Raw genomic sequence first — 57,671 nt, forward strand, 5'->3', positions numbered from 1 at the left:
CGAGTGTGTGGTCGCCTTTAATTGCTGCGAGAGCAACTTTAACTTTAAACTCTGCTGAATGATTACGACGTTTTCTTCGTGTCATGGTTGACTCCAAAAACAAGCATTTCCCATGCTTATTGGGGAGTAGATTATCACTTATAGACGTGGTCTAAAATCCTAGACCCACATCAGTCATCAAAAATGCTTTTCCCAATCGCATTCATCACATAGCCAGGTTTGCTACAGAATTCTGCCCATTGCCTTGCCACATTTTTTGGCAAGTTTTCCCCCATACCGATAAACTGGGTTGCACCATAGCCTTTGAAAAAGCTGGAAATAGGAAAAATAACATTAAACATGATAGGGGCGAGCAGCTTGGTTTTACCTTTTAAGCCTTTTACGTGGCCTGTTGAGCCAGCAATTGCCAGAACTTTGACAACTTTACTGTAATTGGGATTAACGCCAAGAAGCTGACCACCAGCACTATGCCCAATAATAATGACTTTTTCTGCCTGGGTTCGATTCAGCAAAGCATCAACTGCCGCTGGAACATCAAGTAGTCCCCAATCATTGATACTGGCTGTTGAATCTTTAAGTGCTCCATGTAGAGATTGACCAATACCACGAAAATCAAAACTTAGGACATCATAGCCTTGCTGACTCAACCACTCTGCAAAAGGGTGGTAAAAGGTTTTAGTAATCCCTGTCGCAGGACAAATGAGAATGGGATATTGCTGTTTATCATTTTGTGCAGGATAAAATTGAGCTGCAAGTTGATAACCATCTTTACAACTGATCCAAAATGATTCAGGGCTATTCATGAGCGAGCTACTCTTGTATTTGCATATTTCTACTTTACACAAGTTCTAAAAAGAAACTCGTTTGAAAAATGACTTAAAAGTCAATTATTATGTAATATAAAACCCTAATAGGAAGCTTATTTACAGGATAGCGGATGTTTGTTTTAACTCAAGCGACTGAACTGTCGATTATATTTAGTGGAATTTTTCTTTGGGTGGGGATGCTAACAGGAGTATGGAAATATTATCAAATTAGAAAAACGGAGCTTGCACGGGCACATTACTATGTAGATATTGCTCATCGAAGCAGTCTGCTTTATGCCGCAGCAAGCTTAATTCTGGCTGTATTGAGTTATTTTACAGTTTTGTCTGATATGTGGACTTTAGCTTGTGTGATTGCAAACCTATTCTTCTTTGCGATGTCCATTCTGACCTATATCATTCATGGATTGTTGAAAGACACCACCAATCAGTTTAAGCAGCCCCATCAATTAGGGCAGCGGGCCATTCCAGCCTGGTGCATGACGTTAATGATGTTAAGTTTAATTATTGTTGAGCTGGGTGCTACAGCGATTTTATTATGTGGAACAATTGCAAAATTTTTAAACTGATATAAAAAATGGATGATTAATCATCCATTTTCTCTAAAGAATTCTTTTGTCGATCAATATTTACCTGTCGACACTTTCGATCAATAATCCCCCACGTACAGAAAGCCATAGAGACGACCATTGCATAGGCGAAATATTCAGGTTTTAAGTTACCCATAATAGTGCCTTGGAATAACAACGTTGCCATTAAGGCCAGCGTTGTGATTGCATAGATGCTCGAATCAGTGGTCTTCAGAGTGTTAATGAAGACTTGCTTGTTGAAATGTAATGATAACATCTCCATCCCTCCTTGTGGCGATGACAAAACTTAAGTGTTTTGGTCAGAATTATTCTTTCAGTTGTACTGCTAATTTTTGAGTATTTCAATAGGTAACTGCAATATTTTTTAGATTAATTCATTAAATACATTGATTTTTATAACTTTTAAGTATTTTAAATGTGAATCTATAGTATTTTTCAGTAAAATGATAGGGTGTTTTTTTACATTTTGAAATATTTAGGGTTCTAACATAATGAATGATATTGCTATTTTTCTGTAGAATTAATCCATTTTAAAAAATAAAGATTTGTCGTAAACAGAAAATGCACATTGGGTAAAGGAGCATTCTTTGTATAGCTAAAATTATGTTTGGGTAAAACATCGTTTTAACGACAAATCATTTTAATTCTTGCCACCTGATAATCGGTCAATTGCAATTGCAATCATAAGAACGGCACATGATGGAAGTAACCAGGCAAGGTTTTGTTCACTTAATGGCAAGTGATCAATAAATTGTGGTAACTGTTCTGTAAAACCAGCCGCTTTAATTGCCTCTACAATACCGAAAAGGAAAGCGATGGCGGTCACTGAACCTACAATCAGCGATGGCTTGTTCCAGTGTTTCCAGAAAAAGCTGAGCATGATCACCACGATTGCTGGCGGATAAATTGCACTTAATAAAGGAACGGAAAACGCAATTAGTTTGGTTAAACCCAAGTTGGAAATTAACAGTGAAAACCCAATCAGGATAAAAACCAGTAATTTATAGGGTAAACCAGTTAATTCATTAAAATATTCAGCACATGCGCAGGTTAAGCCAATCGCAGTGACCATACATGCCAGAAAAATCAAGCCAGCCAGGAACAATGAACCTAGGTCACCAAAGGCATGCTGCACATAGGCATGCAGAATGACTGCACCATTATCTGCATTTGCCGCGACTTCATGGCTGCCTAAACCCAATTTAAACAAACTAATGTAAACAAGGGTTAAGCCTAAACCTGCAATTAGGCTTGCGATAATTGCATATTTGGTTATCAGCTTGGAATCAGTTACTCCACGGGACTGAATGGCCTGAATAATCACAATACTAAATACCAGCGCCCCTAAGGTGTCCATGGTCAAGTAACCACTGACAAAGCCTTCGGAAACTGGACTGTTGACATAATGGTTAATCGGTGGAGAAATATAACCTGTCGGAATGGCAAAAGCTGCGATGCCCAGTATTGCAAGTGCAACAATTTTTAATGGTGCCAGTACGTGTCCGACTGTATCAAGCAGTTTATTTGGATAAAGAGAAACTGCTGCGGCAAAAGCAAAATAAATTACACTGTAGATCAGTAGGCTACTGCTGGATGTACCAAAATATGGTGCAAAACCAATTTCATAAGAAACGGTGGCAGTACGTGGTGTCGCAAATAACGGGCCTACCGATAGGTAACAGACTATGGTCAGTAATAAGCTGGCAAAACGACCAAGAGGGGAACTGATGACCTCAATTGAGCCCTGCATACGTGACAAGGCCATGATGGTCATTACAGGTAGACCAACTGCGGTGATTAAGAAACCAAATGCAGCGAGCCATACGTGTTCACCAGCCTGCTGGGCAACAATAGGGGGGAAAATAATATTGCCTGCACCAATAAACAGTGCAAAGGTCATAAACCCCAAGGCAATAATATCTCCTGTACGAAGTTGGTTCATAAAGGGAGGTATAAAATAAAAGTGCGGATTTTAGAATAAAAATGCTGTCATTTGAAACCAATTTTATGTGAAAAACGGTTTATTTTTGTCTAAAAAGAAATGATTAAAATCATAGGATTAGCTTTGGTAAACTTAATTGTTTGAAAAGATTTTAAAAGTAAAAAATATCGTTTGTTATACTTTTTTCCTATGATGTTGATCGAAATTAAATGTAAAATAAAAAGTGTCTTTCAGTCGTAAAAAGATTGAAGATTTGAGAGCTAAGGCGTAAAACTACTGAAATATTGAATGCAGTATAAAAATGGCTCTGCATTACGAAATTAATTTGATTTTTACATAAGGAATATCTCGAATGAGAGCTTCTACTGTGACCATTAAAACGGAACAGGATATTGAAAAATTGCGTATCTCAGGGCGTTTGGCAGCACAAGTTCTAGAAATGATTGGTGCCTATATAAAGCCAGGTGTTTCAACTGAATATTTAGATGATATATGTAATGATTACATCGTAAACACTTTGCAGGTTATTCCTGCCAATGTGGGTTATCACGGTTTTACCAAAACAACCTGTATTTCTGTCAATGAAGAAGTATGCCATGCCATCCCCTCTGCCAAAAAGATTTTGCAGGAGGGTGACATTCTCAACATTGATGTGGCTGTGATTAAAGATGGTTATTTTGGCGATACCAGTCGGATGTACTTTGTAGGTGAACCAAGCCCTGAAGCTAAGAAATTAGTTGAAACGACTTATGATGCAATGTTGGCAGGTATTCGTACGGTCAGACCTGGAGCAACATTAGGCGATATTGGCTATGCAATTCAATCTGTTGCTCAAGCTCAGGGTTATAGTATTGTCCGTGAATATTGTGGGCATGGTATTGGACGTGTTTACCACGAACAACCCAATATCCTGCATTATGGCCAGAAAGGTCAGGGCATGGTATTGAAAAAAGGCATGGTCTTTACCATTGAGCCGATGGTAAATGCAGGTAAGGCGCAGGTGAAAGAGTTGAGTGATGGCTGGACAGTGATGACACAGGACAAATCTCTTTCAGCACAATGGGAACATATGGTTGCCGTGACAGAGGATGGTTTTGAACTGCTCACCCCTTGGCCAGAGGGAACAGGGCATTATCCTGCTATTTCATAAATGCAGCAAAGGCCTGATCTTAATCGGGTCTTTTTATCGTGGAACATAGGGTAAGTTGTTCAACCAGATAGTCGATGAATACACGAACCGCTGGCAGCAAGCCCCGACGTGATGGATAAACTGCATGGAAGATTCCATGTGGCGCAGTCCATTCTGGTAATACTTTCACCAATTGACCAGATTTAATGAAATCCTGAGCGATGCTATCAGGCAATAGGGCAATTCCACAATTCTGACTGGCTAATTCTGCCAGCATCAACAAGTTCGAACCCATAATCACAGGATTGACCTTGATTTTCTTCTGTTGCTGATGATCTGGACCTGACAGTAGAAAATGCTGGTCAAGATGCTCTTCAGCCATGCTGATAATACGATGTTCAGACAGTTGTTCAGGTGTGGTTAAATGCCCGAATTCATTTAAATAGGCCTGGCTGGCAAAAAGACGTTGTTCAATGGCTGCAAATTGTCTTAAAACCAGATTCGGGTCATCGTCCAGTTTGGAACGCACACGCAACGCCAAATCAATGCCCTCATTAATGACATCCACACGGCGGTTACTCACCATCATCTGCACACGGACTTCTGGATATGTTTTTAGAAAAGCGGGCAATATTTTTGCCATTTGATTCTGGGCAATATCCACAGGTACACTGACCTTGATAACACCACGTGGCTGACTGCTTAAATGATTTACCACATCATGGGCAGCTTGCGCTGCATTCATCATTACCTGTGCATGGCGATAGACATCCATGCCAATGTCTGTCACAGCAAAATGGCGTGAACTGCGCTGGATAAGACGGACACCTAGTTGCTCTTCAAGGTTATAAACTCTGCGACTTAATTTGGATTTAGGAATATCAGTTGCTCTTTCAGCCGCACTAAAACCACCATGTTCAACCACAAGCGCAAAGCAATAAAAATCATCTAAATCCGTCAGCATTACGCTATAAACTCCAGCTTTTTGTCATTCAGGTTAATTGGTAAAAACGTGATTATTAAACATTTTGGCTTAATAAAATATTCCGCACCTGTTGATATTCGTTTAATCGCTCAAAGTCTTTGCTTGTTGGCGATGAAATCCGAGACAAGTCCATATTGTCATTGATATCTGCCAATTTCACAACACGCGCCAAAGGGTTTTGTACGGTCCGTTGAGCGGCTTGTATTCGTGACTCACCTTTTGTTTGGTCAGTGCAACGATTGCCTCGATAATGTGTGGTTGGAATCCCAACGCCTGTAAATCTTCGATGCTTGTCTCAGTATCTTCTAAGACATCATGTAGCACAGCAATAATCTTATGTTCAATATTGGGTACATTTAGCATGACTCTCAATGGATGTAAAATATAGGGTGCATTGGCTTTATCAACTTGGCCTGCGTGTTGTTTTGCTGCGAATGCAATGGCTTGTTCAAGGGTTGCCATTAGCTAAATCCTACTATTCAAGATAGATTAGCGTGTCATATTCTTTTAAACTGACTGAAATTCTTTATGCTTTATTATTATGTCATATCAACTCATCAATATTGTCGATGCTACCCAGAATATTTTATGTCCATATTGCCAGCATGCTGTTTTGGACTGGAAGCAGGAACAATATATTCAGCCTTGTGAACATACTTTGTTTATGGCGATGGATTTGGGTTTTGAATTTATTGCAGACCGTTTTGAGGCAGTTTTGCCACAATCGGTTGATGAAATTCATGAAGATCCAAACATGAATGTTTTTATGACTGTGACGCAGGCAAACTATCCTGAAATGAAAATCTATAAGGCAGATTTGGGTGTGGAGGGAATGTTCCGCTATGTTGGTTTTAGTGAACAGTAAGTTTAGGCAAATAAAAAAGCCAATCATTTGATTGGCTTTCGTTTTTTAGCTTATGCTTCAGGAGCAGGGCTATACTGTTCAACCAATGGCTTTAACTCACCATTCTGGAACATTTCAAGCATGATGTCGCTACCGCCAATGAGCTCGCCATTGATCCATAACTGTGGGAAAGTAGGCCAGTTGGCAATTTGAGGTAAAGTTGCACGAATATCTTGATTTTCCAAGATATTTACATAGGCAAATGGACGACCAATTTGGCTAAGTGCTTCTACTGCACGCGCAGAAAAACCACATTGCGGGAATTGGGGAGTGCCTTTCATGTAAAGTAAAACAGGGTGTTTCGCAATTTGATCACGAATTAACGCTACTGTATCACGCGCTTGTTCCGTCATAGATAGATCCTCAACTAATCTTGCCAAATTATATACTGAAAAACAGTTTACGAGCTATTGTTAAAGATTTTTCTTATATAAATGTGAGTTTATGCTTTCAATCTACGCAAGTTTTTGCTTATATAACTTTTTTACACTACAACTAATGATAGATTGAGTTTGTTATGACTAATATCACTCTTGCTCCTGTACAGCCTGATCAACCAACACACCTTATGGCAACTTATGGTCGCCAGGCGATCAGCTTTGTACGAGGACGAGGGGCGTATCTATATACGGCGGATGGGACAGAATATTTAGATGCCTTGACTGGGATTGCCGTATGTGGATTGGGTCATGCTCATCCTGTGATAGCGGAAGCGATTGCTGAACAGGCCGCAACCTTGATTCATACCAGTAACTTATTTGAAATTCCTTGGCAAACCGCCGCTGCCCAGAAATTGGCTGAAGTTTCTGGAATGGAAGAGATCTTTTTCTCCAATAGCGGTGCCGAGTCAAATGAAGGCGCAATTAAAATTGCCCGTAAATTTGGTGCGCAACAAGGGATTGTCAATCCAAAAATTTTGGTTGCTGAACAGTCTTTCCATGGTCGTACCTTGGCAACCTTGTCTGCGACAGGCAATAAAAAGGTTCAGGAGGGCTTTGCGCCGTTAGTTCAGGGCTTTATCCGTGTGCCATTTGGGGATGTGGAAGCGATTCAGGAAGCGGCAATCCATCATCCTGATATTGTTGCAATCCTGATTGAACCCATTCAGGGTGAGGGTGGAGTCAATACTGCACCACAAGGCTTTAGCTATCTGGAAGAAGTCCGTGCTTTATGTAACCAGCATAACTGGTTGATGATGCTGGATGAAATCCAGACTGGAAATGGGCGTACAGGTAAATACTTTGCCTATCAACATACTAGTATTGTTCCTGATGTGATGACTACAGCCAAAGGTTTGGGCAATGGTTTCCCAATTGGGGCGGTGATGACCCAGGGTAAAGCGGTCGGTTTACTGGGTGCAGGCAGCCACGGTTCAACCTATGGTGGCACAGTGTTGGGCTCGCGAGTGGTATATACAGTACTGGATACACTTGAAAAAGAAAATGCGGTTGCAAATGCTGCTACTGTCGGTGCCTATATCGTGGATCAACTCAAAGCGCAATTGGCTGGTTACAATGTACAGGTGCGTGGTTTTGGTATGATGATTGGTATTCAACTACCAAAAGACTGTGCTGAACTGGTTGCGATTGCCCGTGATCAATATAAATTGATTATCAATGTCACGGCTGGTTCCGTGGTTCGTTTGTTACCGCCACTCAACATGACTCAAGCTCAGGCAGATGAGTTGTTGCAACGTCTTGTTCCTGCAATCCAGAACTTTCTAAAAGCATATTTCTAGGTTGTTAAAAATAAAAAAACAGGGCAGTGAATTGCCCTGTTTTTTATGGCTAAATAATTAACCAGAGATATATTGTTGAAGTTGTTCAATCAGAATGCGTTGATCTTCCATTGCTGCTTTAACCAAGTCACCAATTGAGATAAAACCCACCAGCTTTTCTTGATCCAGTACAGGTAAATGACGTAAATGGCGATCAGTCATGAGCTGTAGACATTCCTCTACCGTATGGTTTAGGCTGACTGAAATGACCTTGGATGTCATAATGTCCGAGACTAGAGTGCTTTCTGATGTACGTTCCATCAAGGCAATCTTACGGGTATAGTCACGTTCAGAGAAAATTCCAACCACTTTTTCATCTTCTGCAACCACCAGTGCCCCCACACCTTTGTCTGCCATAATTTTAATTGCTTCAAGTACAGTCGCATTTGGTGAGATTGTAAAAATTGATTGTACTGCTTTATTCTTGATGACTTGAGCAACGATTGTCATTGTTTATCCACCTGTGTTGTATTGTCATTTTCATTTAACTTAACGGTATTTGTTTTAATTGCAAAGTGCTAATTGAGCCACAATGATAACTTTTTCTCATGAATGTTTAAAAAGTCATCACTGTAACAATGGAAACTTTAGGCAGTCGCTACAGATTGATGCTGCATAAAAAAGAAATGCTGCATTTGCTGTGTTGAAAGCTTGAATTTGCGATGTGACGAGTTAAATAAAGCAGGCTCAACTTGTAGACGGGTTAGGGTTGGCAATAAAGATTCATGAAAATCTTTTGGTGTAATTTTTCGTGGTGTGTAATTTTTCCAATGCGCCTTGGCATAACGATGTGCCTGAACACCGTTCAGCCAGAAAGGAAAGACATGACCATCCTGATCAGATTTGATTGCCCAGCCTTGATGATATAAACCCCAAAGAACACCGCAATACATTATTGTTTTTAGAATTGAAATCTTAATCATCAACTCACGTGATACTGGTTGAAAGTGGTTAAACCGATACATATTATTAAACTGATCTTATTTAAACTTATGTTTTATTATAAGAAATTTAGATGTCATTTATGTTTAAACAATTCATCTAAATCGTAAGCAAATATTGTATGTATTAAGAAAATGCAAAATAAAGTGATTGATACTTTGATGCGATTAACACTTTGACCTGTGTAAGATAAATGGAATGTGCAGTGAAGAACGGTGATATAGGATAAAAAGATAGGAACGGATTTTGCGCAGGCATTAAAAAACGCCACCTGAGCAGATCAAAGCGATTAAAGCTTTGATGTAGCGCAAGGACGTTTCTTTATGCTTGTAGGGTTGCCATCTTCTGCCAATACTGTGCTTTCAATGAGTCACGTTCGACTCGGAAGCCTTGATAATACAACTCTGCCAAAAATAATGCCGCTTTGCCGTGACCTGCTTTCGCTACTTCTTCAAGCTCTTTCACTGCATCTAGAAAGTTTTTTTGTGATTGAATTGTATTTACCGCATTAGCATATACATGCTCTAGTTCATGGTGTGTAAAGTGTTGAATCATATAATAACTCCTTATTTTAATTATGATTACCGCAAATTCTATTCAAAGAAAATCTACTTTGAATTTAAGCTACTTTAACTTTGGATTGTTAAATTATTATGACAAAATTGATTGAATTGTCAAATATATTGCGTGTCATTTCGTAAATAAAAGCTTACACGATTAAACATTTGTCGCAAATAATTTTAAGTAAAATCAAAGTGAGAATAAGAGAAAAGGAGAACAATATGTCAAATGTAATTGATGGTGTAAGCATTGATGTTCCACCATTAGACAGCCAGATTATCACTTTGGCTCATCATCATCGTAAATTACTAGATGAAGCCATTTTCCATCAGGAAATTCATCTCGGTGATTATTGCTTGGCCCAGCGCAAGCGTGTCTACGATTTTGCCAGCCATTTAAGCCCTGAACAAAAGGACCGCTTTTATAAGATTTATGACGGCGAGCTAAAAAATATTGCCGATGATGATGAATTGCACCCAGCCGATGCAGAGAGTGGTGTAGGGATGTTTGCAATTTTTATTACCTTGGTGATCATCGCTTTTATTTTATATTTCGCTTTTGTCCGTACCTTGGTTAATTATTGATAAAGTTTCTGGACGTTCAATAAGTTGTTTCATTGTGACTTATTGAACGTTAGGCTTGTCCTTAATGAACCAGACACATACACTACTTCATAGCTTTGAGGTAAGTTATGTTGTCTTTATTTTCTAAACATCAGGTTTTAAAGTCTCGGTTTGGGACAAAAGTCGATCAATTTTGTAATATTCTGGTCGCGATAATACTTTTTTCAATTTTTATCGTTGCTTATAATGCCTTACAACGCCCTGTCAATATAATGCAATATCAACAGGTGATTTATTTTTCACAACAAGCCAGCCATCCCAGAACACAGCATATGGCGATAGCTGTTTTAAGACATTCCAGTATTCGCCGCGTAGACTACCTAAAGCTTTTGAATGCCTATCAATTTGAATCAAACCGTATTAAACAATATCCAGCAATGAAACAAGAGGATGAGTAAGTTTTAATCGACTCATTTTTCATTTATAAATGAATGATTTGGCCCAGTCGGGAAAAAGAAAACAATTTGTGCTAGACTGTCAATCTTTTTAAAAAGCTGCTTTATTCTCAAGGAATCGACATGCAACAGCAATCGAATATGCAAAATAAATTCTTGATAGATGCTGACATCGGTGATGATGATGTCACATTGCCGAGTTTACCTGCTGTCGATGTTCCCATTATTGAACCAGTTGTAAAAACCACAGTTGAAACCTCTGTACCTACTCCTGTAGAACAATCATCAAAGCCAGTCGTTGAGCAGGATGATACAAAATCTGCTGGTTTCTTTGGCCGCATGAAAGATGGCCTGACCAAAACCCGTCGTAGCTTTACCGATGGTATGGTCAATATCCTGATCGGCGGTAAAGAAATTGATGATGAACTGCTGGAAGAGGTCGAAGAGCAGTTACTGGTTGCAGACATTGGTGTTGATGCGACCAAAACCATTATTGCCAATTTGACGGAAAGAACCGCACGTGGTGACCTGATTTATTCACATGCATTGTATAAAGCACTACAGGAAGAACTGGTTGCCTTACTTGCGCCACGCGTAAAGCCCCTACATATTGACCCGAATAAATCGCCTTATGTGATTTTGATGGTGGGTGTCAACGGTGTGGGTAAAACCACGACTATTGGTAAGCTTGCCAAACGTTTGCAGGGTGAGGGCAAGAAAGTCATGCTCGCCGCAGGTGATACGTTCCGTGCAGCAGCGACTGAGCAATTACAGATCTGGGGTGATCGTAATGACATTCCTGTAGTGGCTCAAGGACATGGTGCTGACAGTGCTTCAGTAATTTTTGATGCATTTGAAAGTGCGCGTGCCAAAGGCATTGATGTACTGATTGCCGACACCGCAGGGCGTTTACAAAATAAGGCCAACCTCATGGAAGAGCTGAAAAAAGTTAAACGTGTTATGCAGAAGATTGACGCAACTGCACCCCATGAGATCATGCTGATTGTAGATGCGGGTACAGGTCAAAATGCCATTAATCAGGTTCAACTCTTTGACGAAGCAGTGGGTTTAACTGGTATTACCATTACCAAGCTGGATGGTACAGCCAAAGGTGGTGTGCTATTCAATATTGCAAGCCGTACTCATGTGCCAATTCGTTATATTGGTGTGGGTGAGAAGATTGATGACTTACGTCCTTTCTCGGCTAAGTCTTTCGTTGCAGCGTTGTTTGAGACGGATAAATAGAGAATGCTTGGTCTTTATCATGCATAAAAAACATCCAGCTCTAAGCTGGATGTTTTTTGATTGGGTATTGATTAGATTTTGCAGCTTTTGCTCTTTTGATAGATTTTTATATTTTCTAAATCAGCTTCGTGTTTTTTGTAAGCTTTGAGCAATGCATCAGAATTCATGGTTTGTAGTTGAGCTTCTGATTGAGTTGTTGAAAGGTTATTGCCCAGCGTACTTAATGTGCTTGCAGAACTGCTGCCTTTTTGCGCCATAATATTTCCAGCAATGGATAATAAACCACCGAGTGCTTTTGCATTACCTCTACTTGCTGCTTCTTGTTGTGCCTGAGTTTGTAAATTGTCAAACTGTTCAGCTTGAGTTTGCAAGCTCTTGATTTCACGTTGTGCTGTGGCTGAAGATACTGCAAGTGCAGCGCAGTCCATCGCACCCAATTGCGCAACTGAATAAGGTGTTGTATCAACATAGGCTGTTGCTGGTGCAGCTTGTTGTTTTTGTGCTGTTGCCATATTGGCAGCCTGATTTAATGCCGCACCTGTATCACCACTTTGCACTGCTTGAGCAATTTTTAAGGCATTATCTAAAAAACCTGCTTGTGTTGTTAAAGATACAGATAAAAGTGCGACTGTGGCTAAGCTTAAAGATAAGCGTTTCATTTTCCATTACCCCGTACAGATTAAAACAATTTTTATACATGAGTGTAGTTTAGTCATATAGTCAAATCATTATAAAACCAATACAATGGTGCAATGAGTTATTCAGAACATTTTAGACGTAAAATTTTAGCTAAGCTTGAGGAAGGTTATTCTATTCGAGCGGTAGCTGCACAATTTGAAATTAATAAAAATACCATTGTTGAATGGAAGAAACGTATATAGTCAAATCATTATAAAACCAATACAACTCAGTCGATGAGTTATTTCGAGTTTTTTTCGAATCCTGTATGAATAATAAAGTAGTTTGACTATAATTTCCTAAAATTGTCTAGCCCTGAAATTGGGGGGGAGTAAAATTAGTGCAAATATTTTAATAATATAAATTTGATCTCTGTACACGACAAATTGTACAGAACCCTTATCCTATCAGGCTTGTGCTTTCTTAAAATTGCCAAAATTTCCTTAAACTCTGCTTTTTTCCCAAAACCAATTAAACGCTGAATCGCCATTTGAACATAGTCTAAACCATAGCGAAATAAACTCATTAACAGTCGTTCATGCTTCTTTATTTTTATCGCTTTTTTTTGATCATGTTGCCATTCACCCGTTAAGTAACACCAACAGAAGCTTATAGCTAACACCGCAATCAATTTTTTCACTCGTCTAGGGTCTGTCAAGCGCGTATTTTCAAGATTAAACCCGCGTCCTTTGAAACAATTGAATAAGGTTTCAATTTCCTAGCGTAATGCATAATCCTGAATAGCATTACCATTAAACTGAGGAGAAACGACGAGTAAAAGCTCTCCATTTTCTAACTGTAGTGCACTTATATATAGTTTCACCCGACCAACCAAAATCCGTCGTTTACGACATTCAATTTGACCAACCTGAAGATGGCGAAATAAATCACTAATTTTATGATTCTTTCCTAAATGATTGGTGACAATGAAGTTTTTTTAACACGAATGCAGAAGTTGATGTCTTATTCAATTAACCATATAAACCACTGCTCACCGATAAACTCTCTGTCTGCGAACACATTCACAATACGGTCTTTACCAAAAATGGATATAAAGCGTTGAATCAAGGTAATACGCTCTTTCGTATCTGAATTTCCACGTTTATTAAGCAATGTCCAAACGATAGGTATTGCTATTCCACGATAAACGATCGCGAGCATCAGGATATTAATATTTCGTTTTCCCCATTTCCAATTGGTTCTATCTAAATTCAGTTGCACTTTGTCGAATAAAATACAGATTCGTCGAAAATTTAGTTTTAAGTAGCTCTCTGTAATCAGCCATCTTTTTACTTCTATGAATCGAGGCATTATCAACAATAAGAACCAATGGAAGGTTATACGTCTGTTTTACTTGTTGAGCTATTCCAGTTAAATAGGCATAAAACCAAGTGCTTGTCACTGACTCTTGTAAACAACTTGTCACCAGTTTCCCCGTTGAAAGCAAACACCCCATGACATTAACTCGTTTTAATCTTATTACATCAACCGCAGGAACATCACCTATCTTTGTCCACGCATAGCGGTTATCAGGTTTAGATGAAAACCCTGTTTCATCAACATAACCTAATATAATTTCACCACGTGCCGCTTGCTCTCGTAATTCTTTAATCTGCTGTGTTGCTTGTTCAAATGCAATCGGATCTCTTTTTTTTCAAGCTATGACGGGTACGCTTGAAGACCCTACCTGAATCACGTAAAAACTTACGAATGGTTTCAACAGACACGGACACTTCGTATTCTTCATGTAGTTTGACTCGGATTTGTTCTGCATTGAGTGGACTTGTATTGACCCAATCTAGGATTTTCGCCTGATAGTCTGAGATCAATGTATTGGGCCGACCTGAGCGATGACCTTCTTTAATCGATTCAAACTCATACAATTCCCAACGTCGGCGTTGTAGCCTTATGGTTTCTGGGATACGTTCTTGTAGAGTGGCAACTTCCGCAACACTTTTACCTTCAGAAAGCCAGAGAATAGTTTGGGCGCGCTGTCTTTCACGCCAATCTTTTGCATGCTTGGCCAGAAAAATGAGTCGTTCTCGCTGTTCTAAACTAAGTGGTACAGAAACAATTCGAGGCATGTGTGAACATCTGTTAACTAAAAAAACTTTTTTCGCATGATTAGTTGTTTTTGTCAACTTATAACATCATTTGGGGAGCAATATATCACTTATAGGTGTTATTCAAATTTTCTGGTCCACCTCTTTTATTTCAATCACTTAAAAAGTTGAAATTGGGGTAATTAATAGCATTTTTCTAGCATTCTAACGTCGTCTACTGCTCGAACGACTTCTTCCTCGCGCCATTCCACCTAAAGCATTCAATACTGCCATTTTGCTCATATTTCCTGAAGCATGAGCATGACAAATGGCGGCAGCAAGCGCATCGGCGGCGTCTGCTTGTGGTTGAATGCTAAGATTGAGTAATTTCATTACCATCATTTGCACTTGTTCTTTTTCAGCAGCCCCATAGCCCACTACTGACTGCTTGATTTGACGTGCTGTATATTCCGCTACATTTAAATCCAAATTCACCAATGCTGCAATCGCAGCGCCACGTGCTTGACCAAGTTTTAAGGCGGAGTCAGGGTTTTGTGCCATAAATACTTGTTCGACCGCAGCTTCAGTTGGACCGTGAAACTTAACAATCCGCTCAACACCCGCAAAAATGCGTTTTAAACGCTCAGGCATTGCTTGTGTTTCGGTACGAATGGTTCCTGCATCAACAAAACGCAATTTGTTACCATCTTTTTCGATAATTCCATAACCTGTTAAACGTGAACCAGGATCAATACCAATAATGAACGACATGAGGCACTAAAGAAATTAACAAACTTCCAATATTGTTACATAATAGTTTTTTTACTGCATAATATTTTTGTAGTATTTTGAATTATATAGGATGGCGAATTCAAACATGAGGTGCGACAGTTTTAAAAGCCTTATGATAATCAACAAGCTGAGAAAATTTCTCTAATGGTGTAAGCCAATCTAACGCTTTTCTAGGACGAGTATTCAGTGACATGGCAACTTGATTTAAATAATGCTGATCTGCCTGATTTAAATCAATCCCTTTAGGTAAATATTGCCTAATTAAACCATTCATATTTTCGCATGTGCCTTTTTGCCATGGTGAATGTGGGTCACAGAAATATACATCTATGCCTAAATCTTCTTCGAGTATTTTATGTTCTGCCATCTCACCTCCACGGTCAATTGAAAATCAACTGAGATATTTGACTATAATCAAAATACTGACCTGCAAAGAAGCGCTGCATACGTCGATAAAATGATTGTGGTAAGCGCTGGATGGGGAAGGCTTTAGATGCAGAAGAAAGATTGCATGTTTGCTTTAAAATGATCACAAGCATGATGAGCGCAAAGCACTTTAAATGTGACTTGTTCCATTTTAGAGATTTATTTAAGATAAGATATAACTCGTTGAGATGTGTCATAGTATTTGTCGTTAGAAGACAATTATTATGACATTATTTGAATGAGTTATCTATTTTTGTCGTGTACAAAGGAAAAAGGGACTAAATCCAAAGACCTAGCCCCTTATTGATTAGGGTGGCAATTATTTTTCAATAATTGCTGTTACACCTTGACCGCCAGCAGCACAGATCGAAACTAAGATACGACCTGAACCTTTTTGGTTTAAGATTTTCGCAGCAGTGGCGATGATGCGACCACCAGTTGCAGCGAATGGGTGACCCGCAGCTAAAGAAGAACCTTTAACGTTTAATTTGCTACGATCAATTGAACCTAAAGGTGCATCTAAGCCTAAACGCTCTTTACAGAATTTCTCATCTTCCCAAGCTTTCAAAGTAGAAAGTACTTGTGATGCAAACGCTTCGTGGATTTCGTAATAGTCGAAATCTTGAAGTTTAAGACCAGCACGCTCAAGCATACGTGGAACTGCATAAGCAGGAGCCATCAATAAGCCTTCTTTCTTGCCAACAAAATCAACTGCAGCAGTTTCAGTGAACGTCAAGTAAGCAAGAACTTCATGGCCATTTGCTTTAGCCCACTCTTCAGAAGCTAAAAGTACGCATGAAGCACCGTCAGTAAGTGGAGTAGAGTTACCCGCTGTCATTGTTGCAGCTTCGCCTTTGCCAAATACTGGTTTTAATTTTGCTAATTTCTCAGCAGTTGAGTCAGCACGTAAGTTGTTGTCGCGGCTTAAACCTAAGAATGGCGTGATTAAGTCATCGAAGAAACCTTCTTCGTATGCTTTTGCCATTTTTTGGTGAGAAGAAGCGGCTAAGGCATCTTGATCTTCACGAGCGATACCCCATTCAAGGGCAGTAATTGCTTGGTGATCACCCATAGATAAACCAGTGCGTGGTTCACCGTTTTTAGGTGCGTCCATCAAGTCTTTCAGGTTGATTTTTTTCAATGCTTTTAAGCGGTCTTTACCTGTTTTAGCAATGTTCAACTCAAGCAATGCTTTACGTAAACCATCACCTAAAGCGATCGGAGCGTCAGATGTAGTATCAACACCACCAGCGATACCTACTTCGATTTGACCTAGAGCGATTTTGTTCGCCACAAGGAAAGCTGCCTGTAAACCAGTACCACACGCTTGCTGAATGTCATAAGCTGGCGTTTCTGGTGCAAGTTGAGTGTTTAAAACACACTCACGTGTCATGTTGAAGTCACGGCTGTGTTTTAATACCGCACCTGCAACCACTTCACCTAAACGTTGACCTTGTAGGTTAAAACGCTCAACTAAGCCGTTTAATGCCGCGGTGAACATATCCATGTTTGAAGCAGTGAAATATGCGCCGTTTGAACGTGCGAAAGGAATACGGTTACCGCCAATAATGGCAACACGGCGAACAGTGTTTTGGCTCATGCTTTTATCCTGTTGAACAGAAGGTTTGGTTGTTTTAGCTGGTGCTACTTTTGTAGATGTAGAAGAAGCAGTGCTTTTTGTACTACGACTGGTAGAACGAGGACGAGTCGTTTTAGTTGCCGTACTTGCTGCTTTAGGAGTTGCGTCAGCACTTTTACTTGGAGCAGAAGTTGCTTTTGATGTATTTGACACAGTCTCTTGAGCAGAATTCTCGACTGCTGGATTTTCTTGAGTTGTTTTGCTCATAAGGCTTTTCCAAGCATAATTGCGATATTCTTGCTATAACCATAGCATATTTCCAATACTGCTGTATTGACTAGAATGACGATTTAGACCACATTCAGGTCAAGACATCCAGACATGAAGTCAAGTATGATTTATTGCGAGTCAATCAAACATTGGTTTCATGTTATTTTGCTGACATGGTTTAGATGTTTGTAAAAAATTCATTTGTATGAGAGATAATAATCATGACCGATCAATACCAAGCATTTACACAATCACCTTTGGGTAAATTTGTTGTAAAAAATTTAGGTTTACCATCACCAGTTAGCTTAGATCGTTTTGAAAGTGGCCAACCTGTTGTAAATGGTGCCGTATTGCTTGGCGCAGCACCTTCAAGCACTATTTCCGCTTCTATTGCACAGGTTCTTAGTAATATCCATGCAGATAGCTACGTAGGCAATAACGTTGAATTACAGCAAACTGCTGCAAAAGTAGGTTTAAACCTTCGTCCTTTGAATGCAGATGATAAAGAGTCTAAATTTAAAGCAGTTGTATTTGACGCTTCTGGTATCCAAAATTCAGAACAATTAAAAGAGTTGTACAACTTCTTTAATCCAATCGCGCGTCAAATCTCAACTTCTGGCCGTGTGATTGTGATTGGTACAACGCCTGAAACAGCGAAAACTGTAAAACAAGCCATTGCTCAACGTGCGCTTGAAGGTTTTGTGAAGTCTGTTGGTAAAGAATTCAAAAAGGGTATCACTGCTCAAGTGGTTTATGTAGATCAAGGTGCTGAAGCAAACTTGGAATCTACTTTACGTTTCTTAATTTCACCACGCTCTGCTTATGTATCTGGTCAAGTGATCCGTATTTCTAAAGCAGAAATAGTGAAATTAGATTGGGCTAAGCCACTTGCGGGTAAAACTGCACTCGTAACGGGTGCAAGCCGTGGTATTGGTGAAGCAATTGCACAAGTATTGGCACGTGATGGCGCACATGTGATTTGCTTAGATGTTCCTCAACAACAAGCTGATCTTGAGCGTGTTGCGGGTTCAATTGGTGGTTCAGTATTGGCAATCGATATTACTGCTGCTGACGCTGGCGAGAAAATTAAAACTGCTGCGGCTAAACAAGGCGGTTTGGATGTCATCGTTCACAATGCAGGTATTACTCGTGACAAAACTTTGGCAAACATGAAGCCAGAGCTTTGGGATCTAGTCATCAACATTAACTTGTCTGCAATTGAACGTGTTAACGATTACTTACTTTCTAATGATGGTTTAAATGCAAATGGTCGTATCGTTTGTGTATCATCAATCAGCGGTATCGCGGGTAACTTGGGTCAAACCAACTATGCAGTGTCTAAAGCAGGCGTAATTGGTTTGGTTAAATTTACTGCACCAATATTGAAGAATGGTATTACGATCAACGCGGTTGCACCAGGCTTCATTGAAACTCAAATGACTGCTGCGATTCCATTTGCGATTCGTGAAGCAGGTCGCCGTATGAACTCAATGAACCAAGGTGGTTTACCTGTAGATGTTGCTGAAGCAATTGCTTGGTATGCTTCTACCGGTTCAACAGGTGTGACAGGCAACGTTGTTCGCGTATGCGGTCAAAGCTTGTTGGGCGCTTAAGCGTTAAAAGTTTTGAAGAGGGGTGCTTGTGCATCCCTTTTTTATAAAAATGTAGAAAGGTTCATTATGAATACACGCCATTTTAGTCAATTGCCAAAGCCTTACTTAGCTTATCCAAAAGTTATTCAAGGTTTAATTTTTAAAAAGCCAAAAGGCGAAAAAGCATTACCACAAGTGGAATATGTGGTAGATACGCTTAACATTGATTCAAAACATTTAGAAAGCTATAACGAAATTTGTGGTTTTAAAAATGATGGTTTTGTACCAGCAATTTATCTAGCAGTACTGTCGCAAAGTCTGCAAATGCACATGATGACAAGTGAAGCATTTCCATTTGCGATTTTAGGATTGGTGCATATTCGTAACCAAATCAAGCAAACTCGTAAAATCGGTGTGAATGAGCAAATTACGTTGTCATGTAAATTTGGCGAACTTCAGCCACATGATAAAGGCTTACAATTCGATTTCATTACAACTGCCAAAGTGGGTGGTGAAGTGGTGATGGAAAGTTTAACGACTTATTTATCACGTCAAAAAACTGAGAAAAAAGCTTCTGAAAAATCGAAAGAATCTAAAGAGCCTGCATATCAACCAAAAGCTGAATGGAATATTTCTGAGAATACTGGTCGCCGCTATGCATTGATTTCAGGTGATTTTAACTTGATTCATATTCATGCAGTCACAGCTAAAGCATTTGGTTTTAAACAAGCGATTGCTCATGGCATGTGGAGTAAGGCAAAAGCTTTGGCGAGTATTGAGTTACCCGCTGCTTATGAAGCAGATGTTTGGTTTAAATTGCCGATGTATTTACCATCAACTGTTGAGTTTTTAACAGCTGCCGAATCAAAACAAACTGACTTCTTGATTCGTAACGTTAAATCTAAAAAGCCACATGTTGCGGGAACAGTGAAAGCACTTTAATACTGAATAGTATTGTTGAGTCAGCCCTTTTGTTCGCAAGAGGGTTGTTCTAAAAAATATAAATATCATAAGGATATGTGCATTGATTAAAGAGATTTTATTTGCCGATACGCATAATTATCATGGCAAGGTTGATCATCGTTTTATTGACTTAGCAACCCAATTCAGTCGTTTGCAAGATGCGAGAAGCCATCAAGGTGGCGCTGCATTGGTGGTATATTTCCAAGGTCAGAAAGTTGTTGATATTTTTACTGGTAAAAAATCTCAAGAACAAGATTGGCAATCTGATACTTTGGCAATGTGTTATTCGACAGGCAAAGGAATTTTAGCAACGCTTGCACATATTTTAGTAAGTGAAGGCTTACTGGATTATGATCAGCCTATTGCATATTATTGGCCTGAGTTTTCCCAAAATGGTAAAGCCAATATTACATTACGTCATGTTTTATCGCATCAAAGTGGTTTATTTGATATCCGCAATGTGATTGATACAGCAACAGAAATGTTGGATTGGTCGCATATGTTAGAGCTAATGGCGGCTGCTACACCACGTTTTGCAGCAGGACAAAGTTTGGCTTATCAACCGCTGACTTATGGTTGGCTCGTAGGTGGGGTCATTGAAAAAGCGGCGAAACAGCCTTTAAGTTGGTTAATGCAACGTTATTTGGTGCAACCACTTGGGTTGGATGGCGCATATTTTGGCGTGCCTGCTTCTGAGCTGGATCGGGTTGCTCGTTTGCTGGAAAAACCTAAAAAATCATCTGCACCAAAGCCACAAGTTAAAAAAACTGATCAACCACGTAAAGTATCATTATCAGAAAAATTACTAGAACTTTCTGGGCAAAGTCCTCAAGATTTTCAGGATGCCATGATTCCAAAAGGCATGCGTAATTTTAGCTTTTATAGCGATGCTGGTTTACAAGCCGTCATTCCAGCGGCAAATGGTGTCTTTACCGCAGATAGTCTGGCTAAAGTTTATGCCATGCTTGCTAATCAAGGGCAGTGGAATGGTCAACAATTGATTCGTCCAGAAGTATTTAAGCAACTGAGTACAGTACAAAGCAAAGCACGTGATCGGGTGATGCCAATTCCAATGCATTGGCGTTTGGGTTATCACCGTATTTTAACGATGGGTAAGCGTTCACCACATGGCTTTGGCCATATGGGTTTTAATGGTTCAGGTGCATGGTGTGATCCTGACCGTGAACTCAGTTTCGCTTATACGCATAATTTTAGTACCACTTCTGCAACAGGCGATTATCGTTTATGGGGCTTGAGTCAGGAAACCTTGCGTTGTGCTGATGAAATATTGACGGGTAGAAAAGGCTGGTTTTAACAAAATTCCCCCATTCAATAAAACGGTGAATGGGGGAAATTTTTTAACTAAGATTGAATTCATCTAATAAATTTTTCTGATTCAGTGCTTGGTAAATAAGTTCTGCATATTGCGTGATACGTTGACATAATTCGCCTGATTCAATCATTGACCAAACATGGGTATGTGTCTGCCAATCCCATATATCTTTTTGATCAATATATGCCGCCCACCATTCACTTTGTTTAACTTTTTCATGGGGGAAGAGTTCTGATATGGCTGAATGAATTTGATGGAATAGTTCAGGGGCAGCTAGATTTCCCTCTCGTTTAGCGATTCCTATAAAAAATCCTCGATAGTTATAATAATTAAATTCTATTCTAAAACATAGCTTATGTTTTTGTGTGTAAAAAATATTTAATCCAGCCCAGTGATCACGAGAAATACGGTCAGTAATATACCAGCCTTTCTGATGGGCAGCACTCTGTAGTTGTTGTTCAAGTTTATGAATCAAAGAGTCTTGTAATTGATCTTTGACTCCTAATAACTCAAATGTAGCTTGAATATGCTGAGGATCTTGTAAGATTATGTTTAAAAGATGATTTTGTTCTGAAATATCATTCATTGATAAAAATTCCTTTTCAATATAATGTTTAAACTCTTTTATATAATAAATCACTTTGTCATTTTGACATTCCGTTAAAGACTGCTTTAACCAATGTATTAAGTCAGGGAAAGTAATATGGCTGAAATTTTTCTGGTCTAACCATGATTTTAAGATTTCAGGTTTGACACTATGTTCTGCTGGTTCATTACCATACCCAGATAAATAGACAAGATGCCAATTTTGAGGAAAAAGAAAGCTCATTTCATTAGCATAATCTTGTAATTGTTGATCACCATCCGCAGCAAATGGTTTATTTTCAATACAGATACCATAGCTTTGCTGAGCGATTTTAATATGGATATAAATATCCATTCTTCGACCATTTCTGATCGTCTTCTCTGTTTGTACAGTGATGTCTGCATGATCTAAATTAATATTTCTCCAATCATCAGGTAAATCCAATGGCTTTGTTGCACAAATAGCTAACACTATGATTTTATTATATTTATTTTTATTAAAATTTTAGGAAAACCCTTAAAAATCAGCATCTTGCAAAATATTTATGCAACAAAGCCAAATCCAATTGATGAAGAAATAGGGATAGAAATAGATGCCCCTGTGCATGATCACCACTTGGGTTTAATAAATCAGCAATGATTCTACTTAGCATCATTTCATCTGTATAAATATAATTAAATATTGAAAAATTTGGGGCAAGCTGTTTTTCATATTTTTGTCGTGCTAGTTCAAGCGCTTTTAATTCATAGGAAACTTGATTAAGTAGTTTAGATATATTGAGATTCATTTAATTTCCTTTACTTATTAATCATCATTTAAGTTCTGGGCATGATTTTCTAAAGCCTCACTCAATGGGCAGTAATACCAAGTAACGCCTTCTATTTTCATACTGCCATCAGAATTTTCTAGGTGGTTATATAACAGTTGATATTTTGGGTTAGCTTCATCAAAGGGTACATCAAGGTAAATCTCACCCAGATAAGGCATTGACATAATTCCACTTCGAGATGACCAGCCAAAACATTCGGAAAAATCAATTTCATGTTTTTCTAACCATTCAATCAATTGTTGACGAGCAATACAGGTTTCATAGTGAAATTTAACTGAAAGATCTTCATTGTGGAAAATGTCGTTATAGTTCTTATGAAAAAGCAAATATAAAACATCACGTTGTTTCTCAAGCGCAATTTGATCTATATTTTTAAGTATTCTTGGCATCAGAAACTCCTTGCTTGTAAACTAAATGACCATAATGAGGTGTAAAATCTACTGCACAAATTTTATCTTCAATCAAACACTCGAGTAACTTATTCGCCTGTTGATAACCGATTAAAAATTTTCTTTGTAAGCTTGAAACAGAAATGTGTTCGACTTCTTGAACAAATAAAATTGCCTGTTGTAATAAATCCTCATTATTTTGCATATTGATTTTCCTGTGTGAGACGAATCAAAATCATACTGACATTATCAAAAGCATGGTTTTGATGGAGGGTAGTTTTCATCTCTAATAACCATGTTTTTAATGGAGTTTCAGGCATTAAAGGCTTCCAGTGATTGCATTCCAACACATCATGTACACCATCGCTACAAATCAAGAGAGCATCTCCCTCAACCAAATATTCTTCTTTGGGAGAAAATTCGGGAACTTCATGTAAGGAATCTGCACAAAAACAATGATTCAGCATGTAATAGAAACTGGCATATTGTTCACTTTCTTTAATTTCTGCTTCACCATTTTGCTGCATTTCTGTAATGAAATTATGGTCTTGGGTCAGGGCATACCAGTATTGATTATGGCTGCTAAATAAGTAGACTCGACTATCACCTAAATGCTGAATATTGACAAATCCAAATGGGCTAGAGGGTGTAACGACTGCCAAAGTGGCACTAGAAGCATAAGTCTTTGAGTTGCCTGCTAAATACTGGCTTAAATCATCTTGAACTTGTTTTAAATGAATCCGTTGCTGAGTTTGGGTTTGTTGTAAAACACTGTTTAAAACGCATTTTGATGCCTGTTCCGCTTTCGGACTACTGCTGACACCATCTGAAACAGCAGCACACCAATCATCATCTTTTTGATAAAGATAGCATTTGCTGATCAAGCCATCATGCTGAATTACTTTATTTCCAATCAAGATTGCATCTTGTTGAATGGGTGGTTTTGCTCGCCATGTTAAAGCCTGCATTTCATAATAGAGATCAGTCACGGTGAGTCCTGATGAGGAGAAAGTGAGTAAGTTATAGCAATCGAAATATGAAGTGGTCAATCATATTTTTAGTTTTAAGTGTTTAATTTATAAAATAAATATTTTGTTACGATAGTATAATCAAATAAGAGAAAATTGCACCGTGAACGGACTCTTAAAAGCGTAAAGTTGGTTTTTTCTTTAGAAGTATAAAAATATTAAATTTGGCAACCAAAGAGCTAATAATAGAGATCAAGGAACATTTATCCCAAATTGACGTAAGATCTTACACAATTGAATCATCGGTAAGCCCATCAACGTAGTTTGATCATTACCCACCATTTTCTCAAATAAGCTAATCCCTAAGCTTTCACACTTAAAACTACCTGCGCAATGTAAAGGTTGATCAATCTCGATATAACGCTCAATTTCAGCGAGCGTCAGTTGGCGAAATTTCACTTGATAATGCTCAACCAGAGTTCTTTCAAACCCTGATCGCAAATGCTGAACACTGAGAGCGGTGCTAAAAAACACGATTTTCCCTGAGTTTTCTTGTAACTGCTGAATCGCATTTTCAACACTCAAAGGTTTACCAATAAAGTCATACGGCGCGTGTTCACGCCAAGCGACTTGATCAGAACCAATGATAATCGCATTTGGATTCAGTTCAGCAATAACTCGTGCTTTCTGAAAAGCAAGACGCTTGGCTAAATCATCGGCATGTAATTCGCCCATTGCAGATTCATCAATATCAGGTGAAATACAGCGATAGTTCAATCGTAAACGATCCATCAAGTCTTTACGGGTTTGGCTGCTCGATGCCAAAATCAATTCAAACTGATTCATTAGACTGCATATTCAACGAGAATATTCAGTGGCACATAATGCAAAACAGCATTATGGCAAGCATTCAATTTAATTGGTGGGGCATGACCTGCTTCGTAGGCTTCAACCCAACGTGTGACGCAAATACACCAAAAATCACCTGGTTTTAATCCAGGGAAACCTACTTCAGGTAAAGGCGTAATTAAATCATTGCCAACTTTTTGTGAGAAATTTAAGAAATCTGAAGTCATTTGCGCGCACATGGTGTGCTGACCTAAGTCCGTAACCGCCGTATGGCAAAAACCATTACGAAAATAGCCCGTGATCGGGTCAAAGCAACAACTAGATAAAGGTTCACCAAGAACATTTAGACGATTAATTTTTGGATCAGGATGAATAGACATAAGAATACAAAGATTTAATAACGATGATTATGATAATCAAAAGTGAAATTTTAGACAGCTTTTCTGCAAAAAAACTCACCTTTATTTTTAAGAATCATTTAAAATTACGCCGTTTTTAAAATCACTTAGAGAGCCATCCATGAATTTTCAGCGCATGACTGACCTTGATTTAGCAGGTAAACGTGTTCTTATTCGTGAAGACTTAAACGTTCCTGTAAAAAATGGGGAAATTACCAGCGATGCACGTTTACGTGCTGCATTACCAACAATCAAAGCTGCATTAGATAAAGGCGCTGCGGTAATGGTATTTTCTCATCTTGGTCGTCCTGTAGAGGGTGAGCCAAAACCAGAACAATCTCTTGCACCTGTAGCAGCGTATTTAACAAAAGCTTTAGGACAAGAAGTAAAATTATTTACTGATTACTTAGATGGTGTGGAAGTTGAAGCGGGTCAAGTGGTATTACTTGAAAATGTACGTTTCAATCATGGCGAAAAGAAAAATAAAGAAGAGCTTGCACAAAAATATGCAGCACTTTGTGATGTATTTGTTATGGATGCATTTGGTACTGCTCATCGTGCAGAAGCGTCAACAGAAGGTGTAGCACGTTTTGCAAAAGTTGCTGCTGCTGGTCCGTTATTAGCCGCTGAATTAGATGCGCTAGGTCGAGCAATGCAAACACCTGAAAAACCAATGGTAGCAATTGTTGCAGGTTCTAAAGTATCAACAAAACTTGATGTATTAAATTCACTTTCTACCATTTGTGATCAATTGATTGTGGGTGGTGGTATTGCCAATACATTCCTGGCTGCTGCTGGATTCAATGTCGGTAAATCACTTTACGAAGCTGATTTGGTCGATACTGCAAAACAAATCGCTGCAAAAGTGAGCGTACCATTGCCAACTGATGTTGTGGTTGCTGATGCCAGCCAAATCAATTTTGAAGATTTTCTGGGTTCATTGGCAAGCGCACAAGCTGTTGTGAAAGACGTTGCAGATGTGACTGACACTGACATGATTCTGGATGTTGGCCCTGAAACAGCGAAAGCATTTGCTGAGATCCTAAAAACTTCAAAAACGATTCTTTGGAATGGTCCAGTGGGTGTATTTGAAGTTGATCAATTTGGTGAAGGCACCAAGGCACTTTCATTGGCAATTGCTGAATCAGCTGGTTTCTCGATTGCGGGTGGTGGTGATACGCTTGCTGCAATTGATAAATATGCAGTGGCTGATCAAATTGGTTATATCTCAACAGGTGGTGGTGCATTCCTTGAGTTTGTAGAGGGCAAAACCTTACCAGCAGTTGCAGTTTTGCTTGAGCGTGCGTAATCAGTATTTAATATTTGATTTATAAGCATGTTTGAAAAAGAAGAGTCGATGAAAATCGGCTCTTTTGTTTTTGGTGGATATTGTGGTCATAAAAATGTCACATATCTGAAATATGCTTGTCACAACTTCAACCATTAACTGTGGAAAGCCGTGATGAAATTTAAATTAACCCTTGCCGCTTTAATCATTGCCCCAATCATGTTGACTGCATGTGCAAAGAAAGAAGAAGCGAAAAATGCTGAACCGCAAGAGCAGACAACTTCAGTCACACAAACCAGTCCAGAACAACAGGCTGCGATTGATGCCATTGATAAACCGAATTTAGATGAAAACAATACTGATGTTACGGAACAGGGCGCAGCTTCAGAAGTGGCTGCGAGTGAAGCTCAATAAGTGACAAAAATAAAAAAAAGCCGATGTTTAAACATCGGCTTTTTTTTATTTATCCATTGGCTTTGCAGTAGAACGTCAAGGTTGTTTGATAGTCATCATCTTTTGCCAGCGAAGCATTCTTACCAGTCAGTGTACCAATGACCCCTGCGGCAGCCTCAACCATTTTTCCTGTTTGCTCATCCACCACACCTTTTAAAACCCCCTGATATGCGGTTTTTTCATCTACCACGATAGGCGAGGTATTGCGAGTACAGGTTTTCTGTGCTGCACTGACTGCATTGTTTTTGGCAATCAGGCTGGTTTTGCCAATTCCTGTAACTTCATATTGGTTGTTTTCTTTTTGAATCGCGAGGGTATTGGTTGGGGTGGATGCACATGCGGTTAATCCAAGTGCCAAACCGCCAAGTAAAGTCATAATAAAGTTTTTTTTCATTGCTTGTTCTCAAGTTACGACAGAATTGTATTATTTGAACATAGAATTTTTGAATGCTTTTGCAGGTTATGTACAGTTTGTGCTGATGCTCTGTTAAATTTCTCAAATTAATGATTAAGCAGGGATTGGACGTGGTGGAAATCATTCAGATTATGCTAATCTAGCGCAATCCTTGTGTTAGTTAGATTTATTTCAATGACGGACTCAAAAATAGAAATCATTCATCATAATATTCATCAACGTCAATCGATTGGACAACTCATTGAACCAGCGCCGAATACACAACAACTTGAAAAGGCGGTGCAGGCCGCACTCACGGCGCCCGATCATCATCGTTTAAAACCAACACGTTTTGTGGTTGTGACGCCTGAACAGCGTGCCGCTTTTGGTGAGCATCTGGCACAGGCTTTGGCCGATTTGGGTGAGACTGAGCCAGCACAATTGGAAAGAGTGAAGCATCATCCATTTCGCGCGCCTTTACTTGTTTTAGCCTTAACCACGATCCAAGATCACCCAAAGGTTCCGCACTTCGAGCAAATTTTAAGTACGGGTGCTGCTGTTCAAAACTTCTTACTCTCATTACAAGCACAAGGTTTTGCGAGTATGTGGCGTTCTGGTGCAGTTGTAGAATCTAATTGGCTTAAGCAACAATTCGGCTTAAAAGAGCAAGATTTGATTTCTGGTATTATTTATATTGGAACAGCCGCCAAAACGATTGCACCTCGTGCAGAAATAGAGAGTCAGGACTTTTTAAAAGTATGGCAGGCTACTTAAATCTTATTTGTGAATGATTAGAAATTTGTTTCAGGATAAAAAATGACAGAGTTGAAGTTTAGCGATTTGGTTGAACCCGTAGCTGTAGACCAGAAAACAGCATTAAGAATTACCGTGCTGGGTGGGGGGAGTTTTGGTACAGCAATGGCGAATCTGGCTGTGCGTAATGGCTGCGACACCATGATCTGGATTCGTGATGCGATTGTTGCTGAGGAAATCAATCAAACGCATATCAACAAGCGCTATTTGCCTGATTACACACTGGAAACAGGTCTGCGTGCGGTTTCTGATCTGGAGTTGGCGATACGTGACCGTGACATTATTTTGGTGGCAATTCCAAGTCATTCTTTCCGCGATGTGTTGAAGAAAATCGCGCCGTTTATTAGTGCGCAGGCAGTGGTTTCACTGACCAAAGGCATTGAAGCCAAAACCTTTAGCTTTATGAGTGATATTATCCGTACAGAATTACCTGAAGTGCCTTATGGGGTTCTATCGGGGCCAAATCTTGCAAAAGAAATTATGGCAGGTATGCCATCGGGTACAGTGATTGCCAGTGAATCTGAACTGGTTCGCTATGCAGTGCAACACGCCTTGCATAGTGCATTGTTCCGTGTATTTGGCAGTGATGATGTACATGGTGTGGAACTGGGTGGTGCGTTAAAAAATATCTATGCGGTGGCAATGGGGATGGGCGCTGCCTATAACATTGGTGAAAATACCAAAAGTATGATCTTAACCCGTGCTTTGGCGGAAATGAGTCGTTTTGCAGTCAAGCAGGGTGCAAATCCTTTAACTTTCCTAGGTTTGTCAGGTGTGGGTGATTTATTTGCGACCTGTAATAGTCCATTAAGCCGTAACTATCAGATCGGTTTTGCCTTGGGTTCAGGTAAAACACTGGATCAGGCGACTAAAGAACTGGGACAAACCGCCGAGGGTATCAACACCATTGTGCAGGTGCGTACCAAGGCACAGGAACTGGATGTGTATATGCCAATCACCAATGCCTTATATGAAGTGATTTTTGAAAATGCGCCACCAATGACCATTGCCTTGTCGTTAATGAAAAATGGCCATCGTAGTGATGTGGAGTTTGTTTTACCTCATCATGAAGTTTAATCAGAAAACTGTCATCCAATGTTGTTATGCTTGAATGAAAAAAATTAGAGAATGATTATGCAACTCACTTTAGTCCGTCACGGTGAATCGTCTCCAGCAGTGAATGGAAATGATATGCAGCGCCCACTCACAGTGCGTGGGCATCAACAGGCTGAGCAAACAGGGGATTTTCTCAAAGATGTGATTCAGCCTGAGGTTTTTATTGTCAGTCCATTACTGCGCGCGCAGGAAACGCTGGAACACATCAAGGCACATTTTCAGGGAATTCCTGTTTTAATCTGCGATAAAATTAAACCCGATGATAACGCCAAAGATGCCATAGAATGGCTATGCAAACTTCCATATGAGTCGATTGCGGTGGTGTGTCACATGAATGTGGTGGCACATATTGCGGAACAATTGACTCATGAAAGTTTTAATCCATTTGCATTGGCCGAAGCACGTATTTATGATCAGGCAGTGATTGCGAATGGTTTATCAACACAAAAGAACCGTTTTACACCAACAATATAAATTTTATCTATCCTCAACAGGATAAGGATACTGAACACCGATGCTGTATTTATGGATGCCCGAAACCAATGGAACATGGTATTGGTCGGCTGGGGAAAACTGGTTGCAGGCAAACAGTCTTGAACAACTCATTCAGGATTTGCAAGCGCATAGTGGAAAAGAGGCGGTGGTCTATTTTCCAAGCCGTAATGCCCAAATGTTGCAGCAGCCTATGACAAAGGCGCATTACAAGCAATTGGGGCAAGAGGGCATTAAATATCTGTTAGAAGAGTTTGTGACCTTGCCCATTGACCAGATGAAAGTGGTGCATCATTTTCAGCATGATCAACTCAATATTTTAGGTGTTGCGCAATTTGCCATTGAAACTTGGCAGCATGCACTCAGCCTTTTACCGATCCAGATTGTCGCTTTCTTGCCTGATTTTCTGATTCTGCCTGAGCCAGCACAAAATGAAGTGGTGCTGGTGAATCTGTATGACCATTTACTGGTGAGGGAAAATGTCTGGTCAGGTAACTCGATTGATGATTTAGGGTTATTTCTGGAATTTCAGTCATCAGAAACGCAATATAAATTTGCCAATCTCAGTGCAAGCCAACTGGATGTTTTGGCAACAGCATCTGATAAAGATCAACGTACTGAGTTTAGCTACCAGTTTGAGCAGTTTCCAAGACCGAAGCAACATCCATTTAATGTGTTGCCAAAGGCAAAAAATGCCGATGTACAATGGTCAGGCTACTGGAAAGCCTCGGCAGCCGTTTTACTGGCGGTGATTCTGGTGCAGTTGGGTTATGATGCCTTGCGCTGGTCAAAGTTGAGAAAGGTGGCGGATCAAACTGCTTTACAGGCGATCGATCAGTATAAGCATTGGTTTGGCGAAAATACCCGTGTGACTGAGCAGAACATTAAAAGCCAGTTTGAAAGCCAGTTGCGCATGAGCCAGCTTGGAGATACGCAGGCATTGTCATTGTTGAGTCGGGTAGGGCCAATATTGATGCAAAAACAGATTGTTGCCCAACAAGTCAGTTATGATGCTTCAACATTGGCAATGTCGTTAAAGGCAAAATCAGCAAATGACTTGCAGGCGTTGGCACAGCAGTTGAATCAGCAGGGTTTTCAGGCGGAACTTGGAAATGTACAGGCGGATAGTGTCGGTGCGATTGGGATGGTCAAAGTAAAATAATGAAAGCGTTCACACAATTACAAAATAGTCTTGATCAGAAAGCTGAGGCGCTGAATCAATATTTACAGAGCCTGTCAGTGCGTGAGCGCGTGATGGTGGTTTTTACAACCGTTTTTTTAATCGTTGTGATTGTTGGTTCCGCTTTGTGGAAAATGCATGCTTTGGCAAACCAGCAACAAAAGCGTTTAAATGAGCTTAAGGATTTAATGGTCTGGATGCAGAGTAATGCTGCAACCATGAAACCTGCCAATGACCTTGCCCTTTCCTCGGCGGATAAAATCCAGCGTACAGCACAGCAGCAAGGGTTGGCAGTTTCTTCGCAGCAAAATGGAGAACAGATCCAAATTGTTGCGGAACATCAGAATTATTCTGTACTTGCCAACTTTTTAATGCAGCTATCCCAGATGGGGGTGAGCATTGAAAAAATGGACATGGTTTCCAATGCAGGCCAGATTAAATTAACGGCAACAGTTAAATAAAAGGTGGTGTTTTAAAAACTATGCTGACTATATTTTAACCATAAATTAAATCTCATAAAGCATTAAAAATATAGCGGCAGAATAAAAATTGAAGTTTTACTCTGCCGTCCCTATTAAATATAAAAATCCCCCTTACGTACTAAAGGGGGATTGAATATGGTCTTAACGTATTTTAGCGAGGAAACGGCCTAAACGGTTAATTGCCTCACGTAACTCATTTTCCGCAGGTAAAAATACCACACGGAAATGGTCAGGCGTTGGCCAGTTAAAGCCCGTGCCCTGAACCAGTAAAACTTTTTCAGCCTTTAATAAATCCAGCATGAATTTTTCGTCATCTTCAACTGGATAAATTTCTGGGTCAAGTTTAGGGAAACAGTACATGGCACCATCAGGTTTAACACAACTGACACCAGGAATTTCATTCAACATTTCCCATGCAATATTGCGTTGTTCATATAAACGCCCACCAGGGCGAATCAAATCATTAATGGATTGATAACCACCTAACGCAGTTTGAATGGCATATTGCGCCTGATGGTTGGCACACAGGCGCATGGAAGCCAGCATGTCCAGACCCTCGATATAGTCTGCCGCACGCGCCTTGTCCCCTGTAATCGCCATCCATCCAGCACGATAACCTGCAATACGATATGCCTTTGATAAACCGTTAAAAGATATACAGAGCTGATCACCAGAAAGAGCAGCAACAGCCACATGTTCAATACCGTCATAAACGATTTTATCGTAGATTTCATCAGCAAATAAAATCAAGTCATGTTTTTTCGCCAATGCGACAATTTGTTCTAACACATGGCGAGGGTAGACCGAACCTGTCGGGTTGTTTGGATTAATCACCACAATTCCACGCGTATTTGGCGTGATCTTGCTTTCCATATCGGCAATGTCAGGATACCAGTAGTTCTCTTCATCACATTTATAGTGAACTGCCGTACCCCCTGAAAGGTTGACTGCGGCTGTCCACAATGGGTAGTCAGGCATTGGCACCAGCATTTCATCGCCGTCATCCAGCAACCCCTGCATTGCCATCACGATCAGTTCAGACACACCATTGCCAACGTACACATCATTGACATGCATATCAAAAATGCCTTTCTGCTGGTAATACTGACAAATTGCCTTACGCGCAGGGAAAATGCCTTTAGAATCAGTGTAGCCAATCGCATTTGGCAGGTTTAAGGCAACGTCGTTAATAATCTCTTGTGGGGCTTCAAAACCAAAAGGTGCGGGGTTGCCGATATTCAGCTTGATGATTTTATGTCCTTGCTCTTCCATTTCATTGGCGGCGCGTAATACTGGTCCACGAATGTCGTAACAAACATGCTCAAGCTTAGAGGATTTCCTGATTTCTCTAGTGGTTTGAGTTGAGTTGGGAATAGCAGTATTTTTAGACATAGCTGGATTCACTTTTGCATATCGGTATAAATAACTTTTAAAGGTTTCAACGGTAACCAGATCAAGATCATGCTGATCTCTCAGTAATTCAACAATTTTTTCATGGGTAAAACCCGATTGTTGATATTGTCTGATGGTTGGCAATAGGTTTTGGAAAACCACACTTTTCTTTTGCGACATTTTTTGTCCTGTACAACAGACAGCGGTGTGGCATCAGCATAGCATCATATTTGCTTACTTGGAAGATGAAGTTATAAATAAAATGCTCACTATAAAATATAATTTGCTTTCTATTTGCTATTTGTGCGGTAAATGTTTAATTTTTTATAAATTTTGCAGCAATAGACTAGAGTTTTTGTTGTGAATGGCGTAAATATAAAAACTAATCACCAAATACTTTTAAAATATAGAACAAAAGGAGCAGGTCATGGGAAAAGTCAATAAAACTGACCGAGAATGGCAAAGAGAACTGTCACCAGAAGAATATCGGATTACCCGCCAAAAAGGCACAGAGCCTGCTTTCACTGGACAATACTGGAACACTAAGCAACATGGAATCTACGTGTGCCGTTGCTGTGGTGCGGAACTATTTTCTTCGGACACCAAATATGACAGTGGGTGTGGCTGGCCGAGCTTTTTTAGACCACTTGACAGCACTGCAATAGAAGAACACGAAGATTTGTCACATGGTATGGTCAGAACGGAAATTGTCTGCCATGACTGTGACGCACATTTGGGGCATGTATTTGAGGATGGCCCGCAGCCGACAGGATTACGCTATTGCGTTAATTCGGCATCACTACAACTTAAAACACAAGAAAAGAACGACGAGGAAACATATCCATGAGTAACATTTATCAGTTTGAAGCTGAATTGTTAGAGGGAGATATAAAGGCGCTCGCCGACTATAAAGGTAAGGTCATGCTGATTGTAAACACTGCAAGCAAGTGTGGTTTTACCCCACAGTTTGCAGGACTTGAAAAACTATATGAAAAATATAAACCACAGGGTCTGGAAATTTTGGGGTTTCCATGTAACCAGTTTGGTGGGCAGGATCCAGGAACAAATAAAGAAATAGGGGCGTTCTGCCAACGTAACTATGGGGTTAATTTTCCAATGTTTGCCAAAGTTGATGTAAAAGGACCTGAAGCACATGCCATTTTTCGTTTTTTAACCCGAGAGGCGAAAGGCATTTTGGGAAGCCAGAACATTAAATGGAATTTCACCAAATTTCTCGTGGGACGTAATGGTGAGGTTTTAGGACGTTACGCACCGACTACCAAGCCCGAGGCTTTGGAAGCAGATATTGAGAAAGCATTAGCAAGCAAATAAGAGACAATAAAAAAATGGGCGGTCTATTAACCGCCCATTTTTTATTGATGTTTTTATTCAACGGTTTTAGATTTTCTCAACCCATGAAGCTTACGATTAATATCATCAATAAAGGTGTAAACCACAGGAATCACCAATAATGACAAGAAAGTGCTGGTGATCAATCCACCAATCACTGAAAGTGCCATTGGTGCGCGGAAGCTTGGATCAGTTCCAATACCTAATGCAATCGGTAACATCCCAGCACCCATTGCCAATGTGGTCATGATAATAGGGCGGGCACGTTTATGGCAGGCATCAAGCAAGGCATTGAAACGCGAATAGTCTCGCTCTTTACGCGCAATAATGGCGTAATCCACCAAGAGAATTGAGTTTTTACTTGCGATTCCCATGAGCATGATTAAACCGATTAAGCTTGGCATTGAAAAGCTACTCTTTGCAAGGAGCAATAGCACGAAAGCGCCACCCAAAGACAGCGGTAATGCAACCAAGATGGTGATCGGTTGTAAAAAGTCCTTAAATAAAAGCACCAGCACTACATAAATACACAGTACACCCGTCAGCATGGCCAAGCCAAAGCTTGAGAATAATTCCTGCATCACTTCAGCATCACCGATATTGGTACGTTTTACTGTCGGTGGTAGATTCTTCATGGTTGGTAATTGATCAACTTTCGCTGCAATATCACCCAAAGGCTGGTTGTTGAGTTCAATATTAAAGTTGATATTACGCAGACGGTTGAAGCGGTCAATCTGTGATGGTCCACTTTCAATATTCACATCGGCAATCGTCCCCAGCATGACAGGACCATGACTACCCTTGATCATGAGGCGTTTAATCAGTTCCTGATCCTGACGGGCGGTAAGAGGCAATTTAATCACCACAGGCACCTGACGCTGTGAAAGGTTGAGTTTTGCCAGGTTTTGGTCAAAGTCACCTGCAGTTGCGATACGTAAGGTCTCCGCAATATCGTAAGTGGTCACACCCAAATCTGCGGCTTTGGCAAAATCAGGGCGAATCACTAGTTCAGGACGAATCAGTGCCGCACTTGAAGTAATACTGCCAATATTCGGAATGGTGCGTAATTCACGTTCCAGTGCGCGGGCTGTTGACATCAAGGCTTCAGGGTCATCGCCTGAAAGTGCCAGTTGATATTGGCTGTTATTGCCCGCCAGACCGACCTGAATTCTGGCACCTGGCAAGGGTGCTAAACGTTGACGAATCTGGTCTTCAATGTCTTGCAGGCTGGCACTGCGTTCAGTACGTTCAGTGGTTTGAATAGTCAGAGTCGCTTTACGAGGTTCACTGGATGCACCACCAGCAAAGGGGTCACTTCCTGCAGCGCCTCCACCAATGGTGGTATAGATGCTTTTAATTTCAGGATGATCCTTAATTAGGCTTCGTGCATATTCTGCTGTTTTTAAGGTATCAGCAAATTGTGAACCTGGGGTCAATTCCAGACGTACCTGCGTTTGTCCAGTGTCGGGTGGTGGCACAAATCCTGTTGGTAATAGTGGAATCAGCATAACTGAACCAATAAAAAAGGCGATTGCCCCAAACAGCGTGATCCAGCGATGGTTTAAACACCACGTCACCAGACGCATATAGCTACGCATGACTTTGCCATCTTTGGCACGGTCTTTCGCTAAAGCCGCTGTACCTTGATCATTGGCAGGTTGGTCAGTATCTTCATGAGGTTCAACTTTGCCGACCCAGGGTTTAAGGATATAGGCAGACATCATTGGGGTAAGCAAACGTGCTACGAGCAAGGAGGCAAAAATGGCCAATGCTGCTGTCCAGCCAAACTGCACAAAGAATTTACCTGCAATACCACTCATAAAGGCGGTCGGTAAAAATACCGCAATCAGGGTAAATGTGGTGGCAATCACGGCAAGCCCAATTTCATCGGCCGCTTCCATTGCCGCTTCATACGGTGTTTTACCCATCCTGAGATGCCGAATGATATTCTCAATTTCAACAATCGCATCATCGACCAGAATCCCGACCACCAGCGACATTGCTAAAAGAGTAACAGTATTGAGGGTGAAACCAAAAAAGTACATCCCAATCAGGGCTGGTAAAATTGACAGGGGCAGGGCGGTTGCCGCAATGATGGTGGCGCGCCAATCACGTAGGAACAGCCACACCACTAAAATAGCTAAAATAGCACCCTCATAAAGCAGTGACATCGAACCTTTATAGTTGTCAGCAACGGGCTTAACAAAGTTAAATGCTTCGGTGATTTTAATGTCTGGATGTGCAGCCTTGAGTTTATCCAATGCTTCGACCACACCCTTTTCAACATCAACCTCACTAGCACCCTTACTACGGGTAATTTCAAAGCCAATCACAGGCTGTCCATTCAGCAATGCGGCAGAACGGCGTTCGGCAATACCATCATGAATGGTTGCGACCTGATCAAGACGGATATGACGGCCATCACTGAGCGCAATATCCATTGTCCCAATTTCTTCGGCTGTTTTTACCGTTGCAATGGTGCGAATGGACTGTTCACTGCCGCCAATCTTGGTTTGACCACCTGATGCATCTTGCTGGATTAATCGCAGTTGTCGGGTAATATCGGTTGCGGTGGCATTCAGCGCCAGTAATTTTTCAGGGTCAAGCTCAACCTCAACCTGACGGGTAACACCGCCCACACGGGCGACTGCACCTACACCTTTAACCTGTAGCATGGCGCGGGCAATATCATAGTCCACAAACCATGACAGAGCCTCCTCATCCATTTTCGGCGACTGGATGGTATAAGTTAGAATGGGTGAGCCTGAAAGGTTGATTTTACTGACAATTGGGTCACGTAAATCGGCAGGCAAGTCTGAACGCACCTGGGAAACCGCGTTACGAACGTCATCTACCGCCTCTTGCAGTGGTTTTTCCAGTTGGAACTCGGCTGTAACCGTGACAACGCCATCCTGAATATTGGTATATTGATTTCTTAAACCTTGCAGGGTGGCAATCGAGTTTTCAATTTTACGGGCAACTTCAGTTTCCAGTTGTGGTGGCGCAGCACCTGGCAGGGCTGCGGTCACAGTCACCATTGGTAATTCAATATCTGGAAATTGCTGGATTTTCATCCATTTAAAACACATTAAACCCGTTAATCCCAGCATAATAAATAATAAAATGGCTGGAATAGGATTACGGATTGACCAGGCAGAGAAATTCATTTTAATTCCCCTGTGTGGTCACAAGTTGTTTAGTCAATGGCGTATCAGGAATGTCTTTTGCGACAGTCACTAAATCACCATCGGTGAGGAAACCTGTACCAGACGCAACCAGTTTTACATTTGCAGGCAAGTCCAAAATCTCAACACGATCAGCCAAACGTCGCCCAACAGTCACTTTTTGCTGTGCTACACGATTGTTTTTCCCCACAATAAATACATAGGCAAAGCCATCGCGTAGCAACAAGGCAGTTTGTGGAATAGTGAGTGCTGGTTTTTCACCTAAATCAAATTCACCTTTTACAAACATGCCCATCCGAAACGCCTGAGTGGCTGGCAAGTCAACATAAACCAAGCCATAACGGGTTTGTGGATCAATCACAGGGGCAATTATCCGAACCTTGCCTGTAATGGCAGGCTGGGCAGGGTCAGGCGAAAAAATACGCGCATTCATCCCTTGCTTGAGTTTATACAAATCCGAAGTGGTAACTTCCGCACGCCATTCCAGACGGTGATCCCGAATCAGGCGGAACAGTTCCTGTCCAGTCTGAGCCAAGGAACCGACAGTTGCGGTACGGGCTGAAATCACCCCATTGTCAGGTGAAATCACCTGAGTTTGTGCCAGACGTAGTTGATTGCTTTCAATCTGTGCTCTGGAGGCATCCAGTCTTGCTTGGGCAGTGGCTTGGGAAGTTTGGTATTGGGTTAATTCCTGGGCCGAGATTGCACCTGTATTTCTGAGCTGCTGAATCCGTTTATTGTTGGTCACGGCATCAGCCAATACAGCCTGTGCTTCGGCATAGCTGGCTTTGGCCGCTGCCAAATCGGCACGGATGGTATCGCTGTTAATCTCTGCCAAAACCTGTCCGCGTTTAACCTCATCACCGACATTGACATTGACGCGAGTAAGACGCTGACCAGACAATTCACTGCCAATCACCACTTCTTGCCATGCTGCGATGTTGCCATTTGCGGTGAATGTCTGTTTCCAGTTTTGCTGTTCAGGTTGAACGACCGTCACCGTTAAGGCAGCTTTTTGTTCAGTTGTTTCTGCATTGTTTGGTTTTTCTGTCGCAGCGGCTTTGTTTGAGCTGCCTGACTTCCACAGCAGGAATGCGACAAGCAACAATACAATCACGATTGCCAAAATGAACCAAACTTTTTTCTTTGTTTTCTGGGGAGTTTGAGAAGTCATCTTTCCATAGTCAATTTAAATTGATGGCTAAGTATAGACGAAGATTTCAAGCCATAGTTATAACATAAAGATGAATATTGGTTTTGAATCCGTATCTTATCTTTGATATGGGAAATGCAAAATTCTAATGCTGGCTCAAGGCGTTTGATTTATAAACTATGGAGTATATACTGCGATTCAGTATGGTAATATCAAGACTATTCTTAGAAAAACTGGGTCGGATGATAAAATTCCCCAAAATATCAAATGAACTTTGGGGATTTTATTTATAAAATCGCTTTCAACCGCTTCACGACTTCTTCGCACTGTGCTAAATCAGCGACAAGCGCCATCCGCACATGGTTTTCACCTGGATTACCCTGTTCAGTATCACGGGATAGATAACGACCTGGCAATACCTTGATATGCGTTTTTTCCATCAACATTTTGGCAAAAGCTTCATCATTATCGACTTTAAGCCAGTAATAAAAACCTGCATCTGGTTTTTGTAATGGCAGTAAATGACCCAATTCAGACTGGAATAAATCAAATTTGGTACGGTATTGCTGGCGATTTTCTTCGACATGCGTTTCATCATTCCACGCTGCAATCGAAGCCAGTTGATGCTGTACAGGCATTGCCGCGCCGTGGTAGGTGCGATATTGCAAGTAAGGCTTTAACAATGCCGCATCACCAGCAACAAAACCTGAGCGCATTCCTGGCAAGTTTGAACGTTTGGACAATGAGTGGAACACGATACAGTTTTTATAGTCATCACGTCCCAATTCAGCACAAACTTCCAATAGCCCAATCGGTGCCTGATCAAACCACAGTTCTGAATAACATTCATCAGATGCAATCACAAAACCATATTGGTCAGAAAGCGCAATCAGCTTTTTAAACTGTTCTTTTGACAGTACTGTACCTGTTGGATTACCTGGGGTACACACGAATAATAACGCCGTTTTTTCCCAAACTTCGGCAGGCACGGCATCAAAATCGCCGAGATAGCCATTTTCTTCAGTGCAGTTGATAAAATAAGGTTTTGCACCTGCCAACAGCGCAGCACCTTCATAAATCTGGTAAAACGGGTTCGGCATCACGATATAAGGCGCATCTTCACGTTTAATCAATGCCTGAACAAAGGAGAAGATTCCTTCCCGTGTTCCAGAAACAGGCAAAATATGATCTTCTGCACTGATTTGGTTTAGTTTGAAACGATTGCTCAGCCATTGTGCAATACTTTGGCGCAGCTCAGGCAAGCCTTTACTGTTGGGGTAGGTTGATAAATGCCCAAAATTATCAATAATTGCTTGTTTAACGAACTCTGGTGCAGGATGTTTTGGTTCACCAATTGATAATGGAATCAATGGTAAATCGGCAGGTTGTAGTCCTTTAAAAAGCTGGTTTAACTTTTCAAAAGGATAAGGATGCAATAAAGATAAACTTGAGTTCATTGAAACAATTACCAAACTGTAGGGGCATATTGCATACGCCCAATGTATTGATGAAAATTGGAATTACGATGGGTTAAGAACCTGATTTGACACTTCATCCAAAGCGGATTTTAGTGTTTCCGCAAAGGCCTTGACTTCTTCATCTGTAAGCAATACGCCATTTTTCTTGGTGACAAAGAAAATATCCTCGGCACGTTCACCCAATGTTGCAATTTTAGCAGAGTGAATGTCCAGACCTTGCAGCATAAACAGGGCACCAATTCGTGCCAGTAAGCCAGGTTGATCCAGTGTCGAGATTTCAACCATGTGTTGCTGTAAGGCTGGATTTAGCACAATATCAACCGTATTCTGCACATCAAAGTGACGGAGGTGGCGCGGAATACGGCGTTGCATAATACCTGGATATTGGTCTGAATGGCTGAGAGCATCAACCAGAGCCGCTTTAACCTTACGTTCCCGATCAGGATCAGTGAGCAATGTGCCAAAACGGTCCAGCACCAAGTAAGTATCCAGACTAAATGCAGTGCTTGCGGTGATAATTCTGGCATCCTGAACATCAAGGTTCATACGGTCCAGCACCGCCACAGTGGTTGCGAACAGGTTAGGCTGGTCACGGGTATAAATAAAGATTTGAACCGCATCATCTGCGGCATTACGATGTGCGCGTAATAAAACCAAGGGCTCTGGATTATCGCCGTGCTGTAGAATCGCCTGAGTGTGCCATGCAATCTCGTTGGCAGACTCCTTGACAAAATATTCATCCCCCAACTCTTGCCAGACTTTTTCTACTTCGGCGAGCGAGAAGTCATTGACCAGTAATTCACTGGCTGCAAACTTGGTGTCCTCAATCAGCATCTGGTAATCCACAGGGCGACCTAAACCTGAGCGAATCACGTCACGGGCATAGGTATAGAGCTGGCGCATCAGAGAAGCGCGCCATGTGTTCCAGAGTTTTGGATTGGTTGCGTTAATATCTGCAACGGTCAGTGTATACAGATAATCCAGATGCTGCATGTCACCAACTTTTTCAGCAAATTCCTTTACTTCGTCAGGATCGGAAATATCTTTTTTCTGGGCTGTGAGTGACATCAGGAGATGGTTGTTAATCAGCCAGGCCACCAGTTTGCATTCGCGCTCGGTAAAACCATGTGTGCGGCAGAACTTAATTGCATCAATTGCCCCAAGTTCGCTATGGTCACCGCCACGACCTTTGGCGATGTCATGGAAAATTGCGGCCATATACACAATGTCATGTCGTGCAATACGCTGGAACACTGAGCTGACCACAGGGAAATCCTTGGCAAACTCAGGCTCTTTAAAACGGCTGAGATTACGCAGCAATAACAGGGTATGTGCATCAACCGTATAAATATGGAACAGGTCGTATTGCATCAATCCCATAATCTGCCCGAAAGCAGGAATGTAGTTGCCCAAAACGCCGTAACGTTTCATCGCCACCATCGTATTGTAGAGATGCGGTGAACGAATGATCGACATAAACAACGCCTGATGTTCTGGGTTGTCGCGGAAACGCTGGTCAATCCGCTTGGCTGCAAGGACCAGCAGACGCAAGGTGCGGGCGCGAATACCTGTAATCTCAGGACGGTTTGCCAATAGATAGAATAATTCTAAAATCGCGCTGGGTTCTTCTGAGAAAACCTTATGGTGTTGTACGGCAAGTTTGCCATCCACAATTTTAAAGCGGTCATTAATTTCTACAATCTGGCGTGCATAGTCAGGCAAACGTGGGGTAATCACCGACTCATTGAAATAGGCAAGCAGCATTTCACTCAGGGTAGAAACCTGTTGGGCAGTGCGGTAATACCGTTTCATGAACTGTTCAACGGCAAAATTGACGTGTTGACCCTCTTCACGGACATAGCCAAACTTTGCTGCAATATCACGTTGATATTCAAACAATAAACGGTTTTCATCACGTTTTGCCAAGCGATGTAAATGGGTGCGGATTTCCCATAGAAAACTTTCCGCTTCTTCAAGTACAGCAAGCTCAAATTCAGTGATAAAACCTAAATGTACAAGGTCATAGATACGGTTGACACGGAAGTGGCGTTTTGCAATCCAGCCAATCTGGTTGATGTCACGAATACCGCCTGGCGCATTCTTAATGTCGGGTTCCAGATTGCTTTCAGTGTTGTTGTGCTGGGCATAGCGCTTGGTTTGCTCAGCCATTTTCGCATCATAGAACGTTTTATCAGTCCAGGTTTGCGCCACAATACGGCGAGGCCATTTGGCAAGCTGTTCATTACCTGTGATTAAACGCGCTTCAATCAGGGTGGTGGCAACCGTCAGGTCATTACTGGCTTGTTCAACGCAGTTTTGAATGGTACGGACACTGGTACCAGGCTTGAAGTTACCCACATCCCAAAGTGAGGAAATAAAGGCAGAAATCAGCTTACCTTGTTCTTCGCTGATTTCATCCTCTGACAAAATCATGATGTCAGTATCAGAATAGGGAAGCATCTCATGGCGACCATAACCGCCGACCGCAAACAAACCTAACTCGGTTTGATCTAATCCTGCATGATTCCAAAGAAAAATGAGTGCTTCGTCAATGGAGTCTGATCGGGCACTAATCACATCACGAATCGGTTGCCCATTTTCATAACTCTCCTGTAATTGTTTTTCTACATCTGTACGCCATTGGTTAATGGCCTGAATATCATGAAGGCTGGTGACGTAGTTTAACAATGGAGATGTATTGATCATGAAAATGGGTCTACTCAATATAGGTTAAGCGTTGGTTTGTACACTCACTTGGTCTGCTGCCCGTTGTGCCAGTTCACGCGCAAGGTCTGTAGTTTCAGCACGTGCGGTTGCAACACCCATACGGCGGCGTTTAAAGCCCTCTGGTTTACCAAACAAGCGCAAGTCAGTGTTCGGGTTTGCCAAAGCAAGATTTAAGCCAGAGAAGCTCAGGTTGTTCGCATCAATACCTGCATAGATGACGGCACTTGCCGCAGTACTATGACGAGCGGTATTCACAGGCAAACCTAAAATCGCACGGGCATGCAGCTCAAATTCACTCTGGAACTGTGATGCCAGGGTCACAAGACCGGTGTCATGCGGGCGAGGTGAGACCTCACTGAACCAGACCTTATCGCCTTTAATAAATAACTCTACACCAAAAACACCACAGCCACCCAAAGCGGTTGTGACTTTATTTGCAATACGTTTTGCTTCCTGCAAGGCTGCGACTGTCATTGGTTGTGGCTGCCAGCTTTCAACATAGTCACCCGCATCCTGACGGTGTCCAATTGGATCGCAGTAATGGGTTTCGATTTCACCTGTTGCTGGATTTTTAGCACGTACGGTTAATAGGGTAATTTCAAAATCAAAATCAATTTGTGATTCAATGATCACTGTACCCTGATTGACACGACCACCTTGCATGGCATATTCCCAGGCCACATCAACCTCATCAAAGTTCTTAACACGGGACTGACCTTTGCCAGAAGAGGACATGACAGGTTTAACAAAGTTTGGATAACCAATATCGTCACATGCTGCACGGAAGCTTTCCAATGTGCTGGCAAAGCGATAGGCGGAAGTGGGCAAGCCCAGTTCTTGCGCAGCTAAACGGCGAATGCCCTCACGGTTCATCGTAAGATTCACTGCCTTAGCTGACGGAATCACCGTTGCCGTTTGACTTTGCTCAATTTCCACGAGCACTTCAGTTGCAATCGCTTCAATTTCAGGAACAATTAAATTCGGTTTAATTGTTTCAATCAGTTGCTTTAATTCAGTTGGATCTGCCATATTCAGAGTATAGGAATAATGGGCAACCTGCATGGCAGGTGCATGGTCATAACGGTCAGCCGCATGAACTTCGACACCCAGGCGTTGTAAAGAAATCACCACTTCCTTACCAAGCTCTCCAGAACCTAACAGTAAAACCTTAAATGCAGAAGATTGAAGTGGAGTTCCAAGAGTAACGCTCATGCGAATAATCCTATCCTGATAAATTTGTGTTTAAGCATAGCAGAACTTGCTGCTGAATTAAGCTTAAATTGACACAAAAATGGTTTTTGTTAGACAAAAATCCTACCTTGTATTGTTTTCGTTTATTCAGATATTGACCTGATAGTTCAGCCCCAATTCATCCGCATTTTTACCCCGTATTCCCCAGTTACATTTCGGTGTTTCAAAAATTGTGATTTCAATATCCTGAGCTGAAATGCCACATTGTTGTTGAATATTGGCAAAGATTGCCTGCACAAAACGCTTTTTAGTTTCTATGCTTCGTCCCTCAAACATGGAAATTTCGAGAATAATGTAGCTGTCACTACGGTTATCTGGATAGATAAAATCATCTTGTTCCACGGCAATAAAACGCTGAAACTTCTTTTCCGCAGGATAACTCAGGCTTTCAACCTAAGCCTGATGGATGGCTTGGGACAGCTGATGCCTAAATTGATCTATTGTTTTGCGATGCGCATAGACTTTTATTTGTGACATGAGTGGTTTTTATCCATGATAAATAATTAACAACGATTGAGAATTATCCCCAGATTGACTAGCATAATGGCGAAATGTTTGATTGGCGACTTGATATGTCTAATCCAAAAACTCGTGTGGCAGTAATTGTACTGTGTGGCAGCTTTTTAGTGACTGCATGCGGGCAGGGAGACAATCCACCCGAAAAAAAAGTTGAAATCAAACCTGCGCCAAAATTAAACAATGATGCAACCACTTATGCAAATGCGGCGTGGACATTGATTAATGAAATTGACCCAATTGTCTATAATAAACAAGTCTCTGAAATTGAGGAAAAAGTCAGAAAGCCTTTACGCCAGCTCAGCACGGATTGGCGGATCAATGTCAAAATGACCGACTCTGTGACAGAGGGTAAATATGCGCTGTGCCGCAAGGCGTTGACCAGTCTGGACACATGGGCGCGAGACGTAAAGGATAGTTCATCTAATTCTGCTCAGAAGCAGGCAAACTATGAGCGTGACAAAGCCCAATGTAAGGATGCAATTGATAATCCTGCACTGGGAAATACCTCTCCAAAATAAAATAAGCGGGAAGAAAAATCCCGCTTTGATGGTTAAAGTCATCAATCAATTAGATCTAGGAGGGTTTTGTTGCTTTATTGGCTTCCGACTTGATTGAATGTGTCACGGCATTGACCGCTTTATTTGTATTTAATGAGGCCTGCATGTTTTAGTGTTTGCTTAGTCTGGGCGGTTTCTTTTTTAACTTTTACAGGCTTTGTTGCATAAATATTTTGCAAGATACTGATTTTTAAGAGGTTTGTTAAAATTTTAATAAAAATAAATATAATAAAATCATAGTTTTGGGTATTTGTGCAACAAAGCTGCATTTCATCGGGAAGCTGCGTCTGATCTCTATCATTATTTAAATGAAAACCTACGTGATCATAAAAAATATCGTTACTCCTTTTTTCTGCTACATATTCCCACTATTTTTAAACAGAAAAATGCAAGGGCACATGTGACTAAACAATTGTTGAAATTGGTTACTCCTGAATGATCTAAAATCACTTTTTCCATTTTATCCAGATTTTGAACATTTATAGAGGGTTGGCTTGTTTGTCGCATATTCAACGTGAATAAAATTCACGAAGAATTAAATAAATATCAATCTGTGCAATCGCAAACTTCGTGCTACAATACGCACCAATCTTTAGCACGGCTTAAAAGCCCTAATTTATAGGACCCCCGCTAATGTTTGCCAATATCTCTATTGCTGAATTTGATCCGGAAATCGCTCAGGCAATTGCTTCTGAAGGCGAACGCCAAGAAGCGCACATTGAGTTAATTGCATCTGAAAACTATTGCTCTCCAGCAGTGATGGAAGCACAAGGATCAAAACTGACCAACAAATATGCAGAAGGCTATCCTGGCAAACGCTACTATGGCGGTTGTGAATATGTTGATGTCGTAGAACAGCTTGCCATTGACCGTGCCAAAGCATTGTTTGGTGCAGATTATGCAAACGTTCAGCCACATGCGGGTTCTCAAGCCAACTCTGCTGTTTACCTGGCGCTACTTAACCCAGGCGATACCGTTTTGGGTATGAGCCTGGCGCACGGTGGTCACTTGACTCACGGTGCGAAAGTCAGCTTCTCTGGTAAAACCTATAATGCAATCCAGTATGGTTTAAACCCAGAAACTGGCGAAATTGATTATGAAGAAGTTGAGCGTTTAGCTTTAGAACATAAACCACGCATGATCGTTGCAGGTTTCTCTGCTTATAGCCGTGTGGTGGATTGGCAACGTTTCCGTGATATCGCAGACCAAGTAGGTGCTTACCTGTTTGTTGATATGGCCCATGTTGCTGGTTTGGTTGCTGCGGGTGTTTATCCTAACCCAGTGCAAATTGCAGACGTTACCACCACTACGACACACAAAACACTGCGTGGCCCACGTTCTGGTTTAATCCTTGCCAAAGCAAACGAAGAAATCGAGAAAAAACTTCAATCTGCTGTTTTTCCTGGTAATCAGGGTGGTCCTTTGATGCATGCGATTGCAGCGAAAGCAATTTGCTTTAAAGAAGCCATGTCTGATGATTTCAAGTCTTACCAGCAACAAGTTGTGAAGAATGCTCAGGCAATGGCAGACGTGTTTATCTCTCGTGGTTATGATGTGGTTTCAGGCGGTACAGACAACCATCTATTCTTATTGTCTTTGATCAAGCAAGAGGATGTAACAGGTAAAGATGCTGATGCATGGTTAGGTGCTGCGCATATTACGGTTAATAAAAATGCCGTGCCAAATGATCCACGTTCTCCATTCGTGACTTCTGGTATCCGTATTGGTACGCCAGCTGTTACCACTCGTGGTTTTGGTGAAGCAGAAGTTCGTGATCTTGCGGCTTGGATCGCTGACATTATCGACAGTAAAGGTAATGAACAAGTCATTGCGGATGTAAAAGCTAAAGTTGAAGCGGTTTGTGCTAAATTCCCAGTTTATGCTGAATAATTTGCTTTGCTAAATAAAATTCTAAAAACACCTCAAACTTCGGTTTGGGGTGTTTTTTTATGCCTGAAAATTGATGAACTCATCAAATCCAATGAAGCATTTTATGGCAGTTTGCCTTAAAAAAGTGCTATTCAAACTATTGTTCTATTTTCTTGCCTTATTTTGTTGCTATTTAAGTAACCTGAACACGATTTAAATATTTTTCTAATATATTAAAAGATATCTTGATGGAATCTTGCAGAGTTCTCATCTAATTTCAGCATAAACTTTCAGCTGGACTTACTTTTGTTTCGGCATGAGGAGCGAAGCTCCGCAAGGGCAACCATCTTGCGCAGCTATCGCTGCTCACCGCAAAACTCGTTGACTACTATCAGCTAACTTAATGAATCGCAAAAACAACATTCTATTAATTGAGTCCTGTCTCAAACAATTGCGGATGACGTTTCCGCGTATCGTAATTCATTGAGAATTTTATATCGAACTTATATTAAGTAATACTTTTCCTAAAAATAGTATTACTAAAATGGCATGTCTTTTGCTTTTAGATAAATAGATCAAAAGTTGTCTAGGGTTCCGATGTGTTTTGCACATGACTGGACCGAGAGAGAACGGTTCGGCAGAACTACACGGAGGGATAAAAGCCCGGGAGGATCGGCATTTTGCCATAACGAGGTCAAATCATCCTAAGGGGTTTTGTTATGCATCCATCTATTTATCATAATAATCAAATACTTTGGCAAGAAAAATTACTCGGTGGCCATCACTGGTCGGGTCGGATTCAGCGTGGGGCAGTGTTGCAATTTGAGCCACTGGGTGCAAATGCCAATGTTTCGCTCTATTGTGTCAATGCCGAAGATAAACTGGAACGCTTCAATATGCCTGACAGTTTAAAGGCACAGCACACTGCATTTTTATCGACGGGACATGTGCTGTATTCTGATTTGGGGCGGGTGATGGCATCGATTGTTCAGGATGGTCATGGCTGGAATGATGTATTTTGTAGCCCAAGTACGCCTGCACAAATTCAACAGCAATTTGGCATTCAAAGCTTTCAGGATGCCCGCAATGATATGTATCAAAGTGGCCTGAATGGCTTGTTGGTTGAGTTTGCCAAGTTTGGTTTAAAACAGGCTGATTTAACCGCTTGTGTGAATCTCTTTTCTAAGGTTATTCCTGATGAGGCAGGCAAATTGTCCTATGTTCAGGAAGATAAAACCCAGCAAAGCATTGAGTTACGTTTCGAAATGGATTGTTTGCTATTTTTATCGGCTGCACCACATGCGCTGGATACCTCTGAAAGCTATCAACCTGCCGATGTTCAACTCCGTTTATTCAAGGCTAATGCCTTAGCTGAATCCGATGTGTGTCGTGATTCCTGTCCTCAAAATCAGCGTGGTTTTGCCAACAATGCCCGCTATTACGCTTTATCTGTTTAATTTTTGAGGAAAAAATCATGACCACATTACAATTTCAAAATACGGTTTTAGATGAAGTGTGTCCAGCAGGCGAAGCATGGATGTGCGAAGTCAAAAAAGGACAACTGTTTCGTATCGTTGATTTAGAGGGCAATCAGGCGGTGGATACCTTGTTTATCAGTGCAGAAAATCCTGATGAACGTTATAGCGCAACCGATACTCTGACCCAAAACCAGCAAATTTATCTGGAGCAAGGGACGACTTTGTATAGTAATTTTGCCCGTCCTATTGCCACCATTGTTGAGGATAATTGCGGACGACACGATACTTTGGGCGGTGCGTGTTCCTGTGAAAGCAATACTGTGCGTTATGCCCATGATAAATATCCAATGCACAGTTGCCGTAATAATTTTATGTATGCGCTTGCCAAGCATCCGCTTGCCCATAAACATCAACTGAATGTGCGCCATTTAGGACCCAATATTAATTTCTTTATGAATGTGCCTGTGACGCCAGCAGGGCATTTAATGTTTGATGATGGGGTTTCCGCAGCAGGAAAATATGTCGAGATTCGGGCGGAAATGGATTTAATTGTATTAATTTCCAATTGTCCGCAACTGAATAATCCATGTAATGCCTATAACCCAACGCCTATTCAACTGATTGTTCTTGAAGCGGAGGAGTTGAGCCATGTTTAATAAAGTTCTGATTGCCAATCGTGGCGCAATTGCCTGTCGTATTATTCGTACCCTGAAAAAATTAGGCATTCAATCGGTTGCAGTGTATTCCGAAGCGGATCGGGATTCCTTGCATGTCACACTGGCCGATGAAGCGGTGTTTATTGGCGATTCTGCGGCACAGCAAAGCTATTTAAATATTGATAAAATTCTTGAGGTTGCCAAGCAAACAGGCGCACAGGCGATTCACCCTGGTTATGGTTTCCTCTCAGAAAATGCCACTTTTTGTGATTTATGCGAGCAACAGGGCATTGTGTTTATTGGCCCAACTTCGCAACAAATGCGGGATTTTGGCTTAAAGCATACTGCCCGTGAATTGGCGATTGAAAACAACGTGCCATTATTGCCAGGGAGTCAACTGCTTAAGGATGAAGCGGAAGCAATTGCTGAAGCCAGCCGTATTGGTTATCCCGTGATGCTGAAAAGTACCGCAGGTGGTGGCGGTATCGGCATGCGTCTAGTCTGGAATGAAACCGAATTGCAGGAAGCCTATCAAACGGTTTCTTACTTGGCACAAGCCAACTTTAAAGATGCAGGCTTATATTTAGAAAAATTTGTACAAAATGCCCGCCATATCGAGGTACAGATTTTTGGCGATGGTCAGGGCAAGGTTCTTGCTTTGGGCGAACGTGATTGCTCGGTGCAACGCCGTAACCAGAAAGTGATTGAGGAAACGCCTGCGCCACATCTTAATGCTGAACAACGAGAATATATTCAAAAAGTTGCCATTCAATTGATGCAATCGGTGCAATACCGTTCTGCGGGCACGGTTGAATTTGTGATGGACACCGATACCCAGCAATTTTATTTCCTTGAGGTCAATACCCGTCTGCAAGTTGAGCATGGCGTGACTGAGCAAGTGTTTGGGTTGGATCTGGTTGAATGGATGGTCACGCTTGCCAGTGGTGACTGGGTTGCACCAACTGAACTTTCTGAGCCAAAAGGACATTCGATTCAGGTGCGTTTATATGCTGAAGATCCAATTAAAAATTTCCAGCCGAGCGCAGGATTGCTCACCAGTGTTCAGTTTGATGCAGATTCACGAGTGGAAACATGGGTAGAAACAGGATCGAACGTTTCCTCATTTTATGATCCGATGATTGCCAAGATTATCGTCACGGCGGTTGATCGGGAGCAGGCAATTCAAGCCATGCAAAATAGCCTAAGCAATACGGAAATTGCAGGCATCGAAACCAATCTGGAATATTTACAGAATATTGTGGGTTGTGATGTGTTTCATGCAGGTACACAGACCACACGTTTTCTGAATAGCTTTGAATGGAAAACTGAAAAAGTTGAAGTATTGCAGGCAGGCATTCAAACGGCGGTACAGGATGTCACAGGGCGCTTGGGCTATTGGGATGTCGGTGTGCCGCCATCAGGCGCAATGGATGCCTTAAGCCTGAATGTTGCCAACCAATTGTTGGGCAATCCATTCAATACCGCAGCTCTGGAATGTACCTTGCAAGGGCCAACACTGAAATTTCATTGTGATAGTCAAATTGCCTTAACAGGCGGTCACATGCAGGTAACACTGGATGGTGTCGATGTGCCAATGTGGACAACCATTAATATCCGTAAGGGACAAGTGCTGAAATGCGGGCGCATTATCACAGGATGTCGCAGCTATATCGGCATTAAAAATGGTCTAAAATTACCTGACTATTTGGGCAGTCAAGCCACCTTTACTTTGGGACAGTTTGGTGGATATGCAGGACGTAATCTGTTGATTGGTGATATGTTGCCGATTTCTGCTTATCACTCTACAGAAACCACCACATTAGAACCCGCACAAATTCCTGATTTTACCCAGACATGGCAAATTGCAGTGATGTATGGCCCACATGGCGCGCCTGATTTCTTTACTGCTCAGGATATTTCCATGTTCTTTGCACAGGAATGGGAAATTCATTTTAACTCCAGCCGTACAGGGATTCGTCTGGTGGGGCCAAAACCTGAATGGGCACGAATTGACGGTGGCGAAGCTGGCTTACATCCATCCAATATCCATGATAATGCCTATGCCATTGGTGCGATTGATTTTACAGGCGACATGCCGATTATTCTGGGGCCAGATGGCCCAAGTCTCGGTGGTTTTGTTTGTCCTGCGGTGGTGATCCATTCGGAATTATGGAAACTCGGTCAACTGAAAGCAGGCGACAAGGTTCAATTTATTCCTGTCAGTTATCAGCAGGCACAGCAACTGGAACAACATTATCAGGCTGCGTTGCATAATGAAATGACCGCTCAGGTTGATTTCTCTGCAAAGATTCAGGCCGAACTGATGACCCTGAAAAATGCAGTGTTGGCAACCTTGCAACAGGGGGCAGATAAGCCGAGTGTGACTTATCGCCCAGCAGGTAACCAATATCTATTGGTAGAATATGGCGATCTGGTACTGGACTTAAATCTGCGTTTCCGTATTCATGCCTTGATGCAATGGGTCAAATCGCAGAATATTCAGGGCATTATTGACTTAACTCCGGGTATACGTTCGCTCCAGATTCATTTTGATTCCTCAGTTTTGGATCAACTGGATTTATTGCGCTTATTACAGGTGGCAGAAGCTGAATTGCCTGATATTGAAAATATGCAGGTGCCATCCCGAACCGTGTATTTACCCCTTGCTTGGGAAGATTCGCAAACGCAATTGGCAACCGAAAAATATATCCAATTGGTACGACCTGATGCACCATGGTGTCCTGACAATATTGAATTTATCCGTCGTATCAATGGCTTGTCATCCAAGCAGGCGGTGAAAGATATTGTTTATAGCACCTCTTATCTGGTGATGGGTTTGGGTGATGTGTATTTGGGTGCGCCTGTTGCCACACCGTTAGACCCAAGACATCGTTTGGTCACCACCAAATATAATCCAGCACGGACATGGACACCTGAAAATGCCGTGGGTATTGGTGGCGCCTATATGTGTGTCTATGGCATGGAGGGGCCAGGGGGGTATCAGTTTGTTGGACGCACAACCCAAGTATGGAGTCGTTATCGCCAAAACCCGAATTTTGAGCAGCATAAGCCGTGGTTACTTCGATTCTTTGACCAGATCAAGTTTTATGAGGTGTCTGAATCTGAATTGATGGCAATGCGTGAAGACTTTAAGGCAGGTCGCTTGCAATTGAAAATTGAAGAGGGTGTGCTCAATCTCAAAGAATACAATGCTTTTCTTCAGGAGAATCAGGACAGTATTCAGGCATTTAAACAGGTTCAGCAAAGCAATTTTGAAGCAGAACGGCAAAGATGGCATGAAGCAGGCTTGGCGGAGTACGTTTCTGAAGCTCTGGATATAATTGTTGATGATTCAGAAATTAACATACCGAATGGGGGTATGGTGGTGGAGTCGCACATGCCAGGTTCAGTCTGGAAAATTGAGTGTGCTGTGGGTGATGTCATTGAAGAGGGGCAAACTTTGGCTGTGATTGAAGCCATGAAAATTGAAATCCCAATTGTTGCGCCAGCAAAAATGCAGGTCGATCAGATCCTGATTGATAAAGCGCAAACGGTTAAAACAGGACAGGTATTGTTTACTTTAGCTCCTGTTGCATAAACTCGCTGTAATGATGCAGAAAAGCTCCATCTTGAAACATGGAGCTTTTTTTATGTTCAAAATTTCTCATTCTATAAGAAGATTTTTGCTGTCATTTACTATCGCGCAGGGTGACATGGATGCCGCCTCCACAATAGTAGATATGGTTAAAAGACTCTTATTAATTTTATTAAAAACTGGCACAGATACTGCATTAAATATTACGAATTAAAAAATTAGTAATACTGAGGTTGCCATGAAAAAACATCCAGTCATGAACCAGTACTTAAAAACGCTCCAGTTATTTTTAGTCAATCTGATGACGGTAAGAGCAGGTCTATATATCAAGCAAAAACCCAGCAATCTCAAGAAACAGTAGGTTTAGCATGAACAGTAAACCCAAGCTTTCACGGATCAGCATCACTGTTCCTGAAAATACGGTGGAAGCCTTAGACCAGAAGATCGTGGAAGAACACTATGAAAGCCGTTCACAGGCGATTGTGGACATGATCAACCATCACTTAATTGATCAGCATAGCTCAGATAATTCAGTGATGGTCGGGACACTGACGCTGTTATACCAGCGTCGTACGGCAAATATCCGTATACAGATTGGTGATCTGCAACATCAATATCTGGAACAGGTGATTAGCTCGCTGAGTGTACAGCTTGATGCTGAAAAGATTCTGGAAGTGATGTTGCTTCAAGGCAAAAGCAATGATCTAAAACAGATCAGCCAGCAATTTATTGCACTGAAAGGTGTCATCAAGGGGCATCTGGAACTGATGGATGCCGTGATGCCACCGCTCCAGCAGAATGATTAGGGAGAAATACACACAGCAAGATGAAATACGCAATTTTAACGTTCAGGTTCTAAATCATCATCCATATATTGATTGCATTCTATTCGGGGGTTCTGTAATGAAACATGCAATGACATCCTTATCTCTTTCTGTTCTATTGAGTTTTGCTGTAGCGGGTTGTGATAATTCAGCTAAAGTACCGACTGCCAGCCAGAAAGAAGATACAAAAAATACCGCAACAGGTACACCGATCACCATTGGCTATAGCGACTGGCCTGGTTTCGTGGCTTGGCAAGTGGCGATTGAGAAAGGCTGGCTCAAAGAGGCAGGACTCAATGTTGAATTTAAATGGTTTGACTATTCGGCTTCACTGAATGCCTTTGCTGCCAATCAACTGGATGCGGTACTGACCACCAATGGTGACAACCTTGTCACAGCATCAGGTGGAACCAAAGGCATGATGATCATGGTCACTGATTATTCCGCAGGCAATGACGTGATTATTGCTAAGTCAGGTATCAACTCAGTGACGGATTTAAAACGTAAATCGGTGGCAACCGAAAAAGGGTTGGTGGATCATTTACTTCTTTCGACTGCTTTAACCGATGCCAAAATCCCATTAACCGATATTAAACTGGTCAATTCTGTCACCAATGAATTACCACAGGTATTTGCCAGCCCAGAAGTATCTGCTATCGCCGTGTGGCAACCTGTGGCAAATCAGGCCTTAAAATCTGTAGCAGGTTCAAAAATTATCTATAGTTCCAAAGATAAGCCAGGTCTGATATATGATGGGGTATCTGTTAATATGAGCCACTTATCCGCCCATAAAGAGGAATGGAAAAAGCTGATTCAGGTCTGGGATAAAACGGTTAAATATATTAATGATCCTGCTACACATGCCGATGCGGTCAAGATTATGTCCAATCGAGTCGGGGTCGATCCTACCCAGTATGAACAATTTGTGGGTGGCACTCATTTACTTGATTTGGCAGGCAATAAAAAAGCCTTTGTAAAAAATGATAGTTTTGATTCGGTCTATGGGTCCTCTTATCATGTAAATCAGTTTAATGTAAACAATGGCATCTATAAAACCGCCGTTGATGTGGATGGTCTGATTTATCCTGATTTGGTGAATGAATTGAAATAACTAACTTGAGTTCGATTTAAATATTTATCTAACTTGTTGCTAAAAAATTATCTTGGCGGAGTCTTGCCGAGTTCTCATCCAATTTCAGTATATGTCTTCGACGACCTACTTTTGTTTCGGCAAAAGTAGGCAAAACCATTGTCATGCGCAAAACTCGTTGACTACCACCAATTAGTTTAATAAATCGCAGAAACAGCACTTTACTAATAAAGTCCTGTCTCAAACAGTTGCGGATGACGTTTCCGAGTATCATATTTTATTCAGAATTTTATATCGAACTCATGTTAACTAGATTGCAGATATAAAAAATGCTTCAAGAATGAAGCATTTTTTATGCAAAAATTTATATAAAAATTTAAAGATGAGTACTTTTTGAAAAGACATTGATCACGATAATGCCTGCAATCATCATACTTAAACCAATAAATGCCGCCAGATCCAGAGACTGCTTGAAGAAAAACCAGCCAATACTGGAAATAAGAATAATCCCAGCACCCGACCAGATTGCATAGGCAATACCGACTGGAATAAATTTTAGGGTTAAGGATAAGAAATACAAGGAAATCGCATAGCCCACCGCTGTGATGAGTGAGGGCAGAGGAACGCTAAATCCATTTGAGGCTTTGAGTGCAGAAGTGGCGATCACTTCCGCAATAATTGCAATCACCAAATATAAATAGGGCAAATCAGGCTCCTTTATTCAACCACTTGAGCATTTTTAAGCAAATGATCCTGTTCCTGCTGTAACCAGTTATGGCTTGCGTCAGAGGTAATCGATTGACGAACAAACTGGAACTCAGGCTGGTACAGGTCAAGCTGAAAATAACAGAGATAATCTTCCCCATGAATCTGGCGAATTTGCGTAATAATGCCCTGATCATTCAATTCAAAACCAGTCAGTTGTATAGATTCACCGACACGGTTGGCTTGCGTACTATATTCAATTTTCGGATTATTGAATGCCACAGAAACCTCATAGCTTTCAATTTCTGCTTCATTTATGACATCTTGTGCCAGTGCCTGATCAAGTCTGGAAAAGTCTGAAAGTTTGTCTTGAATCTGTGGCAGTCGGGATTGTGCATAGGCAATATGTGCGCCTGCCACAATCAATCCGCCATCCATTGCAAATACTTCACTATTATCCAGATGTTGTACCTGATACAAGCGTAAACCGAGCAATGGCCCTGTATGCGACAATTGTCGCCAATCTTCTACATAGGCATTGGAGGGTGAAAACTCCAATAGACAATTACCTACCGCATGTAATGTGGCAGGTTCTGGCCACTGAATGCGTGGTTGGTAGCTTTGCTGAACATCCCATGACAGTAACTGCTGTGCATGATCCCAAACCGTATCGCCAATCCAGCCTTGTCTTTCAGTGATGGGAGTAGAGCGTGCATCTGACAGGCGTAGATCAAGCGTAAATGTTCGGGACTGAAACCAGTAAACAATGGTGTTTTCATCGGTCAGTCCATTATAAAAACTGATACTTTTACGCCTAAAACTACCGAGTAAATAATGGGGTAAACTGACTTGCTGTAGATCAGTTGGACTTAACTGCTGCAATAATTCATTTAAATCCATTATTTTTCTCCAGATTCAGCCAGACCAAAAGAATCCAGAGGCATGGCATTTTCCAGCACCAACTCACCCCGATCAATGCGTTGTTTTAAATACTGGAAAATCTGCGCAGTCTGGTTAAATAAATGTTCACCGCCTTTTAATGGCTTATATTTAGGTGCTTCATTTTTAATCACAGGCTGGATCATATAATCATAATCGCAGGAGAAAAATAAAGGGAATGAATACCGTTCTTCCTTGACCCGTTTGACCCGATGTTTGGTGGCGATATAATGCCCATTGGATAAAATTTCCATCATGTCACCGATATTCATGATCATGGTATTTTTAACCAGTGGAATATCGGTCCATTCACCTTGTTTGTTGAGTACCTGCAAGCCAGGTGCGGTCGGAAATAACAGGGTAAAACATTCATAATCCGTATGTGCGCCAATGCCCATGGCATCTTCAGCATCAGGATTATAAGGATAATGAATCAGCCTGAGCTGACTGGGCGCATGTTGCAAATGCGCATCAAAGAATTGTTCTTCGAGCCCCAGAGCCAACGCAAAGGCATGAAAAAGTTGATGTCCGACATCCTTGATATGCTGATAATAGCTCAGGACATTTTGTTTAAATTCTGCATCATCGGGCCATTGCGTTGGGCCAACTAAAGGACGACGATTTTCAGTTGCTTGATAATCATAATTGACATCATAGGTTTCTTTTAAATCGTAGGTATTGCTTTTAAAACGTTCCTCACCAATCGGCACATAGCCACTGTGATTTTCAGACAGACCAATATAATTTTGCATTTTTTTCGCTTCATCCTGAGCGAAATAGCGCTGTGCAGTTTGCACCAGTTGCTGAAATAAAGCGGGCTGGAGCTGATCACCCCGAATATATAAAAAACCGACTTCACGGCAGGCCTGATCCAGTTCCTGTGCGACCTGTAATCGTTCCTCAAGCTGTGGACTGGTCAATTTTGAAATATCGACCAAGGGTAAAACATAATCCTGTTTCATGCATCACACCATTTAGCTGGTCGTCCAGCACATAAATAAAACGCTTTGGGTCGTCCCAAAGATTATACAAAATCTTTATTCAGCATCGACCTGCGTCATACGGGGAATTTTC

At 41.3% G+C, this 57,671-nt stretch carries 56 protein-coding genes, 8 pseudogenes and 1 riboswitch (1 of these 65 only partly in view); of the genes and pseudogenes, 28 read left to right on the forward strand and 36 right to left on the reverse strand.

The annotated features are described in order from the left end of the window. Positions 1–173 precede the first annotated feature (173 nt). Positions 174–803, reverse strand: a pseudogene (locus tag F973_RS02825) (alpha/beta fold hydrolase); the annotation flags it as partial. Between the two features lie 134 nt (positions 804–937). Here F973_RS02825 and F973_RS02830 point away from each other — a divergent pair. After that, complete coding sequence (locus F973_RS02830; protein ID WP_004759900.1) at positions 938–1,393, forward strand: hypothetical protein; 456 nt, start codon at positions 938–940, stop codon at positions 1,391–1,393. Positions 1,394–1,409: 16 nt separating this feature from the next. Here F973_RS02830 and F973_RS02835 read toward each other — a convergent pair whose 3' ends face one another. After that, a complete protein-coding gene (locus F973_RS02835) occupies positions 1,410–1,670 on the reverse strand; it encodes a hypothetical protein (RefSeq protein ID WP_004680924.1) in 261 nt (86 codons plus the stop codon). 384 nt (positions 1,671–2,054) lie between these two features. Further along, positions 2,055–3,356, reverse strand: coding sequence for a branched-chain amino acid transport system II carrier protein (brnQ, locus tag F973_RS02840; RefSeq protein WP_004759902.1), 1,302 nt, complete (start codon positions 3,354–3,356; stop codon positions 2,055–2,057). A gap of 352 nt (positions 3,357–3,708) precedes the next feature. Here brnQ and map point away from each other — a divergent pair, with 352 nt between their 5' ends. Beyond that, complete coding sequence (map, locus tag F973_RS02845; protein WP_004759904.1) at positions 3,709–4,506, forward strand: type I methionyl aminopeptidase; 798 nt, start codon at positions 3,709–3,711, stop codon at positions 4,504–4,506. Between the two features lie 19 nt (positions 4,507–4,525). Here map and F973_RS02850 read toward each other — a convergent pair whose 3' ends face one another. Continuing rightward, positions 4,526–5,449 carry a LysR family transcriptional regulator gene (locus tag F973_RS02850; RefSeq protein ID WP_004759906.1) on the reverse strand — a complete coding sequence of 308 codons (924 nt, stop codon included), beginning with the start codon at positions 5,447–5,449 and terminating at the stop codon, positions 4,526–4,528. A 55-nt stretch (positions 5,450–5,504) separates the two neighbouring features. Further along, a pseudogene (locus tag F973_RS02855) lies at positions 5,505–5,932 on the reverse strand (guanosine-3',5'-bis(diphosphate) 3'-pyrophosphohydrolase). A 79-nt stretch (positions 5,933–6,011) separates the two neighbouring features. On the opposite strand from F973_RS02855, the gene F973_RS02860 reads away from it, so the two are divergent. Next, positions 6,012–6,335 carry a hypothetical protein gene (locus F973_RS02860; protein ID WP_004759908.1) on the forward strand — a complete coding sequence of 108 codons (324 nt, stop codon included), beginning with the start codon at positions 6,012–6,014 and terminating at the stop codon, positions 6,333–6,335. A gap of 50 nt (positions 6,336–6,385) precedes the next feature. Here F973_RS02860 and grxD read toward each other — a convergent pair whose 3' ends face one another. After that, complete coding sequence (grxD, locus tag F973_RS02865) at positions 6,386–6,727, reverse strand: Grx4 family monothiol glutaredoxin (RefSeq protein WP_004639270.1); 342 nt, start codon at positions 6,725–6,727, stop codon at positions 6,386–6,388. A gap of 164 nt (positions 6,728–6,891) precedes the next feature. On the opposite strand from grxD, the gene F973_RS02870 reads away from it, so the two are divergent. Further along, positions 6,892–8,112 carry an aspartate aminotransferase family protein gene (locus F973_RS02870; protein WP_004759910.1) on the forward strand — a complete coding sequence of 407 codons (1,221 nt, stop codon included), beginning with the start codon at positions 6,892–6,894 and terminating at the stop codon, positions 8,110–8,112. A 57-nt stretch (positions 8,113–8,169) separates the two neighbouring features. Here F973_RS02870 and F973_RS02875 read toward each other — a convergent pair whose 3' ends face one another. The 3 genes from F973_RS02875 to F973_RS02885 form a co-directional block, all read right to left on the reverse strand. Then, positions 8,170–8,601, reverse strand: a complete 432-nt coding sequence (locus F973_RS02875; RefSeq protein WP_004677771.1) for a CBS domain-containing protein — start codon at positions 8,599–8,601, stop codon at positions 8,170–8,172. Positions 8,602–8,738: 137 nt separating this feature from the next. Next, entirely contained in the window at positions 8,739–9,116 is a 378-nt protein-coding gene (locus F973_RS02880) for a DUF2750 domain-containing protein (protein WP_004759911.1), read from the reverse strand. A 298-nt stretch (positions 9,117–9,414) separates the two neighbouring features. Next, on the reverse strand, positions 9,415–9,648 hold the full coding sequence (locus tag F973_RS02885; RefSeq protein WP_004677767.1) for an SEL1-like repeat protein: 234 nt from the start codon (positions 9,646–9,648) through the stop codon (positions 9,415–9,417). 227 nt (positions 9,649–9,875) lie between these two features. Here F973_RS02885 and F973_RS02890 point away from each other — a divergent pair, with 227 nt between their 5' ends. The 3 genes from F973_RS02890 (at position 9,876) to ftsY (ending at position 11,917) form a co-directional block, all read left to right on the forward strand. Continuing rightward, entirely contained in the window at positions 9,876–10,238 is a 363-nt protein-coding gene (locus F973_RS02890) for a hypothetical protein (RefSeq protein ID WP_004759913.1), read from the forward strand. Between the two features lie 107 nt (positions 10,239–10,345). Continuing rightward, positions 10,346–10,675, forward strand: coding sequence for a hypothetical protein (locus F973_RS02895; RefSeq protein WP_004677764.1), 330 nt, complete (start codon positions 10,346–10,348; stop codon positions 10,673–10,675). A 120-nt stretch (positions 10,676–10,795) separates the two neighbouring features. Further along, positions 10,796–11,917 carry a signal recognition particle-docking protein FtsY gene (ftsY, locus tag F973_RS02900; protein ID WP_004759914.1) on the forward strand — a complete coding sequence of 374 codons (1,122 nt, stop codon included), beginning with the start codon at positions 10,796–10,798 and terminating at the stop codon, positions 11,915–11,917. Positions 11,918–11,988: 71 nt separating this feature from the next. Here ftsY and F973_RS02905 read toward each other — a convergent pair whose 3' ends face one another. Continuing rightward, positions 11,989–12,576 (reverse strand): hypothetical protein, encoded by a 588-nt coding sequence (locus F973_RS02905; protein ID WP_004759915.1) that lies wholly within the window; start codon positions 12,574–12,576, stop codon positions 11,989–11,991. A gap of 93 nt (positions 12,577–12,669) precedes the next feature. Between F973_RS02905 and F973_RS14395 the strand changes: the two are divergent. Further along, a pseudogene (locus F973_RS14395) lies at positions 12,670–12,795 on the forward strand (transposase); the annotation flags it as partial. A 137-nt stretch (positions 12,796–12,932) separates the two neighbouring features. Here the strand turns inward: F973_RS14395 and F973_RS14400 are convergent. From F973_RS14400 to F973_RS02940, 7 genes and pseudogenes are all read right to left on the reverse strand, one after another. Beyond that, a pseudogene (locus F973_RS14400) lies at positions 12,933–13,825 on the reverse strand (IS4 family transposase); the annotation flags it as partial. After that, positions 13,824–14,234 (reverse strand): annotated as a pseudogene (locus F973_RS14405) (transposase); the annotation flags it as partial. The pseudogenes F973_RS14400 and F973_RS14405, both read right to left, overlap by 2 nt. Next, positions 14,224–14,679, reverse strand: coding sequence for a helix-turn-helix domain-containing protein (locus tag F973_RS02920; protein WP_004759916.1), 456 nt, complete (start codon positions 14,677–14,679; stop codon positions 14,224–14,226). The gene F973_RS02920 and the pseudogene F973_RS14405, both read right to left, overlap by 11 nt. A gap of 183 nt (positions 14,680–14,862) precedes the next feature. After that, positions 14,863–15,408, reverse strand: coding sequence for a crossover junction endodeoxyribonuclease RuvC (ruvC, locus tag F973_RS02925; RefSeq protein WP_004677756.1), 546 nt, complete (start codon positions 15,406–15,408; stop codon positions 14,863–14,865). A 100-nt stretch (positions 15,409–15,508) separates the two neighbouring features. After that, positions 15,509–15,811 (reverse strand): annotated as a pseudogene (locus F973_RS14160) (IS30 family transposase); the annotation flags it as partial. Between the two features lies 1 nt (position 15,812). Continuing rightward, positions 15,813–16,052 (reverse strand): annotated as a pseudogene (locus F973_RS02935) (IS4 family transposase); the annotation flags it as partial. A 122-nt stretch (positions 16,053–16,174) separates the two neighbouring features. Next, positions 16,175–17,701 carry an acetyl-CoA C-acetyltransferase gene (locus F973_RS02940; protein ID WP_004759918.1) on the reverse strand — a complete coding sequence of 509 codons (1,527 nt, stop codon included), beginning with the start codon at positions 17,699–17,701 and terminating at the stop codon, positions 16,175–16,177. A 224-nt stretch (positions 17,702–17,925) separates the two neighbouring features. On the opposite strand from F973_RS02940, the gene F973_RS02945 reads away from it, so the two are divergent. The 3 genes from F973_RS02945 (at position 17,926) to F973_RS02955 (ending at position 21,574) form a co-directional block, all read left to right on the forward strand. Further along, positions 17,926–19,317 carry a 3-oxoacyl-ACP reductase gene (locus tag F973_RS02945; protein ID WP_004759919.1) on the forward strand — a complete coding sequence of 464 codons (1,392 nt, stop codon included), beginning with the start codon at positions 17,926–17,928 and terminating at the stop codon, positions 19,315–19,317. Positions 19,318–19,383: 66 nt separating this feature from the next. Further along, positions 19,384–20,238 carry a MaoC family dehydratase gene (locus F973_RS02950; protein WP_004759920.1) on the forward strand — a complete coding sequence of 285 codons (855 nt, stop codon included), beginning with the start codon at positions 19,384–19,386 and terminating at the stop codon, positions 20,236–20,238. Between the two features lie 82 nt (positions 20,239–20,320). Next, positions 20,321–21,574: a serine hydrolase domain-containing protein gene (locus F973_RS02955; protein WP_004759923.1), complete on the forward strand. Its 1,254-nt coding sequence runs from the start codon at positions 20,321–20,323 to the stop codon at positions 21,572–21,574. Positions 21,575–21,617: 43 nt separating this feature from the next. Here F973_RS02955 and F973_RS02960 read toward each other — a convergent pair whose 3' ends face one another. From F973_RS02960 to F973_RS02990, 7 genes are all read right to left on the reverse strand, one after another. After that, complete coding sequence (locus F973_RS02960) at positions 21,618–22,649, reverse strand: PD-(D/E)XK nuclease family protein (protein WP_004759924.1); 1,032 nt, start codon at positions 22,647–22,649, stop codon at positions 21,618–21,620. 52 nt (positions 22,650–22,701) lie between these two features. Continuing rightward, complete coding sequence (locus F973_RS15545) at positions 22,702–22,965, reverse strand: PDDEXK-like family protein (RefSeq protein WP_004759926.1); 264 nt, start codon at positions 22,963–22,965, stop codon at positions 22,702–22,704. 17 nt (positions 22,966–22,982) lie between these two features. Then, positions 22,983–23,396 carry a formyl transferase gene (locus F973_RS02970; RefSeq protein WP_004759927.1) on the reverse strand — a complete coding sequence of 138 codons (414 nt, stop codon included), beginning with the start codon at positions 23,394–23,396 and terminating at the stop codon, positions 22,983–22,985. After that, positions 23,380–23,601, reverse strand: a complete 222-nt coding sequence (locus tag F973_RS02975; RefSeq protein ID WP_004759929.1) for a DNA translocase FtsK — start codon at positions 23,599–23,601, stop codon at positions 23,380–23,382. The genes F973_RS02970 and F973_RS02975 overlap by 17 nt, the downstream gene beginning before the upstream one ends. Next, entirely contained in the window at positions 23,591–24,385 is a 795-nt protein-coding gene (locus tag F973_RS02980) for a PP2C family protein-serine/threonine phosphatase (protein ID WP_004759930.1), read from the reverse strand. The genes F973_RS02975 and F973_RS02980 overlap by 11 nt, the downstream gene beginning before the upstream one ends. Before the next feature lie 231 nt (positions 24,386–24,616). After that, positions 24,617–25,210 carry a Maf family protein gene (locus tag F973_RS02985; protein ID WP_004759932.1) on the reverse strand — a complete coding sequence of 198 codons (594 nt, stop codon included), beginning with the start codon at positions 25,208–25,210 and terminating at the stop codon, positions 24,617–24,619. After that, positions 25,210–25,593 carry a DUF2237 family protein gene (locus F973_RS02990; protein WP_004680899.1) on the reverse strand — a complete coding sequence of 128 codons (384 nt, stop codon included), beginning with the start codon at positions 25,591–25,593 and terminating at the stop codon, positions 25,210–25,212. Before F973_RS02990 ends, F973_RS02985 begins: the two co-directional genes overlap by 1 nt. A gap of 139 nt (positions 25,594–25,732) precedes the next feature. Here F973_RS02990 and F973_RS02995 point away from each other — a divergent pair, with 139 nt between their 5' ends. Together F973_RS02995 and F973_RS03000 are read left to right on the forward strand one after the other, a co-directional pair. Beyond that, the gene (locus F973_RS02995; RefSeq protein WP_004759933.1) at positions 25,733–26,920 is read left to right on the forward strand and encodes a phosphoglycerate kinase; all 1,188 of its coding nucleotides are present in this window, start codon (positions 25,733–25,735) and stop codon (positions 26,918–26,920) included. Between the two features lie 153 nt (positions 26,921–27,073). Continuing rightward, positions 27,074–27,313: a hypothetical protein gene (locus tag F973_RS03000; protein WP_004759934.1), complete on the forward strand. Its 240-nt coding sequence runs from the start codon at positions 27,074–27,076 to the stop codon at positions 27,311–27,313. Positions 27,314–27,362: 49 nt separating this feature from the next. Here F973_RS03000 and F973_RS03005 read toward each other — a convergent pair whose 3' ends face one another. Further along, positions 27,363–27,746: a hypothetical protein gene (locus F973_RS03005; RefSeq protein ID WP_004759935.1), complete on the reverse strand. Its 384-nt coding sequence runs from the start codon at positions 27,744–27,746 to the stop codon at positions 27,363–27,365. Positions 27,747–27,941: 195 nt separating this feature from the next. Between F973_RS03005 and F973_RS03010 the strand changes: the two genes are divergently transcribed. From F973_RS03010 to gspM, 5 genes are read left to right on the forward strand one after another with little or no spacing between them, the layout of a single operon-like run. Then, the gene (locus F973_RS03010) at positions 27,942–28,520 is read left to right on the forward strand and encodes a nitroreductase family protein (RefSeq protein ID WP_004680894.1); all 579 of its coding nucleotides are present in this window, start codon (positions 27,942–27,944) and stop codon (positions 28,518–28,520) included. A gap of 42 nt (positions 28,521–28,562) precedes the next feature. After that, complete coding sequence (locus tag F973_RS03015) at positions 28,563–29,636, forward strand: NAD(P)H-dependent glycerol-3-phosphate dehydrogenase (RefSeq protein WP_004677736.1); 1,074 nt, start codon at positions 28,563–28,565, stop codon at positions 29,634–29,636. A 57-nt stretch (positions 29,637–29,693) separates the two neighbouring features. Beyond that, positions 29,694–30,149 carry a SixA phosphatase family protein gene (locus F973_RS03020; protein WP_004759936.1) on the forward strand — a complete coding sequence of 152 codons (456 nt, stop codon included), beginning with the start codon at positions 29,694–29,696 and terminating at the stop codon, positions 30,147–30,149. Positions 30,150–30,189: 40 nt separating this feature from the next. Continuing rightward, positions 30,190–31,329 (forward strand): type II secretion system protein GspL, encoded by a 1,140-nt coding sequence (gspL, locus tag F973_RS03025; protein WP_004759937.1) that lies wholly within the window; start codon positions 30,190–30,192, stop codon positions 31,327–31,329. Further along, a complete protein-coding gene (gene gspM / locus F973_RS03030) occupies positions 31,329–31,808 on the forward strand; it encodes a type II secretion system protein GspM (RefSeq protein ID WP_004677730.1) in 480 nt (159 codons plus the stop codon). Before gspL ends, gspM begins: the two co-directional genes overlap by 1 nt. Before the next feature lie 162 nt (positions 31,809–31,970). Here gspM and F973_RS03035 read toward each other — a convergent pair whose 3' ends face one another. After that, complete coding sequence (locus tag F973_RS03035) at positions 31,971–33,401, reverse strand: pyridoxal phosphate-dependent aminotransferase (protein ID WP_004759939.1); 1,431 nt, start codon at positions 33,399–33,401, stop codon at positions 31,971–31,973. A 247-nt stretch (positions 33,402–33,648) separates the two neighbouring features. On the opposite strand from F973_RS03035, the gene msrB reads away from it, so the two are divergent. Beyond that, entirely contained in the window at positions 33,649–34,068 is a 420-nt protein-coding gene (gene msrB / locus F973_RS03040) for a peptide-methionine (R)-S-oxide reductase MsrB (protein ID WP_004677726.1), read from the forward strand. Further along, positions 34,065–34,553, forward strand: coding sequence for a glutathione peroxidase (locus F973_RS03045; protein ID WP_004759941.1), 489 nt, complete (start codon positions 34,065–34,067; stop codon positions 34,551–34,553). Before msrB ends, F973_RS03045 begins: the two co-directional genes overlap by 4 nt. A gap of 53 nt (positions 34,554–34,606) precedes the next feature. On the opposite strand, the gene F973_RS03050 is transcribed toward F973_RS03045, so the two are convergent. The 6 genes and pseudogenes from F973_RS03050 to F973_RS03075 all read right to left on the reverse strand — a co-directional run bounded on the left by F973_RS03050 (position 34,607) and on the right by F973_RS03075 (position 44,842). After that, on the reverse strand, positions 34,607–37,738 hold the full coding sequence (locus F973_RS03050) for an efflux RND transporter permease subunit (RefSeq protein WP_004759943.1): 3,132 nt from the start codon (positions 37,736–37,738) through the stop codon (positions 34,607–34,609). A gap of 1 nt (position 37,739) precedes the next feature. Continuing rightward, entirely contained in the window at positions 37,740–38,930 is a 1,191-nt protein-coding gene (locus F973_RS03055) for an efflux RND transporter periplasmic adaptor subunit (protein WP_004759945.1), read from the reverse strand. 266 nt (positions 38,931–39,196) lie between these two features. After that, a complete protein-coding gene (gene dapC / locus F973_RS03060; RefSeq protein ID WP_004758187.1) occupies positions 39,197–40,366 on the reverse strand; it encodes a succinyldiaminopimelate transaminase in 1,170 nt (389 codons plus the stop codon). Positions 40,367–40,429: 63 nt separating this feature from the next. Next, the gene (gene glnD / locus F973_RS03065) at positions 40,430–43,093 is read right to left on the reverse strand and encodes a [protein-PII] uridylyltransferase (RefSeq protein WP_004759947.1); all 2,664 of its coding nucleotides are present in this window, start codon (positions 43,091–43,093) and stop codon (positions 40,430–40,432) included. Between the two features lie 24 nt (positions 43,094–43,117). Then, on the reverse strand, positions 43,118–44,335 hold the full coding sequence (purT, locus tag F973_RS03070; protein ID WP_171062300.1) for a formate-dependent phosphoribosylglycinamide formyltransferase: 1,218 nt from the start codon (positions 44,333–44,335) through the stop codon (positions 43,118–43,120). Positions 44,336–44,452: 117 nt separating this feature from the next. After that, positions 44,453–44,842 (reverse strand): annotated as a pseudogene (locus F973_RS03075) (tautomerase family protein). A gap of 95 nt (positions 44,843–44,937) precedes the next feature. Here F973_RS03075 and F973_RS03080 point away from each other — a divergent pair. The 8 genes from F973_RS03080 (at position 44,938) to F973_RS03115 (ending at position 54,974) form a co-directional block, all read left to right on the forward strand. Next, complete coding sequence (locus tag F973_RS03080) at positions 44,938–45,402, forward strand: hypothetical protein (protein WP_034432222.1); 465 nt, start codon at positions 44,938–44,940, stop codon at positions 45,400–45,402. Between the two features lie 672 nt (positions 45,403–46,074). After that, the gene (glyA, locus tag F973_RS03090) at positions 46,075–47,331 is read left to right on the forward strand and encodes a serine hydroxymethyltransferase (protein ID WP_004758177.1); all 1,257 of its coding nucleotides are present in this window, start codon (positions 46,075–46,077) and stop codon (positions 47,329–47,331) included. Positions 47,332–47,885: 554 nt separating this feature from the next. Continuing rightward, positions 47,886–47,982, forward strand: a riboswitch (guanidine-I (ykkC/yxkD leader). A 47-nt stretch (positions 47,983–48,029) separates the two neighbouring features. Continuing rightward, the gene (locus F973_RS03095) at positions 48,030–48,767 is read left to right on the forward strand and encodes an urea amidolyase associated protein UAAP1 (RefSeq protein ID WP_004680879.1); all 738 of its coding nucleotides are present in this window, start codon (positions 48,030–48,032) and stop codon (positions 48,765–48,767) included. Between the two features lie 17 nt (positions 48,768–48,784). Then, a complete protein-coding gene (locus F973_RS03100; protein WP_004680877.1) occupies positions 48,785–49,444 on the forward strand; it encodes an urea amidolyase associated protein UAAP2 in 660 nt (219 codons plus the stop codon). After that, a complete protein-coding gene (uca, locus tag F973_RS03105) occupies positions 49,437–53,042 on the forward strand; it encodes an urea carboxylase (protein ID WP_004759954.1) in 3,606 nt (1,201 codons plus the stop codon). The genes F973_RS03100 and uca overlap by 8 nt, the downstream gene beginning before the upstream one ends. Positions 53,043–53,277: 235 nt before the next feature. Further along, positions 53,278–53,400 (forward strand): hypothetical protein, encoded by a 123-nt coding sequence (locus F973_RS15550; RefSeq protein WP_004680874.1) that lies wholly within the window; start codon positions 53,278–53,280, stop codon positions 53,398–53,400. A 7-nt stretch (positions 53,401–53,407) separates the two neighbouring features. Next, the gene (locus F973_RS03110; RefSeq protein WP_004680873.1) at positions 53,408–53,845 is read left to right on the forward strand and encodes a CopG family ribbon-helix-helix protein; all 438 of its coding nucleotides are present in this window, start codon (positions 53,408–53,410) and stop codon (positions 53,843–53,845) included. Between the two features lie 97 nt (positions 53,846–53,942). Further along, positions 53,943–54,974 (forward strand): ABC transporter substrate-binding protein, encoded by a 1,032-nt coding sequence (locus F973_RS03115; RefSeq protein WP_004758173.1) that lies wholly within the window; start codon positions 53,943–53,945, stop codon positions 54,972–54,974. Positions 54,975–55,329: 355 nt separating this feature from the next. Here F973_RS03115 and F973_RS03125 read toward each other — a convergent pair whose 3' ends face one another. The 4 genes from F973_RS03125 to F973_RS03140 all read right to left on the reverse strand — a co-directional run. Continuing rightward, positions 55,330–55,659, reverse strand: a complete 330-nt coding sequence (locus F973_RS03125) for a DMT family transporter (RefSeq protein WP_004680869.1) — start codon at positions 55,657–55,659, stop codon at positions 55,330–55,332. An 11-nt stretch (positions 55,660–55,670) separates the two neighbouring features. Beyond that, positions 55,671–56,558 (reverse strand): hypothetical protein, encoded by an 888-nt coding sequence (locus F973_RS03130; RefSeq protein WP_004759956.1) that lies wholly within the window; start codon positions 56,556–56,558, stop codon positions 55,671–55,673. Next, positions 56,558–57,559 carry an isopenicillin N synthase family dioxygenase gene (locus tag F973_RS03135; protein ID WP_004680867.1) on the reverse strand — a complete coding sequence of 334 codons (1,002 nt, stop codon included), beginning with the start codon at positions 57,557–57,559 and terminating at the stop codon, positions 56,558–56,560. Before F973_RS03135 ends, F973_RS03130 begins: the two co-directional genes overlap by 1 nt. 75 nt (positions 57,560–57,634) lie before the next feature. Continuing rightward, positions 57,635–57,671, reverse strand: the final stretch of a protein-coding gene (locus F973_RS03140; protein WP_004680865.1) for an ABC transporter ATP-binding protein. 839 nt of this gene lie beyond the right edge of the window; only the last 37 of its 876 coding nucleotides appear in the window; its start codon lies off the right edge, out of view — the gene reads right to left on this strand; it ends in the stop codon at positions 57,635–57,637.

The sequence above is a fragment of the Acinetobacter sp. CIP 102129 genome (assembly GCF_000368305.1).
GTDB classification, from domain to species: Bacteria; Pseudomonadota; Gammaproteobacteria; order Pseudomonadales; family Moraxellaceae; genus Acinetobacter; species Acinetobacter parvus.

Bases quoted from the DNA above. Each gene is read 5' to 3' on its own strand.
- F973_RS02830 (WP_004759900.1), top strand. From the start codon at position 938: ATGTTTGTTTTAACTCAAGCGACTGAACTGTCGATTATATTTAGTGGA.
- F973_RS02835 (WP_004680924.1), bottom strand. From the start codon at position 1,670: ATGTTATCATTACATTTCAACAAGCAAGTCTTCATTAACACTCTGAAG.
- brnQ (WP_004759902.1), bottom strand. From the start codon at position 3,356: ATGAACCAACTTCGTACAGGAGATATTATTGCCTTGGGGTTTATGACC.
- map (WP_004759904.1), top strand. From the start codon at position 3,709: ATGAGAGCTTCTACTGTGACCATTAAAACGGAACAGGATATTGAAAAA.
- F973_RS02850 (WP_004759906.1), bottom strand. From the start codon at position 5,449: ATGCTGACGGATTTAGATGATTTTTATTGCTTTGCGCTTGTGGTTGAA.
- F973_RS02860 (WP_004759908.1), top strand. From the start codon at position 6,012: ATGTCATATCAACTCATCAATATTGTCGATGCTACCCAGAATATTTTA.
- grxD (WP_004639270.1), bottom strand. From the start codon at position 6,727: ATGACGGAACAAGCGCGTGATACAGTAGCGTTAATTCGTGATCAAATT.
- F973_RS02870 (WP_004759910.1), top strand. From the start codon at position 6,892: ATGACTAATATCACTCTTGCTCCTGTACAGCCTGATCAACCAACACAC.
- F973_RS02875 (WP_004677771.1), bottom strand. From the start codon at position 8,601: ATGACAATCGTTGCTCAAGTCATCAAGAATAAAGCAGTACAATCAATT.
- F973_RS02880 (WP_004759911.1), bottom strand. From the start codon at position 9,116: ATGTATCGGTTTAACCACTTTCAACCAGTATCACGTGAGTTGATGATT.
- F973_RS02885 (WP_004677767.1), bottom strand. From the start codon at position 9,648: ATGATTCAACACTTTACACACCATGAACTAGAGCATGTATATGCTAAT.
- F973_RS02890 (WP_004759913.1), top strand. From the start codon at position 9,876: ATGTCAAATGTAATTGATGGTGTAAGCATTGATGTTCCACCATTAGAC.
- F973_RS02895 (WP_004677764.1), top strand. From the start codon at position 10,346: ATGTTGTCTTTATTTTCTAAACATCAGGTTTTAAAGTCTCGGTTTGGG.
- ftsY (WP_004759914.1), top strand. From the start codon at position 10,796: ATGCAACAGCAATCGAATATGCAAAATAAATTCTTGATAGATGCTGAC.
- F973_RS02905 (WP_004759915.1), bottom strand. From the start codon at position 12,576: ATGAAACGCTTATCTTTAAGCTTAGCCACAGTCGCACTTTTATCTGTA.
- F973_RS02920 (WP_004759916.1), bottom strand. From the start codon at position 14,679: ATGCCTCGAATTGTTTCTGTACCACTTAGTTTAGAACAGCGAGAACGA.
- ruvC (WP_004677756.1), bottom strand. From the start codon at position 15,408: ATGTCGTTCATTATTGGTATTGATCCTGGTTCACGTTTAACAGGTTAT.
- F973_RS02940 (WP_004759918.1), bottom strand. From the start codon at position 17,701: ATGAGCAAAACAACTCAAGAAAATCCAGCAGTCGAGAATTCTGCTCAA.
- F973_RS02945 (WP_004759919.1), top strand. From the start codon at position 17,926: ATGACCGATCAATACCAAGCATTTACACAATCACCTTTGGGTAAATTT.
- F973_RS02950 (WP_004759920.1), top strand. From the start codon at position 19,384: ATGAATACACGCCATTTTAGTCAATTGCCAAAGCCTTACTTAGCTTAT.
- F973_RS15545 (WP_004759926.1), bottom strand. From the start codon at position 22,965: ATGAATCTCAATATATCTAAACTACTTAATCAAGTTTCCTATGAATTA.
- F973_RS02970 (WP_004759927.1), bottom strand. From the start codon at position 23,396: ATGCCAAGAATACTTAAAAATATAGATCAAATTGCGCTTGAGAAACAA.
- F973_RS02975 (WP_004759929.1), bottom strand. From the start codon at position 23,601: ATGCAAAATAATGAGGATTTATTACAACAGGCAATTTTATTTGTTCAA.
- F973_RS02985 (WP_004759932.1), bottom strand. From the start codon at position 25,210: ATGAATCAGTTTGAATTGATTTTGGCATCGAGCAGCCAAACCCGTAAA.
- F973_RS02990 (WP_004680899.1), bottom strand. From the start codon at position 25,593: ATGTCTATTCATCCTGATCCAAAAATTAATCGTCTAAATGTTCTTGGT.
- F973_RS02995 (WP_004759933.1), top strand. From the start codon at position 25,733: ATGAATTTTCAGCGCATGACTGACCTTGATTTAGCAGGTAAACGTGTT.
- F973_RS03000 (WP_004759934.1), top strand. From the start codon at position 27,074: ATGAAATTTAAATTAACCCTTGCCGCTTTAATCATTGCCCCAATCATG.
- F973_RS03005 (WP_004759935.1), bottom strand. From the start codon at position 27,746: ATGAAAAAAAACTTTATTATGACTTTACTTGGCGGTTTGGCACTTGGA.
- F973_RS03010 (WP_004680894.1), top strand. From the start codon at position 27,942: ATGACGGACTCAAAAATAGAAATCATTCATCATAATATTCATCAACGT.
- F973_RS03015 (WP_004677736.1), top strand. From the start codon at position 28,563: ATGACAGAGTTGAAGTTTAGCGATTTGGTTGAACCCGTAGCTGTAGAC.
- F973_RS03020 (WP_004759936.1), top strand. From the start codon at position 29,694: ATGCAACTCACTTTAGTCCGTCACGGTGAATCGTCTCCAGCAGTGAAT.
- gspL (WP_004759937.1), top strand. From the start codon at position 30,190: ATGCTGTATTTATGGATGCCCGAAACCAATGGAACATGGTATTGGTCG.
- gspM (WP_004677730.1), top strand. From the start codon at position 31,329: ATGAAAGCGTTCACACAATTACAAAATAGTCTTGATCAGAAAGCTGAG.
- F973_RS03035 (WP_004759939.1), bottom strand. From the start codon at position 33,401: ATGTCGCAAAAGAAAAGTGTGGTTTTCCAAAACCTATTGCCAACCATC.
- msrB (WP_004677726.1), top strand. From the start codon at position 33,649: ATGGGAAAAGTCAATAAAACTGACCGAGAATGGCAAAGAGAACTGTCA.
- F973_RS03045 (WP_004759941.1), top strand. From the start codon at position 34,065: ATGAGTAACATTTATCAGTTTGAAGCTGAATTGTTAGAGGGAGATATA.
- F973_RS03050 (WP_004759943.1), bottom strand. From the start codon at position 37,738: ATGAATTTCTCTGCCTGGTCAATCCGTAATCCTATTCCAGCCATTTTA.
- F973_RS03055 (WP_004759945.1), bottom strand. From the start codon at position 38,930: ATGACTTCTCAAACTCCCCAGAAAACAAAGAAAAAAGTTTGGTTCATT.
- dapC (WP_004758187.1), bottom strand. From the start codon at position 40,366: ATGAACTCAAGTTTATCTTTATTGCATCCTTATCCTTTTGAAAAGTTA.
- glnD (WP_004759947.1), bottom strand. From the start codon at position 43,093: ATGATCAATACATCTCCATTGTTAAACTACGTCACCAGCCTTCATGAT.
- F973_RS03080 (WP_034432222.1), top strand. From the start codon at position 44,938: ATGTCTAATCCAAAAACTCGTGTGGCAGTAATTGTACTGTGTGGCAGC.
- glyA (WP_004758177.1), top strand. From the start codon at position 46,075: ATGTTTGCCAATATCTCTATTGCTGAATTTGATCCGGAAATCGCTCAG.
- F973_RS03095 (WP_004680879.1), top strand. From the start codon at position 48,030: ATGCATCCATCTATTTATCATAATAATCAAATACTTTGGCAAGAAAAA.
- F973_RS03100 (WP_004680877.1), top strand. From the start codon at position 48,785: ATGACCACATTACAATTTCAAAATACGGTTTTAGATGAAGTGTGTCCA.
- uca (WP_004759954.1), top strand. From the start codon at position 49,437: ATGTTTAATAAAGTTCTGATTGCCAATCGTGGCGCAATTGCCTGTCGT.
- F973_RS15550 (WP_004680874.1), top strand. From the start codon at position 53,278: ATGAAAAAACATCCAGTCATGAACCAGTACTTAAAAACGCTCCAGTTA.
- F973_RS03110 (WP_004680873.1), top strand. From the start codon at position 53,408: ATGAACAGTAAACCCAAGCTTTCACGGATCAGCATCACTGTTCCTGAA.
- F973_RS03115 (WP_004758173.1), top strand. From the start codon at position 53,943: ATGAAACATGCAATGACATCCTTATCTCTTTCTGTTCTATTGAGTTTT.
- F973_RS03130 (WP_004759956.1), bottom strand. From the start codon at position 56,558: ATGGATTTAAATGAATTATTGCAGCAGTTAAGTCCAACTGATCTACAG.
- F973_RS03135 (WP_004680867.1), bottom strand. From the start codon at position 57,559: ATGAAACAGGATTATGTTTTACCCTTGGTCGATATTTCAAAATTGACC.